General features: G+C 36.9%; 60 protein-coding genes and 1 other RNA gene (1 of these 61 cut by a window edge). 3 read left to right on the top strand and 58 right to left on the bottom strand.

The window, feature by feature from the left end:
* The 18 genes from era to lepA form a co-directional block, all read right to left on the bottom strand.
* Positions 1-103 carry the 5' end (the start) of a GTPase Era gene (gene era, locus CCE82_RS01510; RefSeq protein WP_086427670.1) on the bottom strand. The gene continues 794 nt to the left of window position 1, outside the view, so the window shows 103 of its 897 coding nt (coding positions 1-103); it begins with the start codon at positions 101-103; the stop codon falls past the left edge of the window.
* Entirely contained in the window at positions 100-507 is a 408-nt protein-coding gene (cdd, locus tag CCE82_RS01505; RefSeq protein ID WP_086427669.1) for a cytidine deaminase, read from the bottom strand. Before cdd ends, era begins: the two co-directional genes overlap by 4 nt.
* A gap of 15 nt (positions 508-522) precedes the next feature.
* Complete coding sequence (locus CCE82_RS01500) at positions 523-870, bottom strand: diacylglycerol kinase family protein (protein ID WP_086427668.1); 348 nt, start codon at positions 868-870, stop codon at positions 523-525.
* A complete protein-coding gene (gene ybeY / locus CCE82_RS01495; protein WP_086427667.1) occupies positions 867-1,331 on the bottom strand; it encodes an rRNA maturation RNase YbeY in 465 nt (154 codons plus the stop codon). The genes CCE82_RS01500 and ybeY overlap by 4 nt, the downstream gene beginning before the upstream one ends.
* Positions 1,332-1,334: 3 nt before the next feature.
* The gene (locus tag CCE82_RS01490) at positions 1,335-2,279 is read right to left on the bottom strand and encodes a PhoH family protein (RefSeq protein ID WP_086427666.1); all 945 of its coding nucleotides are present in this window, start codon (positions 2,277-2,279) and stop codon (positions 1,335-1,337) included.
* A gap of 510 nt (positions 2,280-2,789) precedes the next feature.
* Positions 2,790-3,404 carry a hypothetical protein gene (locus CCE82_RS01485; RefSeq protein WP_086427665.1) on the bottom strand — a complete coding sequence of 205 codons (615 nt, stop codon included), beginning with the start codon at positions 3,402-3,404 and terminating at the stop codon, positions 2,790-2,792.
* Between the two features lie 13 nt (positions 3,405-3,417).
* Positions 3,418-4,413, bottom strand: coding sequence for a flotillin-like protein FloA (floA, locus tag CCE82_RS01480; protein WP_086427664.1), 996 nt, complete (start codon positions 4,411-4,413; stop codon positions 3,418-3,420).
* 18 nt (positions 4,414-4,431) lie between these two features.
* The gene (locus tag CCE82_RS01475; RefSeq protein WP_086427663.1) at positions 4,432-5,112 is read right to left on the bottom strand and encodes an NfeD family protein; all 681 of its coding nucleotides are present in this window, start codon (positions 5,110-5,112) and stop codon (positions 4,432-4,434) included.
* Between the two features lie 450 nt (positions 5,113-5,562).
* On the bottom strand, positions 5,563-5,739 hold the full coding sequence (rpsU, locus tag CCE82_RS01470) for a 30S ribosomal protein S21 (protein ID WP_002471046.1): 177 nt from the start codon (positions 5,737-5,739) through the stop codon (positions 5,563-5,565).
* Between the two features lie 209 nt (positions 5,740-5,948).
* A complete protein-coding gene (gene mtaB / locus CCE82_RS01465) occupies positions 5,949-7,298 on the bottom strand; it encodes a tRNA (N(6)-L-threonylcarbamoyladenosine(37)-C(2))-methylthiotransferase MtaB (RefSeq protein ID WP_086427662.1) in 1,350 nt (449 codons plus the stop codon).
* A gap of 4 nt (positions 7,299-7,302) precedes the next feature.
* Positions 7,303-8,055, bottom strand: coding sequence for a 16S rRNA (uracil(1498)-N(3))-methyltransferase (locus tag CCE82_RS01460; protein WP_086427661.1), 753 nt, complete (start codon positions 8,053-8,055; stop codon positions 7,303-7,305).
* A 1-nt stretch (position 8,056) separates the two neighbouring features.
* A complete protein-coding gene (prmA, locus tag CCE82_RS01455; protein WP_086427660.1) occupies positions 8,057-8,989 on the bottom strand; it encodes a 50S ribosomal protein L11 methyltransferase in 933 nt (310 codons plus the stop codon).
* A gap of 3 nt (positions 8,990-8,992) precedes the next feature.
* Positions 8,993-10,126 carry a molecular chaperone DnaJ gene (gene dnaJ / locus CCE82_RS01450; RefSeq protein ID WP_086427659.1) on the bottom strand — a complete coding sequence of 378 codons (1,134 nt, stop codon included), beginning with the start codon at positions 10,124-10,126 and terminating at the stop codon, positions 8,993-8,995.
* 109 nt (positions 10,127-10,235) lie between these two features.
* Positions 10,236-12,071, bottom strand: a complete 1,836-nt coding sequence (gene dnaK / locus CCE82_RS01445) for a molecular chaperone DnaK (protein WP_086427658.1) — start codon at positions 12,069-12,071, stop codon at positions 10,236-10,238.
* A 63-nt stretch (positions 12,072-12,134) separates the two neighbouring features.
* Positions 12,135-12,767, bottom strand: coding sequence for a nucleotide exchange factor GrpE (gene grpE, locus CCE82_RS01440; protein ID WP_086427657.1), 633 nt, complete (start codon positions 12,765-12,767; stop codon positions 12,135-12,137).
* Positions 12,768-12,781: 14 nt separating this feature from the next.
* Positions 12,782-13,771: a heat-inducible transcriptional repressor HrcA gene (gene hrcA, locus CCE82_RS01435; RefSeq protein ID WP_086427656.1), complete on the bottom strand. Its 990-nt coding sequence runs from the start codon at positions 13,769-13,771 to the stop codon at positions 12,782-12,784.
* A gap of 104 nt (positions 13,772-13,875) precedes the next feature.
* Positions 13,876-14,997 carry a radical SAM family heme chaperone HemW gene (gene hemW, locus CCE82_RS01430; RefSeq protein ID WP_086427655.1) on the bottom strand — a complete coding sequence of 374 codons (1,122 nt, stop codon included), beginning with the start codon at positions 14,995-14,997 and terminating at the stop codon, positions 13,876-13,878.
* Between the two features lie 67 nt (positions 14,998-15,064).
* On the bottom strand, positions 15,065-16,888 hold the full coding sequence (gene lepA, locus CCE82_RS01425) for a translation elongation factor 4 (protein ID WP_086427654.1): 1,824 nt from the start codon (positions 16,886-16,888) through the stop codon (positions 15,065-15,067).
* A gap of 336 nt (positions 16,889-17,224) precedes the next feature.
* On the opposite strand from lepA, the gene rpsT reads away from it, so the two are divergent.
* On the top strand, positions 17,225-17,473 hold the full coding sequence (gene rpsT / locus CCE82_RS01420; protein WP_014613771.1) for a 30S ribosomal protein S20: 249 nt from the start codon (positions 17,225-17,227) through the stop codon (positions 17,471-17,473).
* A 153-nt stretch (positions 17,474-17,626) separates the two neighbouring features.
* Here the strand turns inward: rpsT and holA are convergent, their stop codons facing one another.
* The 32 genes from holA to CCE82_RS01260 all read right to left on the bottom strand — a co-directional run bounded on the left by holA (position 17,627) and on the right by CCE82_RS01260 (position 47,921).
* Complete coding sequence (gene holA / locus CCE82_RS01415) at positions 17,627-18,601, bottom strand: DNA polymerase III subunit delta (RefSeq protein ID WP_086427653.1); 975 nt, start codon at positions 18,599-18,601, stop codon at positions 17,627-17,629.
* Between the two features lie 68 nt (positions 18,602-18,669).
* Complete coding sequence (locus tag CCE82_RS01410; RefSeq protein ID WP_240507140.1) at positions 18,670-20,787, bottom strand: DNA internalization-related competence protein ComEC/Rec2; 2,118 nt, start codon at positions 20,785-20,787, stop codon at positions 18,670-18,672.
* Positions 20,788-20,906: 119 nt separating this feature from the next.
* Entirely contained in the window at positions 20,907-21,368 is a 462-nt protein-coding gene (locus CCE82_RS01405; protein WP_086427651.1) for a ComE operon protein 2, read from the bottom strand.
* 80 nt (positions 21,369-21,448) lie between these two features.
* Positions 21,449-22,111, bottom strand: a complete 663-nt coding sequence (locus tag CCE82_RS01400; protein ID WP_086427650.1) for a helix-hairpin-helix domain-containing protein — start codon at positions 22,109-22,111, stop codon at positions 21,449-21,451.
* A gap of 52 nt (positions 22,112-22,163) precedes the next feature.
* Entirely contained in the window at positions 22,164-22,886 is a 723-nt protein-coding gene (locus tag CCE82_RS01395) for a class I SAM-dependent DNA methyltransferase (RefSeq protein ID WP_086427649.1), read from the bottom strand.
* On the bottom strand, positions 22,886-23,242 hold the full coding sequence (gene rsfS, locus CCE82_RS01390) for a ribosome silencing factor (RefSeq protein ID WP_086427648.1): 357 nt from the start codon (positions 23,240-23,242) through the stop codon (positions 22,886-22,888). Before rsfS ends, CCE82_RS01395 begins: the two co-directional genes overlap by 1 nt.
* Positions 23,243-23,827 (bottom strand): bis(5'-nucleosyl)-tetraphosphatase (symmetrical) YqeK, encoded by a 585-nt coding sequence (gene yqeK, locus CCE82_RS01385; protein WP_086427647.1) that lies wholly within the window; start codon positions 23,825-23,827, stop codon positions 23,243-23,245.
* Complete coding sequence (nadD, locus tag CCE82_RS01380; RefSeq protein WP_086427646.1) at positions 23,805-24,386, bottom strand: nicotinate (nicotinamide) nucleotide adenylyltransferase; 582 nt, start codon at positions 24,384-24,386, stop codon at positions 23,805-23,807. The genes yqeK and nadD overlap by 23 nt, the downstream gene beginning before the upstream one ends.
* Position 24,387: 1 nt before the next feature.
* Positions 24,388-24,681 carry a ribosome assembly RNA-binding protein YhbY gene (gene yhbY, locus CCE82_RS01375; protein WP_086427645.1) on the bottom strand — a complete coding sequence of 98 codons (294 nt, stop codon included), beginning with the start codon at positions 24,679-24,681 and terminating at the stop codon, positions 24,388-24,390.
* A gap of 10 nt (positions 24,682-24,691) precedes the next feature.
* Entirely contained in the window at positions 24,692-25,504 is an 813-nt protein-coding gene (gene aroE, locus CCE82_RS01370) for a shikimate dehydrogenase (RefSeq protein WP_086427644.1), read from the bottom strand.
* 15 nt (positions 25,505-25,519) lie between these two features.
* Positions 25,520-26,620 (bottom strand): ribosome biogenesis GTPase YqeH, encoded by a 1,101-nt coding sequence (yqeH, locus tag CCE82_RS01365; protein WP_086427643.1) that lies wholly within the window; start codon positions 26,618-26,620, stop codon positions 25,520-25,522.
* Entirely contained in the window at positions 26,621-27,148 is a 528-nt protein-coding gene (locus CCE82_RS01360; RefSeq protein WP_086427642.1) for a YqeG family HAD IIIA-type phosphatase, read from the bottom strand.
* Positions 27,149-27,220: 72 nt separating this feature from the next.
* Positions 27,221-27,907, bottom strand: coding sequence for a 5'-methylthioadenosine/adenosylhomocysteine nucleosidase (locus CCE82_RS01355; RefSeq protein WP_086427641.1), 687 nt, complete (start codon positions 27,905-27,907; stop codon positions 27,221-27,223).
* A gap of 242 nt (positions 27,908-28,149) precedes the next feature.
* Entirely contained in the window at positions 28,150-29,388 is a 1,239-nt protein-coding gene (locus CCE82_RS01350) for an NRAMP family divalent metal transporter (protein ID WP_086427640.1), read from the bottom strand.
* A gap of 3 nt (positions 29,389-29,391) precedes the next feature.
* Positions 29,392-30,150: a 5-oxoprolinase subunit PxpA gene (pxpA, locus tag CCE82_RS01345; protein WP_086427639.1), complete on the bottom strand. Its 759-nt coding sequence runs from the start codon at positions 30,148-30,150 to the stop codon at positions 29,392-29,394.
* Positions 30,140-31,510, bottom strand: coding sequence for an acetyl-CoA carboxylase biotin carboxylase subunit (locus CCE82_RS01340; protein ID WP_086427638.1), 1,371 nt, complete (start codon positions 31,508-31,510; stop codon positions 30,140-30,142). Before CCE82_RS01340 ends, pxpA begins: the two co-directional genes overlap by 11 nt.
* Before the next feature lie 11 nt (positions 31,511-31,521).
* Entirely contained in the window at positions 31,522-31,971 is a 450-nt protein-coding gene (locus CCE82_RS01335) for an acetyl-CoA carboxylase biotin carboxyl carrier protein (protein ID WP_086427637.1), read from the bottom strand.
* On the bottom strand, positions 31,962-32,987 hold the full coding sequence (locus CCE82_RS01330; protein ID WP_086427636.1) for a 5-oxoprolinase subunit C family protein: 1,026 nt from the start codon (positions 32,985-32,987) through the stop codon (positions 31,962-31,964). Before CCE82_RS01330 ends, CCE82_RS01335 begins: the two co-directional genes overlap by 10 nt.
* Entirely contained in the window at positions 32,977-33,711 is a 735-nt protein-coding gene (gene pxpB / locus CCE82_RS01325; RefSeq protein ID WP_086427635.1) for a 5-oxoprolinase subunit PxpB, read from the bottom strand. The genes CCE82_RS01330 and pxpB overlap by 11 nt, the downstream gene beginning before the upstream one ends.
* A 481-nt stretch (positions 33,712-34,192) precedes the next feature.
* Positions 34,193-34,669 (bottom strand): transcription elongation factor GreA, encoded by a 477-nt coding sequence (gene greA / locus CCE82_RS01320; protein ID WP_019169715.1) that lies wholly within the window; start codon positions 34,667-34,669, stop codon positions 34,193-34,195.
* 26 nt (positions 34,670-34,695) lie between these two features.
* Positions 34,696-35,319 (bottom strand): uridine kinase, encoded by a 624-nt coding sequence (gene udk / locus CCE82_RS01315; protein WP_014613750.1) that lies wholly within the window; start codon positions 35,317-35,319, stop codon positions 34,696-34,698.
* 3 nt (positions 35,320-35,322) lie between these two features.
* Positions 35,323-36,588 (bottom strand): peptidase U32 family protein, encoded by a 1,266-nt coding sequence (locus CCE82_RS01310; protein WP_086427634.1) that lies wholly within the window; start codon positions 36,586-36,588, stop codon positions 35,323-35,325.
* Between the two features lie 18 nt (positions 36,589-36,606).
* Positions 36,607-37,536, bottom strand: a complete 930-nt coding sequence (locus CCE82_RS01305; protein WP_086427633.1) for a peptidase U32 family protein — start codon at positions 37,534-37,536, stop codon at positions 36,607-36,609.
* Positions 37,529-38,173, bottom strand: a complete 645-nt coding sequence (locus CCE82_RS01300; protein ID WP_086427632.1) for an O-methyltransferase — start codon at positions 38,171-38,173, stop codon at positions 37,529-37,531. The genes CCE82_RS01305 and CCE82_RS01300 overlap by 8 nt, the downstream gene beginning before the upstream one ends.
* Positions 38,174-38,595: 422 nt before the next feature.
* On the bottom strand, positions 38,596-38,928 hold the full coding sequence (locus CCE82_RS01295; protein ID WP_086427631.1) for a DUF1292 domain-containing protein: 333 nt from the start codon (positions 38,926-38,928) through the stop codon (positions 38,596-38,598).
* A gap of 13 nt (positions 38,929-38,941) precedes the next feature.
* The gene (gene ruvX / locus CCE82_RS01290) at positions 38,942-39,370 is read right to left on the bottom strand and encodes a Holliday junction resolvase RuvX (protein WP_086427630.1); all 429 of its coding nucleotides are present in this window, start codon (positions 39,368-39,370) and stop codon (positions 38,942-38,944) included.
* On the bottom strand, positions 39,363-39,635 hold the full coding sequence (locus CCE82_RS01285; RefSeq protein WP_086427629.1) for an IreB family regulatory phosphoprotein: 273 nt from the start codon (positions 39,633-39,635) through the stop codon (positions 39,363-39,365). The genes ruvX and CCE82_RS01285 overlap by 8 nt, the downstream gene beginning before the upstream one ends.
* Before the next feature lie 63 nt (positions 39,636-39,698).
* Positions 39,699-42,329: an alanine--tRNA ligase gene (gene alaS / locus CCE82_RS01280; protein ID WP_086427628.1), complete on the bottom strand. Its 2,631-nt coding sequence runs from the start codon at positions 42,327-42,329 to the stop codon at positions 39,699-39,701.
* Positions 42,330-42,571: 242 nt separating this feature from the next.
* Positions 42,572-44,971, bottom strand: coding sequence for an SF1B family DNA helicase RecD2 (gene recD2, locus CCE82_RS01275; protein ID WP_086427627.1), 2,400 nt, complete (start codon positions 44,969-44,971; stop codon positions 42,572-42,574).
* Between the two features lie 2 nt (positions 44,972-44,973).
* The gene (locus CCE82_RS01270; protein ID WP_086427626.1) at positions 44,974-45,648 is read right to left on the bottom strand and encodes a tetratricopeptide repeat protein; all 675 of its coding nucleotides are present in this window, start codon (positions 45,646-45,648) and stop codon (positions 44,974-44,976) included.
* Between the two features lie 15 nt (positions 45,649-45,663).
* Complete coding sequence (mnmA, locus tag CCE82_RS01265; RefSeq protein WP_086427625.1) at positions 45,664-46,776, bottom strand: tRNA 2-thiouridine(34) synthase MnmA; 1,113 nt, start codon at positions 46,774-46,776, stop codon at positions 45,664-45,666.
* Entirely contained in the window at positions 46,776-47,921 is a 1,146-nt protein-coding gene (locus CCE82_RS01260) for a cysteine desulfurase family protein (RefSeq protein WP_086427624.1), read from the bottom strand. The genes mnmA and CCE82_RS01260 overlap by 1 nt, the downstream gene beginning before the upstream one ends.
* Positions 47,922-48,130: 209 nt before the next feature.
* Here CCE82_RS01260 and CCE82_RS01255 point away from each other — a divergent pair, with 209 nt between their 5' ends.
* Positions 48,131-49,144: an LLM class flavin-dependent oxidoreductase gene (locus CCE82_RS01255; protein WP_086427623.1), complete on the top strand. Its 1,014-nt coding sequence runs from the start codon at positions 48,131-48,133 to the stop codon at positions 49,142-49,144.
* A 217-nt stretch (positions 49,145-49,361) separates the two neighbouring features.
* Here CCE82_RS01255 and CCE82_RS13010 read toward each other — a convergent pair whose 3' ends face one another.
* The 4 genes from CCE82_RS13010 to cymR form a co-directional block, all read right to left on the bottom strand.
* On the bottom strand, positions 49,362-49,523 hold the full coding sequence (locus CCE82_RS13010) for a hypothetical protein (protein ID WP_167370951.1): 162 nt from the start codon (positions 49,521-49,523) through the stop codon (positions 49,362-49,364).
* Between the two features lie 36 nt (positions 49,524-49,559).
* The gene (locus CCE82_RS01250) at positions 49,560-49,745 is read right to left on the bottom strand and encodes a CsbD family protein (protein WP_086427622.1); all 186 of its coding nucleotides are present in this window, start codon (positions 49,743-49,745) and stop codon (positions 49,560-49,562) included.
* 67 nt (positions 49,746-49,812) lie between these two features.
* On the bottom strand, positions 49,813-50,643 hold the full coding sequence (locus CCE82_RS01245; protein WP_086427621.1) for an aldo/keto reductase: 831 nt from the start codon (positions 50,641-50,643) through the stop codon (positions 49,813-49,815).
* Between the two features lie 33 nt (positions 50,644-50,676).
* Positions 50,677-51,096, bottom strand: a complete 420-nt coding sequence (cymR, locus tag CCE82_RS01240) for a cysteine metabolism transcriptional regulator CymR (protein WP_086427620.1) — start codon at positions 51,094-51,096, stop codon at positions 50,677-50,679.
* A 115-nt stretch (positions 51,097-51,211) separates the two neighbouring features.
* Between cymR and CCE82_RS01235 the strand changes: the two genes are divergently transcribed.
* Positions 51,212-52,486 (top strand): replication-associated recombination protein A, encoded by a 1,275-nt coding sequence (locus tag CCE82_RS01235; protein ID WP_086427619.1) that lies wholly within the window; start codon positions 51,212-51,214, stop codon positions 52,484-52,486.
* A gap of 708 nt (positions 52,487-53,194) precedes the next feature.
* Here CCE82_RS01235 and CCE82_RS01230 read toward each other — a convergent pair.
* From CCE82_RS01230 to hisS, 4 genes are all read right to left on the bottom strand, one after another.
* Complete coding sequence (locus CCE82_RS01230; RefSeq protein WP_086427618.1) at positions 53,195-53,962, bottom strand: tRNA threonylcarbamoyladenosine dehydratase; 768 nt, start codon at positions 53,960-53,962, stop codon at positions 53,195-53,197.
* 82 nt (positions 53,963-54,044) lie between these two features.
* Positions 54,045-54,238: non-coding RNA, 6S RNA (gene ssrS / locus CCE82_RS01225), on the bottom strand.
* Between the two features lie 70 nt (positions 54,239-54,308).
* Positions 54,309-56,075: an aspartate--tRNA ligase gene (aspS, locus tag CCE82_RS01220; RefSeq protein ID WP_086427617.1), complete on the bottom strand. Its 1,767-nt coding sequence runs from the start codon at positions 56,073-56,075 to the stop codon at positions 54,309-54,311.
* Complete coding sequence (hisS, locus tag CCE82_RS01215; protein WP_086427616.1) at positions 56,075-57,346, bottom strand: histidine--tRNA ligase; 1,272 nt, start codon at positions 57,344-57,346, stop codon at positions 56,075-56,077. The genes aspS and hisS overlap by 1 nt, the downstream gene beginning before the upstream one ends.
* Between the last annotated feature and the right edge of the window lie 325 nt (positions 57,347-57,671).

Below are 57,671 nucleotides of genomic sequence, written 5' to 3'. Positions count from 1 at the left end.
ACATAATCGCAATTTTATGACCGATAACACGATTGACAAATGTGGATTTCCCTACATTAGGGCGTCCAATAATTGTCACAAATCCTGACTTATATTCATTCATATATTTAAATCCTTTCCTGAAAATCCATATGGTAATAGTTCGGCTACTGTCGCTTCACGCATTTCACCAGTTTGATTCGTCATATATACTGGCATATCGTCATCACAAAGTTCTTTAATCACTTGTCGACAAGGACCGCATGGTGACGCAAGCTCAGGACTATCTACTGTAATAGTGATCGATTCAAAATCACCTGGTCGATACCCTTGTGAAATCGCCGCCACTAATGCAGAACGTTCAGCGCAAATAGATGATGGATAGGCTGCATTTTCAACGTTTGCCCCATGGAACGTTTGCCCATCTTTAGTAACAAGATATGCGCCAACTTTAAATTGACTGTATGGTGCATAAGCTTTTTGTTGTGCTTTTCTAACCTCAGTGTAGTGTTTATCTGTATAGCCCATGTTTATCTTCTCCTCTTAAAATAATGAAACGAATTTCGGTATAAAAATGATACATCCCACAATAAATGCAAAGAATGATGCGAGCAAGACACTGAACGCTGCAATATCTTTGGCGTGTTTCGCATTGATGTGATAGTCTTCTGTCGTTAAATCAACCGCGTATTCAATTGCAGTATTAATCGCTTCAGTAATGATCACAAGAAATATCGCTAAAATGATGAAGAGCCATTCTAACGCATTCAATGAAAACGCCCATCCAAATATTAATATCAAGGCTGCTATGATGAGATGGTATAAAAAGTTGTGGTCTTTTTTTAAAATGGTACAGCAACCTTGATAGGCATATTTAAAACGATTTATCATGAGTCTCTCGTCAATCCAAATCGATTTAATATGTCTTTTTGGCGCCCAAACATAACTTTTTCATCTTCATCCGTCATATGGTCATAACCGAGTAAATGTAAAAAGCCATGGAGTGCTAAAAAGCCAAGCTCACGTTCAAAAGAATGCGCGTATTGTTGTGCTTGTTCTACTGCGACATCAGTACAAATAATGATGTCTCCTAAAACACGTGGCACATCCATACCTTCAAAAATGTCTTCCTCTTCTTCAAATGAAAACGAAATCACATCTGTAACTTTATCTTTTTGACGGTAATCGCGGTTAATCTCTTGAATTTCAACTTTATCTACAAAAGTGACAGACAGTTCAGCGTCTTCTTCAATGCCTTCTTCAGTTTTAGCGAATTCTAACAACTTTCTAATCTGTGTGTACCACTCATCTTTGACTTGTTCGGTATGATCACTAAAATCAATTGTAAACATAGATTAGTCCTCCTCATATCTACTGATGATAAGACCAACTAATGGATGACGTACAACATCAGCTTGGTCTAAGTGTTGGATAGCGAGCCCTTTAATATTCTTTAAGCGTTGTTCAGCTTCAATCAGACCACTTTTAACCCCTCGAGGTAAATCGATTTGTGTCTTATCTCCTGTGACCACCATTTTAGATCCGAAACCTAGTCGCGTTAAAAACATTTTCATTTGCGCGTGGGTTGTATTTTGCGCTTCATCTAATATCACAAATGCATCGTCTAAAGTTCTCCCACGCATATAGGCAAGTGGCGCAATTTCGATGACGCCACGTTCGATGAGTCGTGCAGTTTGTTCAGCACCTAGAACCGTATTTAAACTATCATATAATGGGCGTAAATATGGATCCACTTTCTCTTTTAAGTCACCTGGTAAAAAGCCGAGTGATTCTCCTGCCTCTACAGCTGGTCGTGTTAAGACGAGGCGCTTCACTTGTCCTGCACGTAAGGCTTTTGCAGCATATACTACTGCTAAAAATGTTTTACCTGTACCCGCAGGCCCAATGCCAAATACTAAATCATTATTTTTCATCGCATGAATGTACATACGTTGACCCATCGTTTTAGCACGGATTGTTTTCCCGAATGCATCTTTAGTAATTTCCTCTTCATATAAATCGATGAGATGCTCAATTTGACCATTTTTCGCCATTTTAATTGCTGCTTGTACATCTTTAACAGTAATGGATGCACCTTGTTCGATTACTTTTAATAAGTTAATTAGCACAGACTCAGCTTCAGTTACAGCACTGACCTTTTCGCCCTTTACTGCAACTTCTTGTCCTCTGGCATGTATGACAACATCAAACGCTTCTTCTATAAGGTGAATATGTTCATCATTGTTTCCTAATAATGCTTGTGCTTGGTTGATGTCGTCAATCTGAATCAATTCAGGCATAAAGTAACTCCTTTGCTCATATTGTTTATTATCAATGGGGGTGAGACATAAAAATTTTTGATGCTATTGATGCAATATTTTTGTATACCATTCACCCTCAATTACAGACTGCTTTAAAGTCATTAATGAATCATAAATCTCTGTATGGATTGAGGCTTAAAAATTTCAATGTCCCAACCCCAATCATATTTTGTGATTGCTATACTCACATTATAGCACGTTTACGCCGTTTCATACTTATCATTAACATTGAGATATTGTGTTTATATTTAACTTTTTGGCTTTTTTATAGGACATATATTTTAACATTTTAAAAACGAAAATGCTATCTTGTTTCATCATGTGTATGGCGACAAACATGTTTAAAAAATGTCTTACAAAAATATACAATATTACGATTGTTTCAAAAGTGAAAGACCATGGCGCATCTTTATCTACAAAAGAATAAAGACAAGCGACAATCTCAGATACTTTCCTGAAATCATCACTTGCCTCATATTAAGAGAGTGTTTATAACTGCTTAGGACGCTTTAAAACTTCTGACCAAATGAGTCCATTCACGACGTCATTATTTGAAAATGTTAAATCACCTTGTTGAATAGCGGTTGTGTTGTTTTCTTCCACCAATTGTTTAAGCTTAAATTGCTTTGTACGATTCGATAAATAGCTATCTTGAAGGATATTTCTTGCGCGTCTTTCAATGTGTGCAATTCGCTTTTGTCTTTCTTTATCAAGTTGTTTGTCTAGTTCACGCATATGTTGATCTAACATCTGTTGCATTTCTGCAGCTGCATCTTGCTTTTCTTTTGATTTTGACTGTGTCGATTCCGCGTGCTTTTCAACTTGAGTAGGTTGAGGTTTTACTGTTTTTTCAGGTTTTGGTTTCGGCTTTGGCTGTGTTTCTATAGGTTCAGGCGCTTCATCAAAATCTGAAAGTTCCTTTTCAAATTCTTCAAGTTTTTGTTGCATTTTCTCTAGGAAACCACCACTTTTTTGAGGTTCTATTTCCTTTGGCATATTTTGAGGCTTCTTTTGTTTTTGGCGTTTCTCATGACTTTTATCACCCACTGCGCTAAAAAGAGAAATGGCAATGGTGATAATAAATATGATAGTTCCAATACTCATCAAATCACCTCAATTACTGTTCAGGTGTTGAGTTGTTGTTTTGAGTGCTTTTATTAATAGCTTCTCTCATCCCTGTATCAGCTTCTATATTTTTTAAATTATAATAATCTTTCACTCCGATATTACCAGAACGTAATGCTTCTGCTAAAGCGAGTGGAACTTGTGCTTCAGCTTCGACAACCTTCGCATGCATTTCTTGTACACGTGCTTTCATTTCTTGCTCTTGTGCAACGGCCATCGCACGTCGCTCTTCAGCTTTAGCTTGTGCAATGTTTTTGTCTGCAATTGCTTGTTCAGTTTGTAAATCGGCACCAATGTTTTTACTAATATCCACATCGGCAATATCAATTGATAAAATTTCGAATGCTGTACCTGAATCTAAGCCTTTACTTAGAACAGTTTTAGAGATATTATCAGGGTTTTCTAAAACTTGTGTATGGTGTTCACTAGAACCGATTGTTGAGACAATCCCTTCACCTACACGGGCAATAATTGTATCTTCACCCGCACCACCGACTAAGCGTGAAATGTTCGCACGTACAGTAATTCGTGCTTTCGCCTTTACTTCAATCCCGTTCATTGCAACACCTGCAATAAATGGCGTTTCGATTACTTTAGGGTTTACAGACATTTGCACGGCTTCTAATACGTCACGACCAGCTAAATCAATAGCAGCGCCACGTTCAAATGGTAAATTAATGTCCGCACGTTGCGCAGCGATATTCGCATCAACAACACGATCCACATTCCCACCTGCTAAATAGTGAGATTCCAATTGATTTGTTGTTAAGTGTAAGCCGGCTTTATGTGCTTTAATTAACGGTCCAATCACTTTACGCGGTGAAACACGACGTAAGCGCATCCCTACTAAAGTACCAATGCTTACTTTTACGCCAGCAGCTAATGCAGAAATCCATAAACCAACTGGTACAAATGAAAATAAAACCAATAAAGCAACAATAATTAATACTGCAATAACGATAAATGTAATTAATCCACTTGTTAACATTGCGTTCGCTCCTTATATTTAATTTTCTCTTACGACTACACGTGTACCCTCAACTTCGATAATCATGACTTCAGTATCTTTACTAATATATGAACCTTCAGAAACAGCATCGATGCGCTCATTCTTTAAAATGATAATACCTGAAGGGCGTAAATCAGTGTAAGTCACTGCAGTCTCACCAACGAGATGAGAGCGATCATTATGTGATGTATAGCCAGACTCTTTATTAGTTGAATCTTTTAATACGACTTTATCAAATAATGCTATACTCTTTTTAAAGAATTTCACTAAAATCACCCACTCGATTAATGTCAAAATTAACGCGAACACGACATTGAATATCATCATTGGTAAGTTATTTCCAAGTGTAATAAAGCTTAGGATGATCAGAATCATACCAATAATGCCTAACACTGCGCCGAATACGAACAATTCGATAATAACTAAAATCACGCCAATGACGAAAAACATGATTGTAATTACTGTTAAACTACCTTGAATGACAAAACCTAAAAAGACAACTAATAAAGCGAAAAGTGCCAAGATGCCGCCAAAATTAATCTTTCGAGAATAGAGTTGATATAAAAAACCAAGAAAGACAATACATGTTAAAATTAGCGAAATCGTTTGGGAAGTTATCCATTCTCCAAGATGACTGAAAACATTTGATTTAGCAATTTCCCCAATGATTGGGTTCATATGTATGAGATATTTAATATGCCACACACCTCACTCTCTTCCTTGTAGTATACATTAAAAAAGTGGAATCATGTAGTGTTATCAAGAAAGTTATTGAATAATTTTGACTTTATTCGTTATCAATTTTAAATCGTTATTTCGTTGTTTTGCGGTGTCAAGACATACTAATGCGTCGTATACAAGTCTCGGTTTTCAAAAGGTATCGAAATTTAAGGCGTACAAGTCATTTTTAGGAAATCACAAAAATTGAAAATAGATAATCAGACAGTGGACTTTAATTGTTATAATAAATGGAATGTGTGATGTAAGTGTGGTTGTAATAGTGAGAATTAAAAAAGATTAAAAATGTTATAGAACGTTTTTGATTTAGAAAGAACGCTTACCCATTATCGAGTAAGCGTTCTTTTATATCATCATTTGAATGTTGAGGGAGTTCAACACAATGAATGATTATCTGAACTTACGTTTACGCGCAGCTTCAGATTTCTTTTTACGTTTTACGCTTGGTTTTTCATAGAATTCGCGTTTGCGAACTTCTTGAATTGTACCGCTTTTTGAAACTGAGCGTTTAAAACGACGTAAAGCATCTTCTAATGATTCGTTTTTGCGGACTACTGTTTTAGACATCTGTATTTCCCTCCCTCCAAATATCAAAAAAACTTTTATTCATCATTTACATAGTAAGTAACCATGTAATGAATAGTATAAATTAAATCTTTTTGTCGGTCAATCTTCAAATTTACATTTTTTTAGAGAATATGAATCTTTTTCACATGATAATAAAAAATGTAAATAAAAGCAGACAATTTACTCAATGTGTTGCTATAAAAGTACGCTTAACTTAATACTTTTTCATTTTCCGAAGCGTTTGTCGCATGTTCAACAACACGTAACAATGAACCTTGATTTAATGGATAACCTGCTTGTGTAATTTTCACTTTACAAATTTGTCCGATTAATGATTCATCGCCAGCAAACTCGACTTTCATATAGTTATCGGCATACCCAACTAACACACCATCTTGAGAGCCTTTTTCTTCAGGAATAACCTCTAATACATCATTTTCAAATTTTGAAGCATAAGTTTTAGCAAGTTGATTACTCAGTTCAATGAGTTTATGAACACGTTCGTTTTTGATTTCTTCATCAATTTGATCGTCCATTCGTGCTGCTGGTGTTCCAATTCGCGGTGAATATGGAAAGACGTGTAATTCAGAGAAATGATGGTTGACGATAAAATCATATGTTTCTTGAAATTCTGCTTCAGTCTCTCCTGGAAAACCGACAATAACATCACTCGTTACTGCTAAACCTGGTAATGCAGCATGTAGCTTTTGAATACGTTCAGAAAAATGGGCCATTGAATACTTACGGCGCATACGTTTCAACACACTATCTGAACCAGATTGAAGAGGAATGTGCAAATGACGAACAACTTTTTGGGATTGTTGTAAGACTTCAATCACTTCATCAGTCAATTGGCTCGCTTCAATTGAAGAAATGCGAATGCGCTCTAAGCCATCAACCGTTTCTAAATCTCTTAACAATTGCGCCAAGTTGTAATCTTTTAAGTCTTGACCATACCCGCCTGTATGAATACCTGTCAACACGATTTCTTTGTAACCTGAGTTAACAAGTTGTGTCGCTTGTTCAATAACTTTTTGTGGATCTCTTGAACGCATTAACCCACGCGCCCATGGAATAATACAAAAAGTACAAAAATTGTTGCAGCCTTCTTGAATTTTAAGTGATGCACGTGTACGGTCTGTAAAATATGGCACATCTAACTCTTCGTATGTACGATTTTTCATAATATTACTTACGCCGTTAATCGGCTGACGTTCGTCTTGATACGTATCAATATAATCCAATAATTTATGACGATCTTGCGTACCTACAACAATGTCGACACCAGGAATTTCCATGATTTCAGCTGAAGATGTTTGTGCATAACAGCCCGTTACACAAATGACTGCATCTGGATTTTGTCGAATCGCACGACGAATAATTTGACGACTTTTTTTATCGCCTGTATTGGTTACTGTACATGTATTAATCACGAATACATCCGCATTTTGTTCGAAATCTACACGGTTATATTCTGCATCTTTAAATAACTGCCAAATTGCTTCTGTTTCATAATGGTTTACTTTACAACCTAATGTATGAAAGGCAACTGTAGACATAGATTCACCCCATTAATTCTATTTCGTAGCTTATGGCACTTAATGCATAAAGAGGCGCCGTTTCAGCTCGTAAAATACGAGGTCCTAGCCCTACGCTTTTTGCTACATTTTCAAAAAGTGCAATTTCGTCATCTGAAAAGCCGCCTTCAGGACCAAACAATAATAATACATGTGATCCGCGGTTGACTTGACGTAATTGCTGTTTAAACAAAGCGCGTTCATTTTCTTTAGCCGCCGCTTCATATGCCATAAGTACACAATCATATTGACTTATCATATCATATATTTCGTGTAAATTCGAGACAAATTTCACTTGAGGAATGACTTGACGGTAGCTCTGTTCAGCCGCTTCTTTCACTATCTTTTGCCAACGATCAACTTTTTTTGCTGCTTTTTGTTCATTCAGTTTAACGACAGAACGATCCATTTGTGTCGTTACAAACGATGTCGCGCCAAGTTCAGTTGCTTTTTGAAGTAACCATTCGTATTTGTCTCCTTTAATTAAGCCGCTACAAATTGTAATGTTAAATGGTAATTCTGTTTGAATATCTAATTGTTCAACTGTTTCTACAGTAATTTGTTGTGGCTCGATGGCAATGATCTTACAGCGATATGTTTGTGCATCTATAAAGTTAATAATGAGTTCATCACCAACTATTTGTCTCATCACACTCTTAATATGATGGATATCGTTACTATCAGTGATAAAAAAACGCTGATGTTGCTCAGCGTTTTCATTTAAAAAGTATCTTTGCATGTTATTTCACCTTCTGACCGATGATACATACCCAACCTGCTTCATTTTTAACTTCCTTGATTGAGAATCCTGTATCTTCCATTAATGTTTGAATTGCTTCACGCTTCTCTTCAATAATACCAGAAGTGATAAAGTAACCTTCAGGATTTAAACGATCGTATGCATCTTGAACCATTTTTTCAATAATATGCGCTAAAATGTTCGCGATGACAACATCATATTGTCCTTTTTCTTCCATAAGCAAATTACCAGTTGCTGTTTCAATGGCATCTAAACAGTGATTTTTCTCAAAGTTTTCTTTCGCAACTTGGACAGCCATTTCGTCTAAATCAGTCGCTTTGATTGATTGTGCACCTAATAAGTAAGAAGCAATACTCAAAATGCCCGAGCCCGTGCCGACATCAATGACACGGTGTTGTGGTTGGACAATCTGCTCAAGCGCTTTAAGGCACATACTTGTTGTAGGATGGTCTCCAGTTCCGAAAGCCATGCCTGGATCCAACTCAATATAAAGATGTGTGTCGTCACGCTCGACAGATTCCCAACTTGGCACTATGAAAAAACGCTCAGACGCTTTAAATGGATGGAAGTAATTTTTCCATTCATTTTCCCAATCAGACTCTTGGACGAACTTTTCTTCTATCGCCAATACATTACGGTCTATCATAGGTGACGCTTTAAGTTGTGCTAATATATTATTTTTCAAAGTTTCGTCGTATTGTAAGTCATTAAAATAGGCTTTAACAATCATATGTTGCTCAGGATAGTCAGCTGGATTAAGTTCAAAAATTTCACCAAATCGGTCTTCGCGAATCTTGGAAAGTTCATGAGAGTCCTCAATCGCAACCCCACTAGAACCTGCTTCTTGTAATATTTCAGTGGCGATAGATTCCGCTTCTTGATTAACCGTTACAGAAAGTTCAATCCAATTCATGGGTTATTCTCCTTTAAAAAAACGACGTGCTTTATCTTTAAAATTTGAAGGTTGTTCGTTTACTGTTTCTCCTGATGCTTCAGCAAATTCTTTTAGCAGTTCACGTTGACGTTCATTTAAACGTGTTGGTGTTTGTACACGAATATTAACAAATAAATCACCATAGCCGTAGCCATGTACGTTTTTAATCCCTTTACCTTTCAATCTAAATTGCTTACCTGTTTGTGTCCCCTCAGGAACTGTTAACATGACATGACCTTTTAATGTAGGGATTTTCACTTCGTCACCTAAAGCAGCTTGGGCGAAACTAATGTTGTGGTTATATAAAATGTCATCACCTTCACGTGTGAATTTATCAGAAGGTTGAACACGGAAAATAACGAACAAGTCACCTGCAGGACCACCATTTTCACCAGGACCACCTTGACCTGCTAAGCGGATTTGTTGATCATTATCGACACCTTCAGGCACAGTCACTTCAAGTTTAACATTTTTCAATTCTGTACCTTTACCGTGACATGTTGGACATGGTTCTTCAAATTCTTCTCCTGTACCATTACATTCAGGACAGACTTTTTCAGTTCTAACACGGCCTAAAATCGTATTTTGTTCGACAGAGACATGACCTGCACCGTTACAATATGAACATGTTTTCTTCTTAGTTCCAGGTTTTGCACCTTCACCATCACATGTATGACATGTCACTTCTTTTCGAATTGAGATTTCTTTCTTAGTACCGAAAACAGCCTCATCAAAAGTGACAGTCATTGTATATTGAAGATCGTCACCTCGACGTGGCGCATTTGGGTCACGTTGACGCTGTGCACCACCGAAAAATTGACTAAAGATATCTTCAAAACCACCGCCACCGAATCCAGAAAAGTCTTGACCTCCAAATCCTTGACCAAAGCCACCTTGTGGACCACTGTGACCAAATTGATCGTATTGCGCACGTTTATTTTCGTCACTTAACACTTCATAAGCTTCAGAGATTTCTTTAAACTTTTCGTCTGAACCTTCTTCTTTATTAATATCTGGATGGTATTTTTTCGATAATTTACGGTAGGCTTTTTTGATTTCATCTTTACTCGCACTTTTAGACACGCCAAGGACTTCGTAATAATCTCGTTTTGCCAATGCTCTCTCTCCTTTTGAATTGATTTTTTGAATAAAAAGAGGCTGGGACGATTGATTGTCCTAGCCCCTTTGAGCGACTTTTTACAGTCAATTTATTTGATCGAAAGACCTATTTTTGTTGGTTGTCGTCATCGTTAACTTCTTTAAATTCTGCATCTTCAACTGTATCATCGTTTTGAGAAGCATTCGCGCCACCTTGTTGTTGTGCAGCTTGTTGCGCTTGTTCATAAACTTTCATTGATAATTGTTGAACGACTTGTTCTAAAGCTTCTTTTTTCGCTTTAATATCTTCAATGTCGCTACCTTCTAATGCAGTTTTTAATTCATCTTTTTTCGCTTCAGCTTCTTTTTTATCGTCTTCGCTTACATTGTCACCTAAGTCTTTCAATGTTTTGTCGACTTGGAATACAAGTTGGTCAGCGTCGTTTCTTAAGTCTACTTCTTCACGACGTTTTTTGTCAGCTTCAGCGTTTTGTTCGGCATCTTTCACCATGCGATCGATTTCTTCGTCAGATAATGCAGAAGACGATTCGATGGTAATGTTTTGTTCTTTATTTGTACCTAAATCTTTTGCAGTTACGTTTACAATACCGTTTTTATCGATATCGAAAGTCACTTCGATTTGTGGTACGCCACGTGGTGCTGGTGGAATATCTGTTAATTGGAAACGACCTAATGTTTTGTTGTCTGAAGCCATTGGACGTTCACCTTGTAATACGTGAATATCTACTGCTGGTTGGTTATCTGCTGCAGTTGAGTAAACTTGAGATTTAGATGTTGGAATTGTCGTATTTCTTTCGATTAACGTATTCATACGACCACCCATGATTTCAATACCTAATGAAAGTGGTGTAACATCTAATAATACAACATCTTTAACATCACCAGTAATCACGCCACCTTGAATTGCTGCACCCATCGCAACAACTTCGTCAGGGTTTACACCTTTGTTTGGTTCTTTACCAATTTCTTTTTTGATAGCTTCTTGTACAGCAGGGATACGTGTTGAACCACCTACTAAGATAACTTCATCAATGTCAGCGTTTGAAAGGCCAGCGTCTTTCATTGCTTGACGTGTAGGTCCCATTGTTTTTTGTACAAGGTCATATGCTAATTCTTCAAATTTTGCACGGCTTAAAGTTGTTTCAAGGTGTAATGGACCTGCCTCACCAGCTGAGATAAATGGTAATGAAATTTGTGTTGAAGATACACCTGATAAGTCTTTTTTCGCTTTTTCAGCAGCATCTTTTAAACGTTGTAATGCCATTTTATCTTGTGATAAGTCCACACCATTTTCTGATTTGAATTGTTGTACTAAGTAATCAATAATCACTTGGTCAAAATCGTCCCCACCAAGTTTATTGTCACCTGCTGTTGCTAATACTTCGAATACACCGTCTCCCAATTCAAGGATAGACACGTCGAAAGTACCACCACCAAGGTCGAATACAAGTACTTTTTCATCTTTATCCGTTTTGTCTAAACCATAAGCTAATGCAGCAGCTGTTGGTTCGTTAATAATACGCTCTACTTCAAGACCAGCAATTTTACCAGCATCTTTAGTTGCTTGACGTTCTGCATCATTGAAGTAAGCTGGAACTGTAATAACAGCTTTTTCAACTTTTTCACCTAAATAGCTTTCTGCAGTGCTTTTTAAGTTTTGTAAAATCATCGCAGAAATTTCTTGTGGTGTGTAAGATTTACCATCGATATTTTCTTTATGGTCAGTACCCATATAACGTTTAATAGATTGGATTGTATTAGGGTTTGTGATTGCTTGACGTTTAGCGACTTCCCCAACTTGTGTTTCACCATTTTTAAATGCAACGACAGATGGTGTTGTTCTAGCGCCTTCAGGATTTTGAATAACTTTAGGTTCGTCACCTTCTAATACTGATACGCAAGAGTTTGTTGTACCTAAATCAATTCCAATTACTTTACTCATAGTCAAATTCCTCCTAATTTTCAAACATAGTTATTTTTACATAAATGGTTTTCTTCGTCAAAATTATTGATTTACTTTTACCATTGAAGCACGTAAGACTCTATCTTTCAATTGATAGCCAGCTTGTAACTCTTCGGTAATTTGTCCAGATTCGAAGTCAGGATTGTCATCTTGCATGACCGCCTGATGGAAGTTCGGATCAAACTGTTCACCTTCAGTTTTGATTTTTTCTAATCCGTTATCTTCAAGCGCTTTTAAAAGACTGTCATAAACCATTTCTACACCTTTTTTAAGTGCGTTAAATGATTCATCGTCGCCTTCGATTTTCAAAGCACGTTCAAAGTTATCAAGTGCTGGCAATACATCAGTGAGTACTTTTTGTGCTTGATATTTCTTTTGAGTTTGCGCTTCATTTTGAATACGTCTTTTATAATTTTCAAATTCTGCATATAAACGCAAATATTGTTCTTCTTTTGCATCAACTTCAGCTTTTAAAGAAGCGATCTCTTCATCTTTTGGATCTTGCGCTTCGTCATTTTCATTATTTTCAGAGTCTTGTTCTACTGCAACTTCTTCAGTGTCCACTTCTGGTTCTGAAGTTTGTGTTGTTTCTTGTGACTCAGTTTCTTTTGTTTCTTCGTCCTTACGCATGTCTTTTTCCTCTGACATTTTCAAACCTCCATTACGTTTAAACATTTCGTATCACTTTATTATGAAATCCGACTCAACAATTGTATCACATTATGATAATGCATAGCAGTAGGACCGATAACAGCAATATGACCTGTTAAATCTTTGTCTATTTGATAAGAACGGCTAAGTATGGCAATGCCGTGTAAATTTTGTTCAATCTCAGTCCCAATACGTACATTAATCAATTGGTCAGACATATCATGAATCACATCAGCAATACGATCGGACTCAATATATTTTAATATAGGTTGTATGGACGCCACAGTTGACTCGTTTAATCCTTCGATAAGTTGATGTTTACCACCTAAATATACACGTGTAGATTGATTGTTACGATATTGATGTAGCAAGTGAATAATACGTATGATTAAATCAGTTTCTTGATCATTAAATCCTAACATCCGATACATTTCTATGGATTGCTCGTTGTCATCGTCAAAAAAGTGACTGACATGTTCGGATAGATAGTTTGATACTTTAATGACTGATTGATCATTAAAAGGTTGTTCACACGTCACATGCACATGCTTCACGTGTCCAGTTTCATCAATCATCACTACGATAATGTGGTACGGATTTAACTTCATCAAATGCACATCCAATATAGAGGCCTTTGAATGATCAGGTCCTATTACAAGAGTTGTATAATGTGCTTGATTTGAAAACACTTTTGCAAAGCTATCTAACGTCGATGCTAAATCATAATGATGATTGACTAACATCTGATGAATATCTAGACCACTTTGCTTTTCAAAATGATAGGGTTGTTCTAACAAATGATTGGCATACAGTCTAAATCCTGCTTCTGATGGCACTCTACCTGAAGAAAAATGCGTTTTAGTGATCAGTGATTTTTCTTCTAAGGTTTTCATATCATTGCGAATCGTAGCAGGACTGACATCTACATTGTGCCTTTGTATTAAAGTGTTAGACCCAATAGGTTGTCCTAAGTCAACATAATCTTCAACAATTGCAGTTAAAATCTTCAATTGCCTTGGCGTAATCATGTTTTTCACCTCATTAGCACTCTTTCTAATCAAGTGCTAATTATAATTTATCAAATTGGTCAAAGTAAGTCAACGTTAAAGCATGATTTATTGAAAAAGTTTTTTTACACTTTGATAAACGCCTCAAATACAGTGTTTCCAACAATTCTCCCCTGTTCTGTTAAAGCGATTTGTTCGTCTGTTTGTTCAATCAAATTTTGACCTTCTAATGACAAAATTTCATTTGCATATACATCTTCAATCGTTTGATTAAATTTCTTTTTAAACTGTGCTTTATTCACGCCTTGATTCATTCTTAAACCTAAAAACATCTCTTCTTCTATTTGTTCTTTGACTGTGGGTGTCGTTTCCGTCAAACGAGGCAGTTCATGTTGTTGAATTTTTTTAATGTAATGATTAACGGGATTGACATTTGTATAACGAACACCATTGATATACCCACTTGCTCCTGCACCAAAGCCGTAATAACTTTCATTTTTCCAATACACTTGATTATGAACGGATTCATGCCCTTTTTTAGCAAAGTTAGAAATTTCATACTGATGTAATCCACTGTCTTTGATACGGTCCATTAAATATTGATACATCTCAGCCCCAATATCTTCATTTGGCATTTTAAGCTTCCCTTTGCGGTACTGATTATAAAATTGTGTTTGAGGTTCTAGAATCAATCCGTAACTTGATAAATGATCAATATCAAGACGGAGCGCTTCTTCCAAACTCTCTTGAAATTGAGACATCGTTTGGCCTGGTAAATGATACATTAAATCTAAACTAATCGATGGAATACCATGACGACGTGCGTTCTCAATCGCTCGATAAATATCAGATTTTTGATGACTTCGGCCTAATGTTTTTAGTAACGTATCGTCAAAAGTTTGTACACCAAGTGAGAGCCGATTGACACCATATTTTTTCAATAAGGCGACTTTTTCTTCTGTTAACTCATCTGGATTAGCTTCAAATGTATATTCACCTTTAATATTAAACTGGTCATTAATCGCTTGTAATAAATATTCTAATTGTGACTCAGATAATGCGGTAGGCGTACCACCACCGACAAATAACGTTTCTAAATCAGATGCTTTCGATTGCTTCATTTCTTCTACTAAACATTCCAAGTATTGATCGACAGGTTGATTTTGGATGAAATATTTATTGAAATCACAATACGTACAGATTTTTACACAAAAAGGAATATGAATATACGCACTTTTTGCTTTCATTAGTATTCACCTCATAAAATATGCCCCCTCGACACCTCAAGATGCGCGGGAGCATGTAATTTTGTCTTTATTCATCGTCCATCTTCAGTACGGCTAAGAAAGCATCTTGTGGGATTTCAACACTACCAACAGCTTTCATTTTAGCTTTACCGGCTTTTTGTTTTTCTAATAATTTACGTTTACGGCTAATGTCACCGCCATAACATTTTGAAAGGACGTTTTTACCCATTGATTTAATGTTCGTTCTCGCTACAATTTTATGCCCTACTGCAGCTTGGACAGGCACTTCGAACTGTTGTCGCGGAATTAACGTTTTTAATTTTTCTACGAGCGTTTTACCACGTTCATAAGCAAAGTCACGATGCACAATAAAGCTTAATGCATCTACTTTATCACCATTAAGTAAAATGTCCATTTTAACAAGGTTACTTTCTTTGTTCTCGATAAATTCATAATCAAATGAAGCGTAACCTTTTGTGTTGGATTTCAATTGATCAAAGAAATCAAAAACAACTTCTGATAATGGTAATTCATAAACGATACTCACACGAATATCATCCAAGTAATCCATATTCACGAATTGACCACGTTTACGTTGACAGAGTTCCATGACTGCACCTACATAATCATTTGGAACCATCATTGTCGCACGTACATAAGGTTCGAACACTTTGTCAATTTGATCTCGGTCAGGCATTTGTGCAGGGTTATCGACTTGAATTTGTTCTCCGTTTCTTAATACTACAGTGTAGATAACGGACGGCGCAGTTGCGATAAGTTCAATGCCGAATTCACGTTCGATACGTTCTTGAATAATTTCCATATGCAACATACCTAAGAAGCCTGTACGATAACCGAATCCGAGTGCTTTTGAAGATTCTGGTTCGAATTCTAATGAAGCATCGTTTAACTGTAATTTTTCTAATGCTTCACGTAAATCGTTGTAGTCTTTATTATCAATTGGGAAAAGACCACAATAAACCATTGGATTCATTTTTTTATACCCTTTTAAAGGTTTGTCAGCAGGTCTCTCTGCATGCGTAATCGTATCACCTACACGAGAATCATCTACATTTTTAATACTTGCAATGATATAACCTACATCACCAACAGTTAGCTCTTCTACTGGCAATTCTTTTGGTGTGTTGATACCGACTTCAGTCACTTCGAATGTTTTTCCTGTCGCCATCATTTGAATACGGTCACCCGCTTTTACCACACCATCTACCACACGTATAGAAGAAATGACACCGCGATATGGGTCATATTCGGAGTCGAAAATTAATGCTTTCAGTGGCGCAGCTGGATCTCCGTCTGGTGGTGGTACCATTTCAACAATCTTTTCTAAAATTTCATCAATGCCGATATTTGCTTTTGCACTCGCAAGTACAGCGTCATCTTTATCTAAACCAATCACATCTTCAACTTCTTGTTTAACACGTTCAGGTTCAGCAGCCGGTAAATCGATTTTGTTGATGACTGGAATCAACTCTAAATCATTGTCGAGCGCTAAATATACATTGGCTAAAGTTTGCGCTTCGATACCTTGTGCTGCATCTACAACAAGAATTGCGCCTTCACAAGCTGCTAATGAACGTGACACTTCATATGTAAAGTCGACGTGTCCTGGTGTATCAATCAAATGAAATGTGTATGTTTGACCATCTTTCGCGTCATATTTTAAACGTACTGCATTTAATTTAATTGTAATTCCACGTTCACGCTCTAAGTCCATAGAATCTAAGAGTTGTGCTTGCATTTCTCGAGATTCAACAGATTTTGTATTTTCTAAAATTCGATCGGCTAAAGTAGATTTCCCATGGTCGATATGCGCTATGATCGAAAAATTCCTGATATTTTTACGTCTATTTAAACGTTCTTGATTATCCATATCATCATACTCACTTTCATAAGTTTACCCGTAAATTAACGATTACATCTTTGCTATAATAACGTTTTTAGGGATTAATTGCAACTGTCTGAATACACAATACACGCGATTCAAAGCGTCAATTCAAAGATTCAAAAACAGGTATAATTTTGTTGAGGTCATTTGTCAGTTTTTATCATTCATATTTGAAATCATCCCGTAATGACCGTTCATGACGTCGAAAAAAATGATTCGACCGTTCAATTAATTATTGCACATTGTATAGAGTTTTGATAGAATGAATCTTGTTGTAATCAAATTATTTTGATACGAAGACGATTATAGGAGGTGTCTTTCATGCCAAATATCAAATCTGCAATTAAACGTGTGAGAACAACTCATACAGCAGAAAGCAAAAACATTTCTCAAAAAAATGACATGCGTTCTGCAGTGAAAAGCGCGAAAAAAGCAATTGAAACTAATGCTGATAATAAACAAGAATTAGTAAGCAAAGCAGTGAAACGTATTGATAAAGCTGCTCAGAAGAATTTAATTCATTCTAACAAAGCTGATAGAATGAAATCAAAATTAATGTCAGCAAAATAATGAAAAAGAGCTGTGCCGCATTTTAGGTACAGCTCTTTTTTAGGTTTTCACATGCTTTGTCTTTTGAGTGCTTCAACTGAAAAAGGATGTATGCATTCTACAAAGCAGTTTAGATTCAGCCCCTCTTATGGTCCTTCTTGTTTTACGCTTCACTTATAATTTCATAATAAACAATTCTAATATGAGCACTTTATCCATATAAGATGACTTCAGTTGGTAGTCCGTCTCGGCACATACATCAATAATCGTTAACAATGTTTCCAAATCATATTTGCGTGCTTGATTCAGTGCAAGTTTGACACGGTATGGATGGACACCTACCGTTTTAGCAATTTGTTGTCCAGAATACCCTTTTTGGTTAAGAATTTTACTTTGATAGTATAAGCGATAGTTACTCGTAATTAACGCTAAAAGTTTAATCGGTTCTTCTTTTAATTGTATTAAATCTTTTACGAGTGTAATAGCGCTATCTTTTTGACCTTTTTGAATGTAATCCGTTAATAGAAACACATTTTGTTCTAAACTCCTATTTACAATGGTTTGGACATCGTCTTTATTGATTGTAGGACGATCTCCTACAAATAATAACAATTTGTCTAGTTCTTGCTTAATCACGCGATAATGTATCCCGGTTAAATGAATAAGTGTTTCCAAGGCATCTTGTTTAATTTCTTTAAAAGACTGATTTAAATATTGATGAATCCACTTTTGCATCTCCTGCTCAGTCATTTGTTCGATTTTCTTAATGTTCGCTACTTTTTTGAGTGCTTTCACTACCTTTTTTCTTTCATCTAGTTTTGGCGCTTGAACTTGAAAGATAATCAAAGAAGTCCCATCATATTTTTCAATAAACTCAAATAATGTATCTGGGTTTGCCTGAGCCTCTTTAGGTGGCTTTTCACCAGTAAAAACATAGCTATTTTGCACAACGACAATCTTTTTATCAGAAAAGAATGGAAGTGTCATGGCCTCTTCGATAATTGCATTTAAGTTTGTTTCATATAAGTTGTATCTTACATAATTAAAGTCATCTTTAGGTTCATCTTCTAAGTACTTTTTAGTAAGTTGTTCCGTTTCACGATCAATTAACTCCGGGACTTCACCGTGAATCACATGAATATTTGACATGGTGTGACTTCCTCTCTATCTCAATGCTTTAAACGTATTATAACACGAATGATTAACCTACTTCATCATCAGTTCAACTGTTCAGTGGTCAAAGTATAGCCTACGTCATTAGGTGTATCAAACTGAATATGAATATGATGATTATCTGCAGTATTATACACTTTAGCATGAATGTCGTGTAATTTTTGAATCGTTGTAGGATGTGGTAAATGGTACATGTTTTGTTTCCCAGCAGAAATGAGTGCCAATTCTGGATGGAGTTGTGCGAGAAATGATTTAGAGGAACTCGTCTGACTGCCATGATGTCCCACTTTGAGAATTTGAATTTGTGGTAATACATATTGTTTTAACAAAATCTCTTCGTTTTTCGTCGTTGCGTCACCCATCAATAAAATATGTGTATCGTGTATCGTAGCTAAAGTTACAATCGAATGTTCATTAGGGTCATCACTCGTCGGAATATCCGTATTGAAAAAACTAAACTGAAAATCTCCCAACGTAATTTGGGAAATATTTTCATAGGATAATAGTTCCGCATGTTCGTTTGCAACAACATGTTGAATCATTTGAAACTTAGCAGCATCAAAGTGTGATGGATTAATGATGATTTTTTTAATTGCTACATATTGCGCGAGATGTTCAATTTCTCCCATATGATCTTGATGCGCATGTGTAATAATGAGATAGTCAATTTGATGTATCCCCATTTTCTTAAATAATGGATAAATACTTTTCTTTGTAATATTGATATTCGACTGCTTTTGTTGATGATTTTCATATGCACCGCCTGTATCGATTAACAGCGTTTCACCGTTTAAGCATTGAAATAATATTGCATCACCTTGACCGACATCTATCATTGTCATTTGATTGATATAACGAGGGTGAACCTGCCAGAGTATCATACAAAGACATAAAATTAATAGTATCGATAAGGTATATCGCTTTTGCGTTAACAAATAAAGCAGTGTAAATGTTGTAATTGTGCAACAAAGGAAGCCCAATTCTCCAAAATCCGGAATAGGAAGCGTAAATTTTTCTAATACGGCTAACATCTTCAAAAAGAGTGTCTGAATATCAAAAATGAAGTGCGTCACGAAAGTGAAAAGATTTAAAATAGAAGGAATCACTATCGCAATAATCGCGAGAGCAAATGAAAGTGGAATCACAATTGTGCTATAAAGTGGAATAAAAAAGAAATTCGAAATCAACCCTTGCCATTGGATTTCATTTAGTTGTGTATAATTTAATGGAATAGATGCAATGACGGCAATATAAGAGCCTAAAAAGAGTGATTTTATAAAATGTTGATGCTGTAATACATCTTTCATCAAAATTAATATTGCAGAAATCAAAAAAGAATATAAAAAGCCTAAATGATAATGGTAGTCACTATTTACAAAACTCATGCCAATATAAACGAGCAAGAGTGATTGGAGTGAAGTCAAATGAAAATACCGTGACAACAGCAGCATTACGAGCGTCATTGCTACCGCACGTCCGGCGCTTGGACTGGCCCCAACAAAAATTAAAAATATTGGTAAAAAGAAAATCAGTGCTACTTGGGTGTAATACATAGGTAAAGGGAGTCGCTTTCCAATAGCGTAAAACAGTAATATTAATATACTCGTATGTGTGCCACTCACTGCAAATAAATGTGAAATCCCTAATCTTTGGGCTAGTGCCTTCATATCACTATCAAGATAATTCGAGTTACCTGTTGCGATTGCTATGATTTCCCCTTTTCCGAAAAGATGTGAGTTTAACACGCGTATAGTCACCGTATTCCTTACAAACTCAATACGCTCTTTTAAAGTAGGGACCTTTATATCGCATTGGTTAAAGTCAATTCTTTTTGCAATAAAGAGCGGCCGCTGTTGCTTAAAAAGTGGTGATTGGAATGTCCCTATTACTTGACATTGATGATGAAGTAGAAAATGTGCATCTGGTATGGATTGTTGTTGAGAGATACGCCCTTTGATTAAAATAGGCGTCCCATTTACAGTCGCTTGAACTGATAATAGATGATCTTTAACAATAGGGAATGTTGTGAAATGTGCTTTGATCGTTTGAGGAGTAGCAGTGGTCGTCTCTGATATAGCGGTTGAGGGGAAATTCTCATTACGATGCTCAATCGTCTCAATGGTATAGCCTATGAGCACCATACCGACTGTTGAAATAAACACTAACTTTGACTTTTTCTTTAGCCATAGACTGCATGCTATCACACAATAAATGAAGCATGCAGTAAACAAATGATGATATGCAATGTGACCAATAACATATGTAAGAAGTAAATACGTCATTACGGTTTGAGTAAATATTCCGCAATATGTTGAGGATTAAAATTGATTTTTTCATAGTGAACCCCTGATTGCTCTAGCAACTGAACTGCATAGTCAGGGTTGTGGTAATCTTCAGCATAATAAATGGTTTTGATACCCGCTTGAATGATAGATTTCGTACAGTTTAAACAAGGGAAATGTGTCACATAAATCGTTGCATTTTCGGTAGAGACACCTTGTTTAGCACATTGAAGAATCGCATTCATTTCGGCATGTATCGTTCTAATACAATGTCCATCTTCCATTAAACAACCTTCATCAATACAATGGACTTCACCCGAAACAGAACCGTTATAACCACCGGCAATAATTCGATTGTCTTTTGTAATCGTTGCACCGACAGATAGACGTGTACAAGTGGATCTCAATGCTAATAAATGAGACTGTGCCATAAAATAATCATGCCATTGAATTCGTTTCATGCTTTTCTGTCACCTCGTATAGTTGTTTATTTTATTATAAATGATTCGCCTCGCTTCGACTAGTTACATCCTGTAATGCATTATACCGTTAAATACACTTTCAATTTTTCAAATGTTTTTTCACCTATCCCTTTAACGTCTTTCAAATTTTCAACACTCGAAAAAGGGCCGTTTTCTTCACGATATTTAATAATGGTTTGTGCTTTTGAAGGACCGATGCCGGGAATTTGAGTGAGTTCCTTCTCATCTGCAGTATTTAAATTGACAGAAATATTATTCGAAGCCGTTGTACTCGTTGTTGTATTATTTTGTTGCGATGTATGACTAGTGCTAGACTTTTCTGTTTCACTCTTAGTCGGGATGTAAATCATTTTTTGGTCTGTTAATTTCTCTGCTAAGTTAATACGACTCAAATCTGCAGTATTTAACGGTTCAGCTCTATCTAATAACTGTTTCATCCGATCATCTGATTTCATTTCATACGTACTCGGTTTCTTCACTGCGCCTTTAATATCGACAACTATCTTTTGAGGAGCTTGTTGATGATTCGCTTTAGTTTTGGATTTTTCTTGATGTGCTTCAATTGGACCAGATGGTTGAATCGCCAATGCGTCTTTTGACTGTTCTTCATGTGCAGTATTTAGTAATAACCAAACGGCTAATCCTATCATAAGCACTATTACAATTCCAACTTGTATTTTATACTGTTTGATTAAAGCTAAAAGTTGTTCCACTGAAAACATAAATAAAACCTCCTATCATACGGTTACACGCATGAAGAAGGTTTTTTACTTGTTATTTTTTTACAATAAAGAATAGACGATCACTTTCTGGGTCTTGTGTCGCTTTATCAAAATCATAAAAGGTTTCGATTTGAGTAAAGCCGACCTGTTTCAGCATGGCGATATACTGATCCTTTTCGAAAGTGCGTTGATATTGTGATTCATCTTGTCTGACGTAAGTTTGTGCTTCATTTAATATAAAGAATGTTAAATCATGCCAAACACTGTATGGTGCTTCAGCGGGTTCCGTTTGCCATACTAATGTTAAATCTTCACGGTCATCCAGATAAACTTGTCCGTTAAACTGATGTGTCATTTTATGTGTCGTGTGGACATCAAAAATAAAATATCCGTCTGTATTCAAATGCTGAAACACGCGTTCAAACGTAGCCATCACTGCCATTTCATCAGGTAAATAGTTCAGACTGTCACAAAGAATTGTGATTAAATCAAAGGCGGCATTCAGTTCAAAATCTGACATATCTCCTTCGATCCAATGAACCGCACTCGATTTTTGTTTGGCTAAAGCTAACATTTCAACACTTAAATCCATTCCAATGACTTCATCAGCAAACTGCGTAAAGTGTTGGGTCAACGTCCCTGTGCCACAACCAATGTCAAGTACACGTGAGGCTTTTGGTTGTTGAAGTGTATCTTGTATGATTTTGAGCCACAGATCATAAGGTTGATCATCTGTTAATCGGTCATAAAATGCACTTAAATTCTCATACTGCATTATGAATTAATAACCTCTTTGTAGCCTAGCATTTCAACATCTTGATATAATTTTTCGATATTGTAATAGTTGCGTTCATCTTTGTGAAAAACATGGACAACGACATCTACTAAATCAATCAATATCCATCGCGCTTCATTAAAGCCTTCCATGCGCTTCACTTCAATTTGTTGTGACTCAGCACTTTCTTTAACAGCACGAGCAATCGCTTGAACTTGTCTTTCATTATTCCCATGACATACGACAAAATAGTCAGTAAGATCAGAAACACCGCTCATGTTAAGTGAAATAATGTCTTCTGCTTTTTTTGCATCGGCTGCTTCAACTGCTAACATTAATAGTTCTTTTGCGTTCATTTAATCATCCTTTATTTTAGAGTCATTAAAATTGTAGTAATTCAGACAATCGATAGTGGATTGGTACACACTTACATCTTTTTTAACGAGATACAAAACAGTTCTTTTTGAAATTTCATAAATTGTTTTATCTAACCCACCGCCATTGTATACCATATTTCGAATTTCTTCCACTTTTGGCGTAGTTCGACCTGGCTCAATGTAATCGGCTATAAAGACTAATTTTTCTGTTTTCGTCATATGTTTACGCCCTGTCGTGTGGTTGTATATCGCTAATAATATTTCGTCATCTTGGATACCGTATTGGTGTTTCATTAATGCTGCACATACAGGACCATGTAAAATTTCTGAGCCATAGCTTAACAAATCATGGTCGAGATCGTATCGAGTGACTTGTTGGTATAAAAAGCTTAAGTCGTCATATTTACAAAAATCATGTAAAATACCTGCAAGTTCAGCTTTTTCTTTATCTCCCTCATACAATTCTGCCAATTTGACAGCCGTTTCAGCTACACGTAAAGAATGTTCAAATCTCTTCTTCGGTAGCTTTTGTTCAACGAGTTCAATCGCAAATGTTCGATCCATATAACCCCTCCTTCAATATATAGCGCTCGACATTTAACGGTACCCACATATGAATAGGTTGTTGTTGTGCGCATCTTTGACGAATTTCAGTTGAACTAACCTCGATATTCGGTATTTTGACCGGGAATATTGAAGTGTCATCTGACTGAATCATATAGCCACGATTTACAACTATAAAAGTGACAAAAGATTTCAGTGCGTCAATTTGATACCATCGATCAAGTTGTTCATATTGATCCGTTCCGATAACAAAATAAAGCTTTGCATCAGGTGATTCTTGATGAATTTTTTTCAAAGTATCATAAGTGTAACTTTGCCCTTTACGCTCAATTTCATCTAATCGAAGCGTCCCAAACCCTAAGTTTTCAATGACCAACTGCACCATCTTAATACGATGCTTAACATCTATAAGTTGATCATGTTTTTTTAATGGTGACATAAAACTTGGCATAAAATAAAAGTGATCCGGTTGAATGGCGGCGTTAACTTCACTCGCCACCATCTCATGTCCACTATGAATCGGATTGAATTGTCCACCATAAACAACAATTTTTTCCATTTTATGGCAACTCAATTTGCTTGTTTTCTCGAGATTCTTTGTAGAGGACAATCATAGAACCGATAAGTTGGACCAATTCACTTCCTGTTGCTTGACTCACCGTTTGAGCCAATTCACTTTTATCATCCATATTGTTTTGTAAAATGTGAATTTTAATGAGTTCACGATTTTCGAGTGTCTCTTTCAATTGTTCAACCATATTTTCGTTAATACCCGACTTACCGATTTGGAAAGTTGGATCGACATGGTGTGCCTTGCTTCTTAAAAATCTTTTTTGTTTACCTGTTAATGCCATAACGGCCTCCTTAAGTTGAAGTTTGTTTCAATTTATTTAATACTACATTTCGCATTGTAGTAATGTCACTTTCTAAGCCAGTCCAAATTTTAAAACTTTCCGCACCTTGATAAATAAACATATCCAACCCATTATATGTCGTGCACTGTTTTTGTGCAGCTTCTTTTAAAAATGTCGTTTGTAGTGGAATATAAATAATATCACATACAAGTACATCTTTTTTTAATTGTTCGAAAGACATGACACTATCTTCAGATTGATGCATGCCGACAGGTGTCGTGTTAATGATAATATCAAATTGGTGTGCGATAGATGCAACATCTGTAAGGGAATATGGTTGGATTTCAAGTTGCCAGTCATTAAAACGAGACATAGAGCGATTGGCTACTGATATCGTATTCTCAGTCACTTGAGATAGCGCGTACGCAATACCTTTACTTGCGCCCCCCGCTCCGAGAATGAGAATGTGTGCATGACTTAAATCACCATATTGCGCTTGCAATCCTTTAACAAATCCTGTCCCGTCAGTGTTATAACCGATCCACTTACCATTTTCAACTTTAACTGTATTCACAGCACCAATGGCTCGGGCTTCATCCGACATATCATCAAGATAGTCGATAATGCGTTCTTTATGTGGAATCGTCACATTAAAGCCATCCAATCCTTTTTCACCAATAATATCTCGAATATGTCGAAAATGTGTAGGTGGAATATTAAGTGCTTCATAGCCATAATCTAAGTTCAAACTTTTGAAATTCGCATGGTGCATGAGTGGTGATAATGAATGGTCAATGGGATGTCCAATCACTGCAAATTTCATATATGCTCACGCTCCTTACATGATTGAAGGTCTGAGTGTGACTTCTACATTTTGAGGTACAATCACATCGAGTTCTGCACCAGCTTCCACTGTGACAAAACCTAAACCAGAAATCATAATATCTTTTTTCTCATTTTGTGTTGATAAATGCACTGTTTTCAACTGTTCAAAATCAAATGGATCTTTCGGTGACGGCGGAGATAATAGTGTACCAATTTGTTTACGCCATAAGTCATCCGCTTTTTCTAATTTCGTACGATGGATATTCAACTCATTAGAAAAATAACATACAAGTGGGCGCTTACCACCCTTTAAGTAGTCGACACGCGCTAAACCACCAATAAACAAAGATTGTGCTTCGTTTAATTGATAAACACGTTGCTTAATTTCTTTTTTGGGCATAATCGTATTTAATGCCTTTGTCGAAACGTAATGCGTCATTTGATGTTCTTGAATAATTCCAGGTGTATCGTACATATAATGATCTTCATCAATTGGAATATCAATCATGTCTAGTGTTGTACCAGGAATACGTGAAGTAGTCACGACATTCTTTTCACCCACTGTTTGTTCAATGAGTTTGTTAATCAAAGTCGATTTACCTACATTGGTTGTACCAACGATATAGACATCTTGACCGGCGCGATGTTTTTCAATCGTCTGTAACAAATCATCAATCCCAATTCCTTTATAAGCAGAAATTAAGCAGACGTCTTCGGGATATAAACCATAGTCTTTAGCTAAACGTCTTAACCATTCGGTAACACGACGTTTGTTAATCTGTTTCGGAAGCAAATCAATTTTATTTGCAACTAAAATAATCTTTTTATTGCCTACAATTCGTTTTACTGCATGAATAAAAGACCCTTCAAAGTCAAAAACGTCTACCAAATTAACGACGATACCTGGTTTGTCTGATAAACCGTTCAATAACTTTAAGAAGTCTTCACTTTCCATACCGACATCTTGAACTTCATTGTAGTTTTTCAGTCGAAAACAACGACGGCAAATCACATCTTCTTTTTCTAAACTTGCCTTTGGAACGTAACCTGGTTTTTGGGGGTCTTCAGATTGTAGTGTTGCCCCACAACCTATACATTTTAAAGTTTCAGTCAATTACGATTCCTCCCATTTAATATAGCCTTTTCTTTTAAAATGCTTGAGTAAGCGTCGTTCAACTAAACGATTAAACTTTGTAATAAAACCATCTGAATTTTTCACAGGGACTACCATAATCGTATAAAGTCCGTGACGATTACCACCAAATACATCGGTGAGCATTTGGTCTCCAATGACAACAACTTCATCTTTTTGAATGCCCATTTGTTCTGTCGCACGACGTAATGCTTTTCCTCTAGGTTTTTGTGCTTTGAAAATATAATCCACTTTTAAATTTTGGCAAAAAGACTTCACACGTTGTTCATTATTATTAGAAACAACAGTAACTTTAAACCCTTGTTCGTCTAAACTTTTAAACCATGTTTCGACTTTAGGTGTCGGTTGTGCTTCATCCCAACCGACTAATGTATTATCCAAATCTGTGATAATCGCTTTAATATTCAATGCTTTCAGTTTGTCAAAGTCAATTTCATAAATCGAATTCACATATTGATTTGGTAAAAATAATTGCTTGATGATACCCATGTTCATCCTCCACTTTAAAAGACTTCATTCGTTACATTATAACACATTTATGCATACATTTTGTGTGATTTGTTAGAGTACTTTCACAAGTTCATTCACCATTTGACTTGAAGACTTAGCTGCGACTTTAAGAAATGCTTCAAATGTCATTCCCGCTTCACCATCAGCTAAATCAGAAATTGCACGTGTGACGATGAATGGGACATTAAACTGATGACATGTTTGTGCAATTGCAGTTGCTTCCATTTCAACAGCTAAGGCATTTGGAAAGTACTTTAAAATCAGTTGACGCTGTTCGTTAGTTCCGATAAAGCTATCACCTGATACGATTAAGCCTTCTCTACCATTTTGATTTATAGACTTTAAGACGTCATCTACCTTTTCAAATAATGACGCATCTGCTTCAAAATAAGTTGGCATCCCTGGAATTTGTCCCATATCATAACCAAACGCACGTGCATCAGCATCATGATACGCAACTTGTCTACTAATCACTACATCGCCGAGTGCTAATCCAGTTTGTAAGCCTCCCGCTGATCCAGTATTTATGATACATTGAGGTTGGAAACGATCTATTAGTAAACTTGTAGAAATGGCGACATTCACTTTTCCGATGCCGCTTTGTGTTAAAATAATTTCTTTGTCATTAAGTGTACCTTTATAAAAAATGGCGTGCGCAATTTTGATTTCTTCAACCGCATCCATTTGAGATTTTAATATTGCTACTTCTTCTTCCATTGCACCGATGATTCCAATCATTCAAATGCCTCCTTATAAAAAGATGTTTAATTTTGTATATACCGTAGTCATTTTATCATATTTACGCATATGAATTCAGTTTTATAAGAGAGATAATTCTAGCTGGATACGAAACTATCATAAAAATAATGTATATAAATGAGATATACATGAAGGTTTCACATTTCTATTAATCAAATCTATTTTTAAATCATATAAAAAAGGCCAAGACAACTGAATGTCCAAGCCCTAATACTAAATTTTTATTGACTCCATAACGCGGCTAATCCTTGTAATGAGAAAAAGCCTGTAAAAATCGTTACAATGACAGCTACAATACCAAATACGAGCATCCAAGTGGGGTGTTGATAATCACCAACAATACGTTTACTTTTTGAAGCGATGAGTACAGTTCCTAAAATAATCGGCAGAATTAAACCATTTAATGCGCCTGCAATAATCAATAGTTTCACAGGACGGCCAACAAATAAGAAAATAAGTGTAGAAACAACAATAAATGTAACGACCACATAATTATCATACGTCTTAATTTTGTTATGCAGTGTTTTAATAAAAGTCGTACTTGTATAAGCAGAACCAATGACTGATGACATCGCTGCCGCAAATAAAACGACACCGAAAATATTTTTCCCCATTGGACCTATAGCATGTTCAAATACAGAAGCTGGTGGATTTTCTGGATTTAAAGTGACACCTGTTACAACGACGCCAAGAACAGCTAAAAATAATAAACTTCTCATTATACCTGTTGTTAAAATCGCCGAAATGGCCGAGCGATTTACAAATGGCAAATAATCTTTCCCTTTAATACCAGCGTCAAGAATGCGGTGTGCGCCAGCAAAAGTAATATAGCCGCCTACAGTGCCACCGACTAATGTAATAATTGGAAGAACAAGCACTGAAGGATTTTCAGGTAACACCATATGCTTGGCTGCATCCAAATAAGGTGGATGTGATTGGATCATCACGTATGCGACGATCAAAATCATCAGTACACCAAGAATCATTGTCACGACATCCATCATTTTCTGACCATTTTTCGAAACAAATACGAGAATAGCAACCACTGCTGTAATAGCGGCACCTGTACGAATATCTAAGCCAAAAATGGCATTTAAACCAAGGCCAGCACCAGCAATATTCCCAATATTAAAGGCCAATCCACCGAGAGCAATAAGGATAGAAATAAACGTGCCAAGTCCTTTAACAACCTCATTGGCAATTTCTTGACCTCGATAACCCGTCACAACAAGAACACGCCAAATATTAATTTGTGCTCCAATATCAATAATAATAGACAGTAAAATAGCAAATGCAAAACTTGCTAAAAACTGTTCAGTAAACACAGCAGTTTGTGTTAAAAATGCAGGCCCAATAGCAGAAGTGGCCATTAAAAATACCGAGCCAAGCAATAATCTTCTGTGGGCCTTTGTAAAAACAAATTCACCTGGATTTTCAATTTGATTGGATTCTTTTTTCATCGATTAACCCCCTAACGTTACGATATCAACATTCACCTCGGATAACCGAGAACGTATTTCTTTAACAAATTCAAGCGCATGTGCACCATCACCATGTACACAAATTGTGTCAGCTTGAATATCAATCACTTCACCTGAAATCGATTTAACCGTGCCTTCTTTGACCATTTGTATGACTTGCGCAATGGCTTCCTCAGTATCTTCAATGGTTGCGCCTTCTTTTTTACGACTCACGAGTTGACCATCTCTTTCATATCGACGGTCGGCAAATACTTCAGAAGCAACTTTAAGCCCTTGTGCTTTGCCGACATCAACCAATATCGAATTGGATAATCCGACTAAATACAATTGTGGATCAATATCATAAACCGCAGACGCTACAGCTTTAGCAATCGCCTCGTCTCTCACGGCCATTTGATAAAGTGCACCATGTGGTTTCACATGATTGAGCTTCACGCCATGGAGATCGCAAAACATTTTTAAAGCACCGACTTGATAAACGACCATGTTATAAATTTCAGTTAGTGACATATACATATTGCGTCGCCCAAAACCTTGTAAATCAGGAAATCCTGGATGTGCTCCCACACTGACGCCACTTTCTTTCGCCCATTTGACAGTTTGAGCCATTACATTTTCATCACCAGCATGAAAACCACATGCGACATTGGCAGATGTAATTAATGGTAAAACTTCTCGGTCATTTCCAATTTGATAATTACCAAAACTTTCTCCTAAATCACAGTTCAAATCAATTTTCATCGTTATGATCCTCCTTGAATATAGAGTGACGCTCTAAAAATTTAATGTCTACATCTTTTGCATCGCCTTCATAATAGGGTGGATAAGACAATACCGCATATAAGAAATCGGCAGTCGTAGTGAAGCCATCAATGACTAATTCATCTAATGTCACCTTTAGTTTTTCAATCGCATGTGCACGATTTTCACCTTTAACAATCACTTTTGCAACGAGTGAATCGTAATAGGAAGACACTGTATATCCACTATATAACAACGAATCTACACGTACATTAAACCCTTGTGGTAAATGTAATCTTTGTACAGTGCCCGGCGTTGGACGAAATGCCTTTTGCGGATCTTCTGCATTGATTCTCGCCTCAATCACATGACCATAAAAATGAATATCGTCTTGTGTGAGTGACAGCGTGCCATCTTGCATAATACGTAACTGTTCGCGTACTAAGTCAACATCTGTACGCATTTCAGTCACGGTATGTTCAACTTGAATACGCGCATTCATTTCAATAAAGTAATAAGCGTCTTCTGTCACAAGAAATTCAATTGTACCTGCACTTCTATATTGCGCTGCTTTTGCGACTTTGACTGCATCGTCACAAATTTTTGCACGCTTTTCCTCACTTAACGCACTACAAGGTGACTCTTCAATCAGTTTTTGATTTTTGCGTTGGACTGAACAGTCACGTTCGCCCAAATGTATATAACGCGATTGTCCATCTCCAAGCACTTGTACTTCAACGTGTTTCGCTACTGGAATAAACGCTTCGACATATACACGATCGTCATTAAAGTATTTGTTGCCTTCACTTTTGGCCTCTTTAAAAGCACGTTCAAGTTGTGATTCTTCTTTGACGATACGAATCCCTTTTCCGCCACCACCACTCGCCGCCTTAATCACGAGAGGATAACCTATTTCTTCAGCGAGCGATTTAATTTCATCGACGGATGCCACTGATGATTTGGATCCCGGTATGATAGGCACATCTGCGTCATCAACGGTTTGGCGCGCAGTAATTTTGTCTCCCATTCGTTGCATCGTTTCTTTGGTTGGTCCGATAAAGTAAAGCCCTTCATTTTCAACTTTTTCAGCGAACACGGGACTTTCAGATAAAAAACCGTAACCTGGATGTATCGCATTTGCATTTGTAATTTCAGCAGCGGCTAATATTTTACGTATATTTAAATAACTATCTAAAGGGTTCGCTTGCCCAATACACACCGCATAATCTGCTAACTTTACATGTAGACTGTTCTCATCACCTACAGCATAAATCGCCACGGACTCCATTTTCATCTCTCTCAAAGCACGTATAATACGAACAGCAATTTCGCCCCTATTAGCAACTAACACTCGAAACATATAATCCCCCCTTACTTTAACGTTAAAATAACTTGGTTAAACTCAATATTCTCGCCATGATCGACTAAAATTTCTTGAACTTCACCAGCCTCATCTGCTGTCACTTCATTCATCACCTTCATCGCTTCAATGTAACCAATAATATCCCCTTTGCTCACTTTATCGCCAACTTTAACAACAGGCTTCGTTAATTCTTTTTCATCTTGCAAATAAAACGTTCCAATCATTTGTGACCGAATTACTTTTGTATCATTTTCAGCTTGATCTGTTGTTGACTGCGTTTGTTTCGTGCGACTATTATTTGATGTTTGTGAAGACATTTCATCATCATTAGGTGCTTCAGTTTGTTGAATAGATGATAAATCTAATTCAAGCTCCATCTCATCATCGCTATATCTGAAATGCTTAGCCCCGTATTGTTTTAATAAGTTTAAAGTTTGCTCTATTTGTTTTAAGTCCATGGTAAACTGTCTCCTTTTAAAACCGTTTTGATTTTTTGTTGCGTAGGTCTAATGTACTTCAGAAAGCGTTGTGGTTGTTGACGAATTTGAGCTTTCGCCTCTTCTAGCTTTCTGTTTTTACGTGATAAAATTTCATTCGCTTCATTAAATGTAATCCACTCAAATGTCAGCTTGTCTCCCGGCTGTTTTTGCACAATGTCAACAATATCACAATCAATCACGGTACCGATTTTAGTATAGCCTCCTACAGTTTGGCGGTCATTGAGTAAAATAATAGGATTGCCATCCTTAGGTACTTGCACACTTCCTAATGCAACAGGCTCTGAGATGATATCAGCATCTGCAAATGGTTGAATCGATGCCCCTTTGAGACGGTAACCCATTCGGTCAGAATTTTCTGAAATGGTAAATTCAAGGTGTTCCAGTTCTTTAATTGTCCGACGTGTGAAAGATTCTAGTTGTGGTCCATCCATCAATCCTATTGGTAAATGGCGAGCCTTCGTAAAACTTGAAAAATCACTTGAGCGACCAATTAAACGATTGTCTATATATGAAGGTTGTGTTGGAATAATATCATTCGCTTTTAACGCACGTCCTTTGAAACCACCGATACCAGTACGTGTATGTGTCGAATAACTGCCTTCAACAAGTGGAATATCTAAAGGTTCAGCAAAACCAATGTAACCCCGCATCCCATGAATGACAGGACCGATATCTAAAACATCATGTTTTTCTGCTTTGATAACAGTTTGATGTGGTATCGGTTCACCATTTAATGTTGCTGAAAACTGTGCCCCAGTAATAGCAAATAAATTCTGCCCTAAAAATTTAATTTGTGGTCCAATCATCGTAAACTCTAATGCAGGTTGACCCTTTGTTTCTAATAGCGTGTTTAATATTTCATAACTTGGGCAATCCATTACACCAGCAGGAGAATATCCTTCAAACTGATAACCTATACGTCCCATATCTTGAACTGTCGTAAATAATCCAGGTTTCATAATTTTAATGGACATCTTCTATCATCACCCATTCATCATAATCTAATTGGTTTTTATGCACATACTTTTGAATATGTAAAAATTCCTCTTCATTAATCGAATAAAACTTAATTTTATCGCCTGGTTGGTATAAAATTTTAGGCTCACGTTTTGGATTAAAAACATCAATCGGTGTACGCCCGATAATTTGCCATCCTCCAGGTGAATCTGACGGATATAGTCCTGTTTGATTATTCGCAATCCCCACTGAACCTGCATCAATTTTAATTCGAGGCTCTTCTTTTCTCGGTGTATGTAATCGAGGGCTCAAGCCGCCTAAAAATGGAAAACCAGGCATAAAGCCAATCATGTAAACGAGATAATATTTTTCAGTATGATATTGAATGACTTCTTCAATAGTTAAATGATTGTGTTCAGCAACAATACCAATATCTGGCCCCCATTTACCGCCGTACAATACTGGAATATTAACGATTTTCGTACCTCGAGTGTATGCCTGGCTTTGTTCATAATCAAACGCATCCAGTTGCAACGCTTCGATTAACGTGTCGAAATTAATTTGAATCCCATCGAAATAAACCATAACAGCGCGATATGATGGCACGATTTCTACTACATGTGGATGATTTATCTGATGTAGATGGGCGACTACAGCGTTGACATGTTCATATACCGATTCGCTAATTTGCGCTTTGAAGTAAATCATAAAAGATTGCTCACTAATTTGACGAAAATGCATGCGTATCCCCCTTTCAGAAAGCCCTTACAAATATATATTTTATCATTATAGATTATCAGTGACAATTAAGTATTGATTGAAATAATAGACTTATGCTCGGAATTCAAAAAAGGAAATGGGACATATCAAATGCTTCTATGTAGATTGATGATGTTAAAATGATGAATACATTTCAGTTCAGCATGGCAGAATAACATTGGAATTTTTCATTTTCAAAACACAAGTTCATACTTTATCCATCTTAAAACTAAAATTGCCAATATGAATAAGATTCCTGCGGGGTCATGTCGAATCAGTGCAACCATCATCACTTCAAAAAATGTCTAATAAAAGTGTTGGTCGTTGAAAGGACAACCCCTAAGAAAGCAAATCCATAATGGCAATGATAAAAATGTATGATTTATAATGAGCAGACAAGTTTAGCAAAATACAACCATTAAGATAATTAACAGTGTTCCCTATCCTTGTCGCAATTATTTTTTTAATGAATATCTACAATTCTTACGTTCATTTCTCCACCGTTTGGTAGTGGCACACGTACTTCGTCATCTACTTGTTTACCAATAAGTGCTTGTGCCATTGGTGATTCGTTAGAAATTTTACCGTTAAACGCATCAGATTCTGCTGAACCCACGATTTGATATGACTCTTCATCGTCACCAGGAAGTTCAACAAATGTAACTGTTTTACCAATTTGAACAACATGATTGTCACCTGTATCTTCAATGATTAAAGCATGACGTAACATTGTTTCAATACGTTGAATGTCTTGCTCGATAAAGCCTTGTTCATCTTTCGCTGCATCGTACTCTGAGTTCTCTGATAAGTCGCCAAAACTACGTGCAACTTTAATTTTTTCAACTACTTCTGGTCGTTTAACCGTTTTTAATTCTTCTAGTTCTTTTTCAAGTTTTTCGTATCCTTCTTGCGTCATTGGATATTGTTTTTGGTTTTCCATTGTTTGCATCTTCCTTTAACTATGATTTAATCTTTTTTACGTACAAGTGCTTGAATCTTAGTTGTCATGATATCAATAGCAACTTTGTTTGAACCGCCTTCAGGAATAATAATGTCCGCAAATTTTTTAGTCGGTTCAATAAATTGGTTATGCATTGGTCTCACAACAGTTAGATACTGATCAATGACAGACTCCATTGTACGACCACGCTCTTTGGTGTCTCTCACAAGACGGCGCAAAATTCTTAAATCTGCATCAGTGTCTACGTAAATTTTTACATCCATCATATTGCGCAATTCTTCATTTTCGAGCGCAAATATACCTTCTACGATAATAACATCTTTAGGTTGAAATGCAATCGTTTTATCGCTACGTGTATGATTTGTGTAGTCATAAGTTGGAACTTCTACACTTTGACCTGACTGTAATGATTTAAGATTTTGAATTAACAAATCATTATCAAACGCAAAAGGATGATCGTAATTTGTTTTCAGACGTTGTTCAAATGTAAGATGTGATTGGTCTTTGTAATAATAGTCTTGTTCAATAAGTGCGACACTGTGGCCTTCTAAATTATTCATAATTTTATTCGTCACAGATGTCTTACCCGAACCAGAGCCTCCAGCAATACCAATGATCGTTGTTGCCATTCTTTAAACTTCCTTTCTCATCATGTTGTTTGGATAAATAGGCTGGTCAACTTTGATTTGCACGATTTGTAATGGGTGTCGTGCGGCATCAAGTTCATTTCCTTCTTCATCATAAATCTTATCGACGACTTGTTTAAAGGTTTCAATTTCAGGTCCGAAAAACTCAACTTCTTGGCCTGGTTTAAAGTGATTTCTTTGTTGGATTGTCGCCATTTGAGTCTCACTATCATAGTCTAACACAAGACCGATAAAGTCAAACGGCGCTTTTTTACTCGATTCATTTCCAAACATTTGTTCTTCATAACCTGGTGTCCCTTTGAAAAATGCAGGTGCCGTATCACGGTTTGCACATTTATCTAATTCAAAGAGCCATTCCGGTTTAATTTTAAAGTTTTCTGGGTCTTCAGCATAAGCATCAATCACTTTACGATAGACAGATACCACTGTTGCAATATAGTGAATAGATTTCATTCTACCTTCGATTTTAAGTGAGTCAATACCTAAATCCATCATGTTCGGAATCGATTCAATCAATTTCAAATCACGCGGACTCATCGCAAATGGAACGGCATTGCCATCTTCATAATACACATCCAATTCGCCGTCTTCATCTACTGTCAATAAATCATAATCCCAACGACAACTTTGACAACACCCTCCACGGTTAGAATCACGTGCCGTCATATGGTTACTCAGTGTACAACGACCAGAGTATGCGATACACATTGCGCCGTGAATGAAAGCTTCAATTTCAATATCCACTTTATCCTTGATTTCTTGCATTTCCATCGCACCTGTTTCACGCGCAAGCACGACACGGTCTAAGCCTTCTTCTTTCCAATATTCGACCGCTTTATAGTTACTTAGTGATTGTTGTGTAGATAAATGAATTTCAAGCTTTGGAGCGACACGTTTACACGTTTCAATAATCAATGGATCTGCAACAATAATTCCTGTTGCACCAGTTGCTTCTAATTGTTGTAAATAGTCGTCAAGCCCTTCCATATTTTCATCATGGGCAATAATATTCGTTGTGATATAGATTTTAGCACCGTAACGATTGGCAAATTCCACACCTTCACGAATTTCGTCCATTGTAAAGTTGTCTGCATTTGAACGTAAACCGTACTCTTGACCCCCGATGAATACAGCATCAGCACCGTAATGAACTGCGATTTTTAATTTTTCTAAGTTACCAGCAGGCGCGAGTAATTCAGGCTTTTTCATTTTCGCTTTTGTTGCTGGCTTAACTTCTTCAAGTACCTTCATTCATACTCTCTCCTATCTTTAATATACTGTTTGCTTGTAATAGAATCCTTCATCAAACGGACGATGCTCTGGTTGTATTGCTTCAATTGGGTCTACAAGCATAAATTTTTCATCCTCATAAGCTTCTGGATCTTCTTCGTATAAATCAATCGCTTCACGATATTGCGCTGTCGCTACGTTAATATATTCTTCTGTTTGGAGTACCCCATCAATTTTCAAACTATCCACGCCAGCTTCAAACAATGGTTCTAACTCTTCAATTAAACAAATATCGTTCGGTGACATAATATGCGTGCCATTATAATCTTCAAAAACGGGATATTTATTATCACGTTCTTCATCGTAAAGTAACAACTGACTCTCTGATGCCGCATCATTACGTTGAATTTTCATTTGACGATCTTGGAATGTATAATAGTTACCTAAAAGCATACGTTTCGATTGGAACATACATGTCATACCGTGGACTTGCACTTCTATCTCAACATCGCTATTCGCTTTAATATTCAATATTTCTTCTAAACTTAATTCACGCGCAAGTACTGCTCTTTTTGCACCACGTCTTCCCCAATAGTTACATTGGAAGTGGTTCGTAACAAGCGTTTCAGCATTCCAGTTTAACGGAATAGGATTTTCTTGTTGCTTAACGATCATCACAACTGCAGGATCGCCGAAAATAATGCGATCCACTCTAATTTCATGTAAAAAGGCAATATAATCTTCTAGTGCTGGGATGTGATAGTTATGGAATATACCGTTCACAGCAGCGTATGCCTTTTTACCAGCGTTATGAATGATTTCAACGGCTTTTTTCATCTCTTCTCGATTGAATTCCCCGGCCAACCGCAAGCCAAACTTTTCTTCACCGATTACAAATGCATCTGCACCTTTGTCAATTAAGGTTTCGATGTGACTTAAAGATTTCGGTGTCACTAATAACTCAGTCATGTTTACTCTCCTTTATTGATATCGCTAGTCCATCATCCATATGAATAAAATTCGTTGTGAAATCCTGTTGTTGACTTAGCCAATGATTGTATCTTTGTACTTTTTTCACCATTTGTTTGACGTTCCGACTTCTTACGACATCGATGTCAGCAACGAAACCATGGTATAAAATGTTATCTGTAATCATAACACCTTTTTCGCGTAATAACGGACTATAAAGCTCAAAAAAGCGTTGTGATTGTGCTTTCGCAGCATCGATAAAAATCATATCATAAATTCGGTCGTTCACCTTTTCAAATGCTTCTGTCGCATCGGCTTCAATTAAACGAATTTGATCCGCAAAACCATATTGACGGATGTTCATTTTCGCTTGTTGAATCATCTCTTCATTGCGTTCAATTGTCGTCACTTTAATTTCTTTATCCACTGAGGCAAACTGCATCGCACTATAACCAATCGCACTGCCAATCTCAAGAATGTCTTTCGGCTGATGAAGACGAATAATTTGTTGAATGAGGTCTAAAGACAGTTGATCAACAATTGGGACTTGATGTGTTTCAGCATAGACACGCAATTGGTCAATATCTTTGTCATATTGTTTCAAACTTAAGAGATATGATTGATTTTTATCTTCCATTTATGTTGACTTCCTTTTTATTTTCTAAAAATCATCAAAAAATAAACCAGCCAATTTGGACTGATTTAACTTTGATGTCTGTATACGCATCGCGGAGTTTATCTTAAAACTCCGTCGATTGATAGCACTTTAAAATGACTTCTATATATTTTATCACATAATTGCTTGAGTGATAAGCATCAAAAGTCATTTTAGTGAAACATTTCATGAAATTTGATGATTTAAAATAATGACTTACATAGCGATGTCGATGCGCGCCCTTTCTCCACTATGTAAGTCATTACATGATGTATATCTATAAAACTACAAATATTATAATAAGCAATAATGATGAAAATACTCCAAAATGTATAAAGAACGATAGCAAAAAGAAATAGAGACTAGGAAAACTTAATATCCCAGTCTCTATTTCACATTAGCGATTAATGCTCGTGATCGTGATCGTCTTCATCATCCATATTCGTATTGACAACTTCTTCAATCATATCCCATTCTTCTTCAGTTTCAACAGGTAAAAAGCGCCCGCCTTCTCCTGATTCATCCGGCTCATTAATCATAGGAATTAATTCGATTAAATCATCGTCATCCGCTTGTGCGCCTTCTTCTGCAAGAATTACATATTCTTTTTCAAAACCAGGATGATAAAATTCTAACATTTTACGATATAAGACTTCGTTGCCTTCTTCATCAAATAAAGTTAATAAAGTTTCGTCATTTTTAATTTCAATTTCTTGATTATGGTTTTCGTTTGTCATATTTGCTCTCTCCTTAATTCAGACCATCTAAATAGCCTTGTAAAATGAATACCGCAGCCATTTTATCAATGACTTTCTTTCTCTTAGCTCTTGATACATCAGCTTCTAACAGTGAACGTTCTGCAGCCATTGTACTTAAACGCTCATCCCACATCACAATTTCTAAATTTGGCATTCGCTCTGCAAGTACGTCTTTATATTTTAACGAAGCTTCACCACGAAAGCCAATAGAATTGTTCATGTTTTTAGGTAAACCAATGACGACAGTACCCACATTTTCTTTTTGTATAATGTCAATTAAGGCGTCAATTCCGAGCTCATTTTCTTCTTCGTTAATTTGGAGTGTATCTAAACCTTGTGCCGTCCAACCCATCAAATCACTAATCGCAACGCCAACAGTACGGCTTCCAACATCTAAACCGATAATTTTATGTTTAAGCATGATCGTCCTTACTATGATTTTTTAAATAGTATGACACAAGCTCTTCCATAATATCATCTCGATCGATGTGTCTGATTTGATTACGTGCTTCGTTATGACGTGGAATATATGCAGGATCACCTGAAAGTAAATAACCAACGATCTGATTGACAGCATTGTACCCGCGTTCTTCTAGCGTTTTGTAGACGTTGTTTAAAACTGTTTCGACGTTGTCTTTTGGAAGTTCATCATAGTTGAATTTCATTGTTTTATCAAAATTAGCCATAGTCCAACACTCCTTAAACCATAATGAGATTACAACTTCTATTTTACATGAATTCAACACTCATTATAACGATTTAATATAGTTTTTAATAAATTGTAATGCTTCTGTTATCTTGCTAGGTTCAGTACCGCCACCTTGTGCCATGTCTGGACGGCCGCCACCTTTCCCGCCGACTACAGGTGCCATATTTTTAATAATGTCTCCAGCTTTCACGCGGTCAGTTAATGCTTTCGGTACGCTAGCGATTAATGATACTTTGCCATCTACATCACTCGCTAACACAATGATACTATCTTGTAATTTAGATTTAAAGTCATCCATCGTTGTACGCATTGCTTTTGCATTATCCACTTCAACTTCTGTAATAAGCACTGGCAAGTCGTTGATCATTTCAACTTGATCTTTAATATTGCCCATTTTCAATTCATTTAATGCTTTGTTTTTATCTTCAATCGTTTGTTTCAAAGCTTTTTCATTATGTTGAAGTTGCTCGACTTTTTCAATCACTTGCGCATCTGATTTTGCCTTCACTTGTTGCTTAATTGCATTGAATTGATCTAAATAATGTTCTAAATAAAGGAATGCATTTTGACCTGTAACGGCTTCGATACGACGCACACCTGCACCTGTACCTGACTCACTTGTAATTTTAAACAAGCCGATTTCTGATGTGTTTTGCACATGTGTCCCACCACAAAGCTCGATTGAGAATGGTTGCATATCTACTACACGTACGATATCGCCATATTTTTCACCAAATAATGCCATTGCACCTTTCTCTTTTGCATCAGCAATGTTCATTTCTTGAATATCGACTGGAATACTGTTCCAAATTTCTTCATTGACCATTTGTTCAACTTGTTTAATTTCTTCAGCAGTCATTGGTGCAATGTGTGAAAAGTCGAAACGGAGACGGTCGCTATCAACCAATGAACCTGCTTGATTCACATGTTCACCTAAAACATTTTTCAATGCGGCATGTAATAAGTGCGTGGCACTATGGTTCTTCATAATCGCTGTTCTTGCTTGACGATCGATTGTTGCAGTGACTTCACTATTTTCTTTTACAACACCGAATTGCACGACACCTGTGTGAAGATGTTGACCATTTGGTGCTTTAATGACGTCTGTCACTTGAATTTCAAATTGATCATTACGGACAGTGCCTTTATCTGCGACTTGTCCACCACTCACTGCATAGAATGGTGTTTGGTCCATAATAAAATGAATCGTTTCGCCTGCATCAGCTGTTGTTACGCGTTCGCCGTCACGTACAATATCAGTAATTGTCGCTTCCGTTTCAAATGCTTCGTAGCCTAAAAACTTGCTCGCTGTGTCAATTTCTTTTAGCACTTCGCTTTGAACTTGCATTGACTGACTGCTTTGTCGTGCTTTACGTGCGCGTTCACGTTGTGCCTCCATATGATCGTTAAATGCATCCATATCAATAGCTAAACCTTCGTTCAATGTAATTTCTTCGGTAAGCTCGATTGGGAAACCATATGTGTCATATAATTTGAAGGCATCTTCTCCCGCAATCGTTTGGTTTGAAGATTTGGCTTGTGTGATTAAATCATTTAAAATCGCTAAACCTTCTTCTAATGTTTCGTGGAAGCGTTCTTCTTCAGATTTAATGACACGTGCAATAAAGTCTGCTTTTTCTTTAACGTTTGGATAATACGGTTCCATAATATCAGCTACGATGTCGACCAATTGGTACATAAATGGCTCGTTAATTTCTAATGTTTGACTAAATCTAACAGCACGACGTAACAGACGACGTAATACATAGCCGCGGCCTTCATTTGCAGGTAACGCACCGTCTGAAATCGCAAAAGCTATCGTACGGATATGATCCGCGATGACTTTAAATGCAACATCATTCTCTTTATCCACCAAATATTTTTTACCTGAAATCGCCTCAACTTGACCGATAATAGGCATAAATAGATCTGTTTCATAGTTCGTACGCACATCTTGAGAGATCGACGTCATACGTTCTAATCCCATACCCGTATCAATATTTTTACTTGGTAGTGGTGTATAAGTATGGTCTTTATTATGGTTAAATTCACTGAATACAAGGTTCCATACTTCTAAATAACGTTCATTTTCTCCACCTGGGTACATTTCTTCAGCAGGATCGTCTTGTCCATATGCTTCACCGCGGTCATAGAAAATTTCTGTATTTGGTCCAGATGGCCCTTCACCGATATCCCAGAAGTTGCCTTCGATACGGATAATACGATCTTCAGTTAATCCAATAACATTTGTCCATAAATCATACGCTTCAGTATCTTCTGGATGAATCGTTACATACAATTTTTCTGGTGCCATTGCCATCCAACGTTCGCTCGTTAAAAACTCCCACGCAAATTCAATCGCTTCACGTTTAAAGTAATCACCAATTGAGAAGTTCCCTAACATTTCAAAAAACGTATGGTGTCGCGCAGTAAAACCTACATTTTCAATATCGTTCGTACGAATTGATTTTTGGGCATTCACGATACGTGGCTTTTTCGGTATTTCACGGCCATCAAAATATTTTTTTAACGTCGCTACCCCTGAGTTAATCCATAATAAAGTATCATCGTCAATTGGGACTAACGGTGCAGAAGGTTCGACCATATGTCCCTTCTCTACAAAAAAGTCAATATACATTTGACGAATTTCACTTGCTTTTAAATTTTTCATCTTTACAACTCCTTGATTCAAATAAATACAAAAAAACACTCGTCTCAAAAGGGACGAATGTTTCGCGGTACCACCCTAGTTATGGCTATTTTGCCATCACTCATTATCATATACGTGCTCATACATAGTAGCGTTCAATGAATCACACTCGTACATTCTCAGCAAACTGTACGTCTCTGTGAAGTGGATACTCATCTACTCGGCTATGCACTTGAACTTAACTATGATTATATAAAAAAGGCTTAAACTTTGTCAATTTCTAAAAAGTCATACGGTGTCACTTCACCCATATTAATCATTGGATGGATTTTAAACATCGTTGCTTCAGTTAAAATAAATTCTGATGAATCTGTGCTTTCTTCTGAATCCGTCGAACGCTCGTCTGGATTAAAATATTGCACTAAGAATGATTGCAACTGCGTAAGTCGCGTTTGTCCTGCAGTCGCTAAACCGATATTAAAGGCCTTCGCATCACCAAGAAAAACGAGAGATTGTTTTGCACGTGTCAAACCCGTATATAAAATCGGTTTTTGCAACATTCTGAAATACTGTTTCACGATAGGCATAATGACAATAGGAAACTCAGAACCTTGTGCTTTATGTATCGATGTACAATAGGCGTGTGTCAGCTCTGTTAAGTCAGAGCGTAAATAAGTGATTTCGTTCCCATCATAATCCACGACAACGACATCTTTATTGAGCGCATTTTCTTTTGCCCAAAATATACCGACAATAACACCAATATCGCCATTAAATACATTATCATTCGGTCGATTAATCAGTTGAAGCACTTTATCCCCTTTACGGAAAAGCACATCGCCAAATTCAATTTCACGTTGCGATTCGTCTGTTAACGGGTTTAAAATGTCTTGTAAGATTTGATTCAATTTTTTAATCCCTGCATTGCCGCGATACATCGGTGCCAACACTTGAATATCTGCCATCGTATACCCTTTTTGTACAGCATTGTTCACGACTTTTTCTACCACTTGTGGAATTTGATCAGTTTGACAAGGAATAAATGAACGGTCGTGGAAACGTTGGGTAATATCGACTTTTTCACCTAGTTTCATACGATGCGCCAAGTCAATAATACTTGACCCATCCTGTTGGCGATAGACTTCTGTTAGATTAATGCGCGGTAACACGTTGGCATCAATTAAATCTTTAAAAACTTGTCCAGGACCTACTGATGGCAATTGGTCCTCATCGCCGACTAACACAACTTGTGCATCCATAGGGACCGCATCCATAAATTGATGAAACAGCCATGTGTCAACCATAGACATCTCATCAATAATGATTAATTTGGCATGAATCTCATTTTCTAATTTGTCTTGAGGCTTCGTATCTTGATTCCAACCGATTAAACGGTGAATGGTCATCGCTTCTAACCCTGTCGCTTCATGTAACCGTTTGGACGCTCTTCCTGTCGGCGCAGCTAATACAACTGGATAGTCATCCTCATCAGAATAATCATCATAATCTAGTGAGATGCCATGGATTTCCGCATACAACTGAACAATCCCTTTAATGACAGTCGTTTTACCTGTTCCTGGACCACCAGTTAAAAGCATCACTTTATGTCGAATCGCGTATTCTAACGCTTCTTTTTGTGACGGGGCATAATGAACTTCATTCACTTCCTCAATTTCCCCGATATGTAATTGAATATCAGATGCATCAAATTCTGTTAAATGATCTCGATGTGCAAACACTTTATATAAATTTTGCGTACTTTTAATTTCCGAATAATAAAGGCTTGGTATCGCAACCATTTCATCTTGATTCACTAAACGCTTTTCTTCTACTAATTCAGCTAAAATACGCGCCATCGTCTCATGATCAATTGACGATTCTTTTCCTTGTGATAACAGTTGAATCGTTTCATTAATTAAAGCTTCTTGGGGTAAATACGTGTGCCCTTGTTTAATACATGTCTCTTCAACTAAATAAAGCAATCCAGCTTTCAAACGATCAGGATGTTCAGGATGGATACCGAGCTGCTGTGCCAGTTGGTCTGCTTTATTAAAACCGACCCCTTTAATATCATAAACAAGTTGATACGGATTTTGGTCGAGTACAGTCAATGTTTCACTTTTATAAAACTTGTAAATGTCCATCGCAAGCTTCGACCCAAAACCGAGTTCATTCAAGCGAATCATGACTTGTTCACTTTCTTGATTGGCGTGAATTTGTTCTACGATTTGTTGTTGCTTTGCTTTTGATAATTTAGGCACCTTTTCTATGACAGTTCCATCTTTCAAAATATCATGAATCGCATTTTCTCCTAATGTATTCACAATCGATTCAGCTGTTTTTTTACCAATACCTTTAAATAAATCGCTGGATAGATAAGCAATAACAGCGTCTTTAGTATGAGGAATCTCTTTTTGAAACGTTTCTGCTTTTAATTGCTGCCCATATCTCGCGTGTTGTACGACATGCCCTTTAAATGTATACGTCTCATCTTCAACCATATTTGGAAAGTATCCAACGACTGTTGCCATATCATCAAAGTCCCCATTTGTTTCTTCGATATCCACTTTGAGCACTGTATAATGGTTGTCCGTATTATGAAATAAAATCATTTCTACGGTACCTTTAATAAATGTATGGTCAAACAGTGTTGGATTCTCCATGGTTACGCCTCCTCTTCGTCTTTCATTATTCGAAATGTTTTAAGTGCATGTTGACTGAGTAGATGTTGCTCGTCCATTTCTACTGCACGTTCAAATCCTTGAATAGCAGCATCAATATTTTCATTTAACATATAAAGCGCTAATGTTAAGTTATATTGTGCGTCAGCATGTTGTGGATCACGCTCTAATATTTGATTCAAAATAGGAACCGCTTGATCAAACATTTCCAACTCACACATAAGCAACGCAAATTGAAATTGCACTTCAAGATCTTCAAAGTTTGAATCTAATTCAGCTGCACGCATTAAATATGGGAGCGCTTGTTTTTTAGCATCGAGTTGGATCAACGAGAGTCCCAACATATAATGTGTATCTTTATGATCTACCTGATGTGATAAAGCTTGTTGATACAATTTGACCGCTTCTTGAAAACGACCTTCATTAAAATAAACATTGGCTAAGTTATAATAAATCACACCATTATCTGGTTTTAGTGTCAGTGCACGTTGAAAAAATCGTTCTGCTTTTTCAATTTCTCCTGCTTCTGCCAATAACACACCTGAATTAATATAATTTTCGACCTCGTCAGGATGCGCTTCAATATTGTTAAAACTTTCTTGTAATGCGCGTTCGAATTGCCCTTGTTGAATGAGTTGATGAATTTGTTCAAGTTCCATTTGAGTCACCTTTTCCTATACGACATAATCTAACTGACCATCATTTTTATAGACGTCATCAATCGTCGCGCCACCCAAGCACACATCACCATCATAAAACACCACTGCTTGACCTGGTGTAATCGCACGAACAGGTTCATCAAATGTCACTTTTACAGCGCCATCATGGTGTGCAGTCACAGTAACACCGACATCTTTTTGACGATATCTAAATTTTGCAGTACATTTTAACGGCTCAGCTAAGTCCGTTTTGTTTACAAACGACACATCAGATGCAATTAAATAATCACTATATAAAGCATCATGATGAAAACCTTGTTCGACATATAAAACGTTGTCTTTTAAATTTTTACCTACGACAAACCAAGGATCTCCATCTCCGCCAATCCCTAAACCGTGTCTTTGGCCGATTGTGTAATACATGAGCCCGCCGTGTTGTCCTTTAAGTTCACCACTTAAAGTACGCATTTCTCCAGGTTGTGCAGGTAAATATTGCGATAAAAATGTTTTGAAATTACGTTCTCCAATGAAGCAAATGCCTGTTGAATCTTTTTTCTTTGCGGTTGCTAGATCTTGTTCTAACGCAATTTCACGCACCTTTTTCTTATCAATATCCCCAATTGGAAACATCACTTTACTTAATTGCGCCTCAGTCAATTGATTTAAAAAGTATGTCTGATCTTTATTGTTATCTACACCGCGTAACATTTCTACAGAGCCATCATCATGATGACGTACACGTGCATAATGTCCAGTAGCCACATAGTCCGCGCCAAGTTTTAATGCATGGTCTAAAAAGGCTTTAAATTTAATTTCTTTATTACACATCACATCAGGATTGGGTGTACGACCTTTTTTATATTCGTCTAAAAAGTACGTAAACACTTTATCCCAATACTCTTTTTCAAAATTAACTGCATAATACGGGATGCCGATTTGATTACATACAGCAATGACATCATTGTAATCTTCTGTTGCTGTACAAACACCGAATTCATCTGTATCATCCCAGTTTTTCATAAATATACCGATCACATCGTAGCCTTGTTCTTTCAAAAGGTGGGCTGTTACAGAACTGTCTACACCACCCGACATACCAACTACGACACGTGTGTTTTGGTTGGTCACTATTGCTCCTCCTTAAATTTTAAATAAATTTTCTGTATTTCAATCACAATTTCTCTAATATCTGCAGGTGTTACTTGCTCATTTAAGCTTATACGAATCGAATGATCGACACGTGGTGAGTTTTCACCATACATCGCTAACAATACGTGGGACGGTATAGTGGAACCTGCTGTACATGCTGAACCTGACGATACATAAACACCAGCTAAGTCTAGTAATGTTAACATTGTCTCTACATCGACGAATGAAAAATGCAAATTGATAATATGATTCGTACTGTCCACCATTGAACCATTGTATTCAAATGGAATAGCGCGTTCTTGTAAGCCGACGAGTAATTGCTCTTTTAATTGCGCTAAATGGACATTATTTTCGTCGCGTGAAGCCTCTGCTAATGTTAAAGCTGTCGCGAGCCCTACAATGTGTGGGACATTTTCGGTACCTGCACGTCGCTTCGTTTCTTGTTCACCACCAAGTTGAGGATAAGTGATACGTGTTCCATTTTTCACATACAGCACACCTACACCTTTAGGCCCTCCAAACTTATGTGCTGTCATACTTAAAGCGTCAACATTTAAGTCTTGTACATCGATAGGTAAATGCCCTACTGCTTGAACGGCATCCATATGAAAATACGCGTCATAATCTGCCAAAACTTCTTGAATATCATAAACGTGTTGAACTGTGCCGACTTCATTATTCACGAACATAATGGATACGAGCGTTGTATCTTCTCGCATACTCTGTTTCAATTGTTCTAGGTCAATAATCCCTCCAGCATCGACGTCTAAATAAGTCACTTCAAATCCCTGCTTCTCAAGGTATTCGAACACGTGCAATACAGAATGATGTTCAATCTTTGTCGTAATTAGATGTTTGCCTTTTGCTTGATTTGCATAAGCAATTCCTTTAATGACAGTGTTGTTTGACTCGGTTGCACCACTTGTAAAAATCACTTCATTCGTTTTCGCATTCAAATATTGTGCTACCGTTCTTCTTGATTCATCTAACAACCTTCTCGCATCACGACCTTGTGAATGTATCGAAGAAGGATTACCAAAATGTGTTTGATAGACGGCCATCATTTTTTCAGCAACTTCTGGTTTTACCGGTGTCGTTGCTGCATAGTCTGCATAAACACCCATCGTTACGTCAGCCCTTTCTCATAATCAATGTTCCTATTTTAGCACTTGCTATCTAAAAATTCTAGTACAGTGATTGGTTTTATACGTTCAAATTCACCTCTATTGTAATCTTTAAAAGTTTAGAATTCAATGCGTGACCTAAAGCACTTTTTGTGAGTTCGTTCAGTCAACAATGTTATACTGTCGCTATGAAAAGGAGTGGTAAAACGATGCCGAACCCAATAAAATATTCAGCATTAAACCTTGTCCCTATTAGAGAGGGCAATAATGATAAAGAAGCAATTGATCAAATGGTAGCGCTCGCTCAACATTTAGAACAACATCAATATGAAAGATTATGGATTGCAGAACATCACAATGCACCGAATCTCGTAAGTTCAGCGACTGCGCTACTCATTCAACACGCATTGCACCATACGAATGAAATGAGAATTGGTTCAGGAGGCATTATGTTACCGAACCATGCCCCACTCGTTGTCGCTGAACAATTCGGTACATTGAATACATTATTCGGTGATCGTGTGGACCTTGGATTGGGGCGCGCACCAGGCACAGATATGGCTACTGCAAGTGCATTACGTCGTGATCAACATCAAGGTGTTTATCAATTTCCTGATGAAGTACAACAATTACTGCAATATTTCGGACCTGAAACAAAGCAAGGTTACGTTAAAGCGATTCCCGCTGTGGGTAAAAATGTTCCGGTTTATATTCTCGGTTCGTCGACGGATTCCGCATATTTAGCTGCTAGAGAAGGTTTGCCATACGTTTTTGCAGGTCATTTTGCACCACAACAAATGCAAGAAGCAATTGCTATTTATAAAGAGCGCTTTGAACCATCCGAATATTTAAAAGAACCTTATGTCATCATCTGTTTAAATGTGATTATTGCGGATTCAAATGAAGAAGCGCACTACCTTGCAACGACACAATCACAAGTTTTCGCTAGTATATTAAGAGGAAGAATGGATAAAATGCAACCTCCAACAGATGATTTGAGTCAACTGTTATCACCGAGAGAAATCGCTATGGCTGAAGCGCGGATTCAAAATTCACTCATTGGTGATAAGGCATCAGTCAATCAACAATTCGATGCACTTATCCAAAAATATGGTTCGATAAATGAAATCATGGTTGTTAGCTACATTTATGACACAGCATTACAACATCGCTCATACCAATACTTTAAAGAACTGATTGATGAACGAAACCAACACTTATAAAGACTTGCTTCAATTTTGGGATGAGACATAGAAAATTTTTATGTCCCATCTCCAAGTTATTTTAATCTTAAAGGTTGTGGCAGAATAGACCCTCTCTTTTAAAGCTATCATAAAAAAGCCTGGGACATTATCCCAGACTCTTTCCTAACATTGAATTCATAATAATATAAAAGAATAAATGAACTTAGATTTATTCAACAAAGTAATGATAGTGCGATTATTTATTGTCGCCAGTAAACTTATCTAAAGCATCTTTCGCTTTATCTATAAGACTACCGCCGTCTTTGTCCTCTTTATTATCGCCTTTTTGACTCTCTTGATATTTATTATAAGCGTCTTTTGCTTTGTTTAAATACTCTTCACCTTGTTTTTTATCCAATGCAATCATCCTTTCATTATTAATTTAAACCAAAAATTATTTTTTAAACTTGTCAATCATGTCATTTGCTTTATCTTTAACGTTTTCAACAACTTCTTTCGCTTTACCAGAAGCTTTATCTTTCTTACCTTCATTTTCTAAAGATTCGTTATCAGTGACATTACCTACTGTTTCTTTGATATTACCTTTAGCTTGTTCGAATTTATTTTCTTGATCTGCCATAAATGATGCCTCCTTAAGAATGTCTCATTATAAGTATTCCACATTCATCAACAGATTAAACATTATTTTAGAATTCTTCGTAAACAGCTGGGTCTTGATTTTTGCGTCGACCGTCAGCACGAGTAAGTTGATCGATCGCTTGAAGATCTTCGTCCGTAATATGAAAATCAAAAATATCAAAGTTTTCAAGTTGACGTTTTGATGATGTTGCTTTAGGAATTGGCATTACGCCATTTTGAATGTGCCATCTTAAAATCACTTGAGCGACAGTTTTGTCATATTTAGTTGAAAGTTGTTTCAGCACAGGTTCATCCATCACACCATTATCACGACCTAATGGGCTCCATGCTTGTGTTAAAATACCTTTTTCTTCATGATAGGCAATCATCTCTTTTTGGTTAAAATAAGGATGTAACTCAATTTGATTAATCGCTGGCAACACACCTGTTTCTTTCTCAAGTTGCTCAATATGTTCAGGAAGGAAATTACAAACACCGATATGTCTGATTAGGCCAGATTTTTGTGCCGCAATCATCGCTTTCCATGCTTCTACAAACTTACCTTGTTTAGGGTTCGGCCAATGTATTAAATAAAAATCAAGATATTCAAGTCCGAGTCGATATAATGATTCTTGGATTGTTTCATAAACTTGTGGCTCACTTTGATAGCGTCCAGGAAGTTTTGAAGTGACCCAAATTTCATCTCTATTGACATGACTATTTTGAATCGCTTTACCTACAGCACCTTCATTTTCATAATTGTATGCTGTATCTAATAAGCGGTAACCTAGATTTAGCGCATCTGTCATAGCATGTGCACCTTTTGTACCGTTTAACTTATACGTTCCAAATCCTAATTGATCAATAAATTGTCCATCTTTTAAAGTAAACTGTTCCATAAGCGCCTCCTTAATTTATAACAAGATGCGTGATTAAATATAAAACATATATCCTTCTAATGCATCTTTATCTTGGTAGTCAGCTAAAGACTGTAGTGTCGTTTGATCGAGCACTTCTTTGACCGCATTACGCATACGTAACCATAACTGTTGTTGACCAGGTAGTTCAGACTCCATACGCTCTACAATTGTCAATGGGCCTTCAAGTAAGCGGATAATATCACCTGCAGTAATTTCAGTCGCTGGCATCTTTAATTCATACCCGCCTTTTGCACCTCTGACACTTCTAATCAACCCCGCATTTCTCAGTGGGCCTACAAGTTGTTCTAAATAGAGATCACTCAAACCATTTTCTTCGGCGATTGTTTTTAATGACACACAACCTGTTCCATGTCGTTTAGCTAGAGCAATCATTAATGTTAAACCATATCTTCCTTTAGTGGAAATTTTCATTTTTACCTCACCTTAACCTTACATCATCCGATTTATTTTTATTTTAGCATTTTTTATATTAATATAATACCATTGTATATAAGAGTACAAAACTAATATCAATGGAGGGATCAAGATGTTGACTGAACCGCTCGCTTCCAGAATGCGCCCACGAAACATAGATGAAGTCATTGGACAACAACATCTCGTCGGAGAGACAGGGATTATTCGCCGTATGGTTAATGCCCAAAGGTTATCATCTATGATATTTTATGGTCCGCCTGGTATCGGAAAGACAAGTATTGCACAAGCGATTGCGGGCAGTACTGCTTTTAAATTTAGACAACTGAACGCTGTCACAAATACGAAAAAAGATATGCAAATGATTGTGGATGAAGCTAAAATGTCAGGACAAGTCATTCTCTTATTAGATGAAATTCATAGACTCGACAAAGCAAAACAGGACTTTTTATTGCCACATTTAGAAAATGGCAAAATTGTATTAATTGGCGCAACCACTTCAAATCCTTATCACGCTATTAACCCTGCCATTCGTTCCCGGGCTCAAATTTTTGAACTTTTTCCGCTAGATAAAGAGCAAATTAAAAGTGCATTGTCCAATGCGTTAGAAGATGAAGAAAGAGGATTAAAACAATTTAATGCGAGCATTGATGATGATGCATTTGAATACTTTGCCACTCAAAGTCAAGGCGACGTGCGAAGTGCTTTGAATGCTTTAGAATTAGCCGTGTTAAGTTCAAATGATCAACCACCGCATATAACACTTCAAGATGCAGAAGATTGTTTACAACGTGGGGCTTTCTTAAGCGATAAAGATGGGGATATGCATTATGATGTAATGAGTGCATTTCAAAAATCTATTCGTGGTAGTGATGTCGATGCCGCACTTCATTATTTAGGGCGATTAATTCAAGCGGGTGACCTTCCGACTATAGCGAGAAGATTGCTCGTCATCAGCTATGAAGATGTAGGTTTAGCGTCTCCTAGTGCTGGTCAACGGACATTAGCTGCTATCGAGTCCGCTGAAAGACTTGGATTTCCAGAAGCACGTATACCGCTCAGCCAAGCAGTTATCGAACTATGTCTCTCACCAAAATCGAATTCAGCTATTCGCGCAATCGATGCAGCTTTAAGTGATATACGTCAAGGGCATGTCGGTCAAGTACCTGATTATTTAAAAGATGGTCATTATCAGGGTGCAAAGGAATTAGGACGTGCGATTGGCTACCAATACCCTCACAATTATCCAAACGGCTTTGTCGCCCAGCAATATTTACCAGATTTGTTGAAGCGTAGACAATATTATGAACCTAAAGATACATCGAAGGCAGAGCAACAATTTAAACAGATTTACGATAATATTAAACAGCAACAAAGTGAATTGTCATAACATAAAAACACATGAGTGGTTATTAAAGATTAAGATGGGGATGGGACATAATCATTTTTGATGCTGTGGATGCAGTATTTTGTTTAACTTGCCCTCGCTGTGATTTGTAGCTTCTGATTGCCCTTATGGCTTCGCGTTTCTTAGGGGCTGGCCTTCAACTCACTAACGCTTGATTAAACTGTTACATTTGTTGAAGCGTTAGTGGATTTTGGGAGCAGTACAGAAATCTCATGTGTAACAAAGATTTCGTAGTACTGCCCCCGCAAGGCTGACTAGACTTCTCAAAGGCATGTGTATTGAGAAGTCAGACAGCTACTGCGATAAACAGTAACCACTATTAAAATTAGAAGATGTTATTTGGCTTTCAACTTTATCCCTCGGGAGTCTCAGCCTTCTGGGCAATCTTACATCAAATGCAGTCACTTAGGGCAAGTTGATGAAATGGAGACAACCCATAACATCCAATGATTACATCCCATTCATCCTCATTTTTAGCTGTTTTATCATCATTAATCGATATATGTACATAAAAAGGAAGGGGACTAGAAAATTAAGTTTTCCCAGCCCCTTTCCTACTATTGGCTTAATTACACATTTACAAGAATAAACCAAATAAAAAATACGTATACAATTGATTCAATTCAAATTCCTTGAATAGTTCATTTGAATCGAACTGAATTGAAAGTGCCGCACCTTTATATTTCAACATTATTTATCTTTAATGCGTTGGACTGTGATGTCTTTCAAAATGTTATTACATACGTAACTTGCACAAATTAAACCGACAACACTTGGCACATAAGCATTAGATGATGGCGGCATTTGTGCTTTTCGGTTTTTGCCTTGAGTATCACCTACTACAGCTTTCACATCTTCGCGAATCACAATTGGACTTTCACTTGAAAAAACAACTGGAATCCCTTTTTTAATCCCTTTTTGTTTTAATTTATTTCTAATAATACGCGCCATAGGATCAGTGTGTGTTTTTGAAATATCCGCAATTTCAAATTGTGTCGGATCCGTTTTATTCGCTGCCCCCATACTCGAAATGATTTGAATACCACGCGCTAAACATTGTTCCATTAAGTGAACTTTATAAACAATCGTATCACTCGCGTCAATGACATAATCGATATCATAATCCGCAAAAAGTTGTTCGTACGTTTCTTCTGTGTAAAACATATGTAATGGTGTCACTTTACAGTCAGGGTTAATGAGGCGAATACGTTCTTCCATCAAACTCACTTTGCTTTGACCGATTGTTGTAGTGAGTGCATGCAATTGACGATTCACATTTGTAATATCTACATCATCTTTATCTATTAAAATAATATGTCCGATGTTGGTACGTGCTAAAGCTTCTGCAGCAAAAGAACCTACCCCACCGACACCTAATACAGCAACTGTTGTTTGTTTTAATTTGTCGAGCCCTTCTTGTCCGATAGCCAGTTCGTTACGAGAAAATTGATGTTTCATGTTTAACTCCTTTAATTACAAATTCATGCCCAATTTTAAATCAACTCATAAAAAATACGCAAGACACGAAGCCTTGCGTACCGATAGATCCGTTATGCCGTAGTTGTAAAAGTGCTTGATCATTTTGGCCTGCTATATACAGGTGGGTGCCCTGTTTCTTGTTTTGCAAGTCCTCCTATAGAGGCGTGTGCGCTGCAAGAAAACCCATTGGGCTCCCTGATCAAAGAGTGTTAGGTCAAAATACATAAAGCGAACTTACGAACACTACAGATGACTATCTTATGAATTAATCATATCACAATTTAATGATTATTCAAGAAAAAAGTTTGCGCACTGCGTATTCATATTAATGTTTAATTCGCAATGATAATTCGTCCAGTTGTCTTTCAGATACAGGACCTGGTGCATCTGTCATTAAATCTGTTGCAGATGCAGTTTTAGGGAAGGCAATTGTATCACGTAAGTTTGTACGGCCACTTAAAATCATGACAAAGCGGTCTAAACCTAAAGCGATACCGCCATGCGGTGGTGCACCATATTTAAACGCATCTAATAAGAAACCGAACTGTTCTTGCGCTGCTTCTTCAGAGAAACCTAATGCTTTAAACATACGTTGTTGAAGCGCTGCGTCATGAATACGAATTGAACCGCCACCTAACTCGAAACCATTTAATACAAGGTCGTATGCTTGCGCTTGTGCCTTTTCAGGCGCAGTCTCTAATAAATCAATATCTGCCACTTTTGGTGATGTGAATGGATGATGCGCTGCAACGTAGCGACGCGCTTCTTCATCATATTCAAGTAACGGCCAATCTGTTACCCATAAGAAGTTATATTGTTCCGGATCGATTAGACCACGTTCTTTTCCAAGTTTGTTACGTAATGCACCTAAACTTTGTGCCACGACATCTTTTGAATCCGCAACAAATAATACGAGATCTCCCGGTTTAGCACCTGTTAATGCTTGTAATTGAGCGACGTGATCTTCTTCAAAGAAACGTGCAATTGGACCATTCAAGCCGTCTTCTACAACTTTGACCCAAGCTAAACCTTTTGCACCATAGATGTTAACAAATTCAGTTAAACCATCAATGTCTTTACGTGTATAATCTGATGCAGCACCTTCAACAACAAGCGCTTTTACTTGTCCACCACTTTCAACTGCACCTTTGAATACTTTGAAGTCCATGATTTGACCAAGTTCAGACACGTCTAATAATTCCATACCAAAACGTGTATCAGGTTTATCTGTACCATAACGTGCCATCGCTTCAGCATATGTCATGCGTGGAAATGCATCTGTCATTTCAATACCTTTTACATCGGCAAGCACTTTTTTAACCATTGCTTCTCCTAATTGAATGACATCCTCTTGCTCTACAAAGCTCATCTCAATATCGATTTGCGTAAATTCAGGTTGACGATCTGCACGTAAGTCCTCGTCACGGAAACATTTTACGATTTGGTAATATTTATCAAATCCACTAATCATTAAAATTTGTTTAAACAACTGTGGAGATTGTGGTAACGCATAAAATTCACCGTCATGTACACGAGAAGGCACAAGATAGTCACGCGCACCTTCTGGAGTGGATTTTGTTAATACTGGTGTTTCAACATCATAGAAACCATCTCCATCTAAAAATTGACGGATTGAACGTGTAATTTGATGACGCATTTTAAATGTTTGCGCTAGTTTTTCACGACGTAAATCGAGATAACGGTATTTCAAACGAATATTTTCATCTACATTTAAGTTTTCTTCGTTAATTGAAAATGGAGGCGTTTCAGATTGATTGATAATGTTAATGGATTTCGCTTGGACTTCTACTTGTCCTGTTTTAATTTTAGGGTTAATCGTCTCTTCATCTCTTTTTGTCACTGTCCCTGTAATTTCAACGACATATTCAGAGCGAATACGTTCTGCCACTTCAAGTGCTTCCTTTGAAAAATCAGGATTGAAAACGACTTGTACATAACCTTCTCTATCTCTCACGTCAACGAAGATTAATCCACCTAAATCACGGCGATTGTGCACCCATCCTTTAAGTGTAATTTCTTGTCCTAATAATGCTTCTGTCACTAAACCACAGTAAGTCGTTCTCTTTGCCATTATTCTTTACCTCCATGAATATATCTTTCTATTTCTTCAAATTTCATTGTTTGTGATTCACCCGTGGCCATATGTTTTACAGCTACTTCACCGGCTTCAAGTTCTTGATCACCAATGACAATAGTATATGTCGCGTTTAAACGATCAGCTTGTTTCATTTGACCTTTTAACTTTCTTGACAAATAATCTTTATCGACTGAAATACCGCTGTGTCGAAGTTGATTCAGTAATGTCACTGCAAAGTCATCCGCTTTCTCACCCATTGTAGCGACAAATAAGTCAATGTGCTGCGTTTGCGGGAATTCAATGCCTTCTTCTTCTAACGCGAGTAATAATCTTTCAATACTCAATGCAAAACCAATGCCTGTTTCACTCGGTCCATCTAATAGTTCAAGTAAGCCATTGTATCGACCACCGCCGCATAAGGTTGTAATTGCACCATCATATGCCTCGTTGTCCATCATTAATTCGAATGCAGTATGTGTGTAGTAATCCAGTCCTCTTACTAATTTAGGGTCCACTTCGTAAGGAATGCCAAGTCGATCTAAGTGTGATTTGACCGCTTCGAAATAATCTTTTGAGTAGTCATTTAAAAAGTCAGTAATTGACGGTGCTGTTTGAATTTCAGGTTGATGACGATCCACTTTACAATCTAAAATACGCATAGGATTCGTTTTAATACGTTGTTGACAGTCTTTACAGTAGTTATGAATCACCGGTTGAAAATGTTCGCGTAATGCATTTTGATAATCCACACGCGACTCGGCATCCCCAACACTATTAATGACTAATTTCAATTTTTTCAAACCGAAAGATTGATAAATGTGCATCACCATTGCAAGCACTTCTGCGTCGATACTAGGATTTTCTGCACCAATCGCTTCTACACCGAATTGATTAAATTGACGGTAGCGCCCTTTTTGTTTTCTTTCATAACGAAACATTGGGCCGTTATAGTACAACTTTACAGGTTGATTCGGTAAACCTTGCATTTTGTTTTCGATATAACTACGAACTACCGCAGCTGTCCCCTCTGGACGTAATGTAATACTACGGTCTCCCTTATCTTTAAACGTATACATCTCTTTTTGCACAACATCTGTAGAGTCACCTACACCGCGTGCAAATAAATCCGTACTTTCAAAAATCGGGGTTCTTATTTCTTGATAATTATAAACTTCCATCAATTTGTGTAATCGCGCTTCAATATAACGCCATTTCGACGTTTCTTCAGGTAAAATATCTTGCGTACCACGTGGAATGTGAATCATCTTTATCGCTCCTTTTCATCTCTATTCTCAATCTCATCCATTTGTTTGAATAAAAAAAGCCCCCTGTATGCATTAAACATACAAGGGACGTACTTTATTTTGCCGTGTTGCCACCCTAATTAAGAACAATCTCATATAGACTGTTCTTCACTCTAGGCTCTTAACGCGAGCAACACGACTTTACTTTCATAAAGTACCTTTCCTTGTGTTCATTTCACTAAGCGCGAAGGTCTATCTTTCAGCCGGTGGATAGACTCTCTTCATACATCGATTAATGCTCAGTTCATTCAAGAATACAAACGGTGATAAATATAAAATTCACTGT

Origin of the sequence: Staphylococcus cornubiensis (genome assembly GCF_900183575.1) — a bacterium.
GTDB lineage: Bacteria > Bacillota > Bacilli > Staphylococcales > Staphylococcaceae > Staphylococcus > Staphylococcus cornubiensis.
Note: the sequence above shows the minus strand (reverse complement) of the source record. Positions and strands in the feature narration are given on the sequence as shown.

Excerpts from the sequence above, each read along its gene's own strand:
- CCE82_RS01340 (WP_086427638.1), bottom strand. The coding sequence starts at position 31,510 with ATGTTTCGAGTGTTAGTTGCTAATAGGGGCGAAATTGCTGTTCGTATT.
- cdd (WP_086427669.1), bottom strand. The coding sequence starts at position 507 with ATGGGCTATACAGATAAACACTACACTGAGGTTAGAAAAGCACAACAA.
- CCE82_RS01350 (WP_086427640.1), bottom strand. The coding sequence starts at position 29,388 with ATGAAAAAAGAATCCAATCAAATTGAAAATCCAGGTGAATTTGTTTTT.
- CCE82_RS01255 (WP_086427623.1), top strand. The coding sequence starts at position 48,131 with ATGCCGAACCCAATAAAATATTCAGCATTAAACCTTGTCCCTATTAGA.
- CCE82_RS01260 (WP_086427624.1), bottom strand. The coding sequence starts at position 47,921 with ATGGGTGTTTATGCAGACTATGCAGCAACGACACCGGTAAAACCAGAA.
- CCE82_RS01500 (WP_086427668.1), bottom strand. The coding sequence starts at position 870 with ATGATAAATCGTTTTAAATATGCCTATCAAGGTTGCTGTACCATTTTA.
- yqeK (WP_086427647.1), bottom strand. The coding sequence starts at position 23,827 with ATGGATCGAACATTTGCGATTGAACTCGTTGAACAAAAGCTACCGAAG.
- rpsT (WP_014613771.1), top strand. The coding sequence starts at position 17,225 with ATGCCAAATATCAAATCTGCAATTAAACGTGTGAGAACAACTCATACA.
- CCE82_RS01400 (WP_086427650.1), bottom strand. The coding sequence starts at position 22,111 with ATGTTTTCAGTGGAACAACTTTTAGCTTTAATCAAACAGTATAAAATA.
- CCE82_RS01245 (WP_086427621.1), bottom strand. The coding sequence starts at position 50,643 with ATGGAACAGTTTACTTTAAAAGATGGACAATTTATTGATCAATTAGGA.
- holA (WP_086427653.1), bottom strand. The coding sequence starts at position 18,601 with ATGTCAAATATTCATGTGATTCACGGTGAAGTCCCGGAGTTAATTGAT.
- greA (WP_019169715.1), bottom strand. The coding sequence starts at position 34,669 with ATGGAAAACCAAAAACAATATCCAATGACGCAAGAAGGATACGAAAAA.
- cymR (WP_086427620.1), bottom strand. The coding sequence starts at position 51,096 with ATGAAAATTTCCACTAAAGGAAGATATGGTTTAACATTAATGATTGCT.
- CCE82_RS01405 (WP_086427651.1), bottom strand. The coding sequence starts at position 21,368 with ATGAAACGAATTCAATGGCATGATTATTTTATGGCACAGTCTCATTTA.
- CCE82_RS01355 (WP_086427641.1), bottom strand. The coding sequence starts at position 27,907 with ATGATTGGAATCATCGGTGCAATGGAAGAAGAAGTAGCAATATTAAAA.
- CCE82_RS01230 (WP_086427618.1), bottom strand. The coding sequence starts at position 53,962 with ATGAAACATCAATTTTCTCGTAACGAACTGGCTATCGGACAAGAAGGG.
- CCE82_RS01460 (WP_086427661.1), bottom strand. The coding sequence starts at position 8,055 with ATGCAAAGATACTTTTTAAATGAAAACGCTGAGCAACATCAGCGTTTT.
- rpsU (WP_002471046.1), bottom strand. The coding sequence starts at position 5,739 with ATGTCTAAAACAGTAGTCCGCAAAAACGAATCATTAGAAGATGCTTTA.
- CCE82_RS01335 (WP_086427637.1), bottom strand. The coding sequence starts at position 31,971 with ATGGACTTAAAACAAATAGAGCAAACTTTAAACTTATTAAAACAATAC.
- CCE82_RS01310 (WP_086427634.1), bottom strand. The coding sequence starts at position 36,588 with ATGAAGGTACTTGAAGAAGTTAAGCCAGCAACAAAAGCGAAAATGAAA.
- nadD (WP_086427646.1), bottom strand. The coding sequence starts at position 24,386 with ATGGAAAAAATTGTTGTTTATGGTGGACAATTCAATCCGATTCATAGT.
- CCE82_RS01300 (WP_086427632.1), bottom strand. The coding sequence starts at position 38,173 with ATGGAAGATAAAAATCAATCATATCTCTTAAGTTTGAAACAATATGAC.
- CCE82_RS01475 (WP_086427663.1), bottom strand. The coding sequence starts at position 5,112 with ATGAACCCAATCATTGGGGAAATTGCTAAATCAAATGTTTTCAGTCAT.
- CCE82_RS01270 (WP_086427626.1), bottom strand. The coding sequence starts at position 45,648 with ATGGAACTTGAACAAATTCATCAACTCATTCAACAAGGGCAATTCGAA.
- CCE82_RS01490 (WP_086427666.1), bottom strand. The coding sequence starts at position 2,279 with ATGCCTGAATTGATTCAGATTGACGACATCAACCAAGCACAAGCATTA.
- pxpB (WP_086427635.1), bottom strand. The coding sequence starts at position 33,711 with ATGCATTTTCGTCAAATTAGTGAGCAATCTTTTATGATTTACTTCAAA.
- floA (WP_086427664.1), bottom strand. The coding sequence starts at position 4,413 with ATGTTAACAAGTGGATTAATTACATTTATCGTTATTGCAGTATTAATT.
- pxpA (WP_086427639.1), bottom strand. The coding sequence starts at position 30,150 with ATGAAAATTGATTTGAACTGTGATTTAGGAGAAAGTTTTGGTAATTAT.
- lepA (WP_086427654.1), bottom strand. The coding sequence starts at position 16,888 with ATGGATAATCAAGAACGTTTAAATAGACGTAAAAATATCAGGAATTTT.
- grpE (WP_086427657.1), bottom strand. The coding sequence starts at position 12,767 with ATGTTTAAACGTAATGGAGGTTTGAAAATGTCAGAGGAAAAAGACATG.
- CCE82_RS01295 (WP_086427631.1), bottom strand. The coding sequence starts at position 38,928 with ATGACAAACGAAAACCATAATCAAGAAATTGAAATTAAAAATGACGAA.
- CCE82_RS01285 (WP_086427629.1), bottom strand. The coding sequence starts at position 39,635 with ATGGCTAATTTTGATAAAACAATGAAATTCAACTATGATGAACTTCCA.
- mtaB (WP_086427662.1), bottom strand. The coding sequence starts at position 7,298 with ATGTCTACAGTTGCCTTTCATACATTAGGTTGTAAAGTAAACCATTAT.
- CCE82_RS01305 (WP_086427633.1), bottom strand. The coding sequence starts at position 37,536 with ATGACTGAGTTATTAGTGACACCGAAATCTTTAAGTCACATCGAAACC.
- aspS (WP_086427617.1), bottom strand. The coding sequence starts at position 56,075 with ATGGCAAAGAGAACGACTTACTGTGGTTTAGTGACAGAAGCATTATTA.
- CCE82_RS01360 (WP_086427642.1), bottom strand. The coding sequence starts at position 27,148 with ATGGGTATCATCAAGCAATTATTTTTACCAAATCAATATGTGAATTCG.
- ruvX (WP_086427630.1), bottom strand. The coding sequence starts at position 39,370 with ATGCTTAAACATAAAATTATCGGTTTAGATGTTGGAAGCCGTACTGTT.
- hisS (WP_086427616.1), bottom strand. The coding sequence starts at position 57,346 with ATGATTCACATTCCACGTGGTACGCAAGATATTTTACCTGAAGAAACG.
- aroE (WP_086427644.1), bottom strand. The coding sequence starts at position 25,504 with ATGAAATTTGCAGTGATTGGACATCCCATTGACCATTCATTATCACCA.
- CCE82_RS01235 (WP_086427619.1), top strand. The coding sequence starts at position 51,212 with ATGTTGACTGAACCGCTCGCTTCCAGAATGCGCCCACGAAACATAGAT.
- hrcA (WP_086427656.1), bottom strand. The coding sequence starts at position 13,771 with ATGATTACGCCAAGGCAATTGAAGATTTTAACTGCAATTGTTGAAGAT.
- CCE82_RS01395 (WP_086427649.1), bottom strand. The coding sequence starts at position 22,886 with ATGCAGTATGAGAATTTAAGTGCATTTTATGACCGATTAACAGATGAT.
- yhbY (WP_086427645.1), bottom strand. The coding sequence starts at position 24,681 with ATGGCATTAACAGGTAAACAAAAAAGATTTTTAAGAAGCAAGGCACAC.
- CCE82_RS01330 (WP_086427636.1), bottom strand. The coding sequence starts at position 32,987 with ATGTCCATTAAAATTATGAAACCTGGATTATTTACGACAGTTCAAGAT.
- hemW (WP_086427655.1), bottom strand. The coding sequence starts at position 14,997 with ATGAAAGCAAAAAGTGCGTATATTCATATTCCTTTTTGTGTAAAAATC.
- ybeY (WP_086427667.1), bottom strand. The coding sequence starts at position 1,331 with ATGTTTACAATTGATTTTAGTGATCATACCGAACAAGTCAAAGATGAG.
- alaS (WP_086427628.1), bottom strand. The coding sequence starts at position 42,329 with ATGAAAAATTTAAAAGCAAGTGAAATTCGTCAAATGTATATTGACTTT.
- recD2 (WP_086427627.1), bottom strand. The coding sequence starts at position 44,971 with ATGGAGAATCCAACACTGTTTGACCATACATTTATTAAAGGTACCGTA.
- CCE82_RS01485 (WP_086427665.1), bottom strand. The coding sequence starts at position 3,404 with ATGAGTATTGGAACTATCATATTTATTATCACCATTGCCATTTCTCTT.
- rsfS (WP_086427648.1), bottom strand. The coding sequence starts at position 23,242 with ATGAACGCAAAAGAACTATTAATGTTAGCAGTTGAAGCAGCCGATGCA.
- udk (WP_014613750.1), bottom strand. The coding sequence starts at position 35,319 with ATGGCAACAACGATCATTGGTATTGCTGGAGGCTCTGGTTCGGGTAAG.
- prmA (WP_086427660.1), bottom strand. The coding sequence starts at position 8,989 with ATGAATTGGATTGAACTTTCTGTAACGGTTAATCAAGAAGCGGAATCT.
- CCE82_RS01250 (WP_086427622.1), bottom strand. The coding sequence starts at position 49,745 with ATGGCAGATCAAGAAAATAAATTCGAACAAGCTAAAGGTAATATCAAA.
- dnaK (WP_086427658.1), bottom strand. The coding sequence starts at position 12,071 with ATGAGTAAAGTAATTGGAATTGATTTAGGTACAACAAACTCTTGCGTA.